This is a genomic window from Bacillus sp. BSL6, assembly GCF_052928345.1.
In genome coordinates this window covers 1-57,671 of sequence record NZ_JAVGCW010000012.1, presented here as the reverse complement: position 1 = coordinate 57,671, position 57,671 = coordinate 1, and the positions used below count along the sequence as shown (strand labels likewise).

Genomic DNA, 57,671 nt, shown 5'->3' with positions numbered 1-57,671 from the left:
TGGCAATAGGTTAGGTTCTTTCTTCATTTCCTCTAGTTCTTTACGAACCAAAGTTAAACATGCGTCTTCTTTTTTCGCTACTCGTTCAATCGCTTTATATAAATAGTCATATCGAATATCCTCTAATCCTACATCCGATAGGAACGTTAAAATTTCAAGTGCTAAACTCTTCGCATCTTCAATTGTTGCGCTTATTCGGAATGGGTCTAAACAGCCTGCATCCTTTTTATCCTTCCCAAGCGTCCACACTTGCAAGGTATCCTCATTGAACCCTGGCAATAATTCGGGCCATCTTGTGCGGTCCCCTTTAGGATCAATAATAAATGCCCTTCCGCCACTCATAACAATCCAGAAAGCGAGTAAGTTCATTAGGAACGATTTCCCTTTCCCTGTTTGCCCCGCGAACATAACCGATAAACTTTCAAATGCTGTCACAATGTTATCTAATGCTTTCGCCGCTAGTTCGGGACGAACAAAAACAGGACGATTTAATTTCTTTGTCTTTCCAATGTAAAACCCTTGATTGTCACCAATTTGTGTTGTGGCCCCAAACATGCCCATTGCAAGTACGCCTGGTTCCACAAACAGTTTAAAGTCCGTATTGTAACGTTTCGAGCCTGGTAAGAACTCGTAAAAGTATGCTAATTGTTCTCCATATGGATTAACCAATTCAATTTTCATTTTGCGATATTCTGTAATCAGCGTATTGACGCGTGATTTTAATGTTTTCTCATCTTCTGCATATACACAAAACAGTACACTTAGTTCATATCCAGGTGCTCCCGTTGTTTCAAATCGATCTTTTACAATTTTGACGCCTCTTGCTTTACGATCAATTGTTAAATCTGTTGTGCGACCACCTACCATCGCTTGTTGACGTTGATCGTTTAATTCCAGTTCACTATTGGAGAGTTTTTGGGTAACCATCTGATTTTCTAAGTGATAAGCTCGAATACTCATTTCAACAGGAAACTTTAACGAATGAGATTGAATGCGATAAATCCACTCTCCACCAGGAAAGGCCGATATTTCGGGCATATCTTTCACCGCAAGAAAAGCAACATGAGAGGTTTCGATTTCTCCTTCTTCATTTTGTCTTTCGAGTATAAGAGAACGCCCTGGGCTTTCATCAATCACGGTATCCGTTAAGTGCACCATTTCTTGTAAATCTGGCCGACGTACTTTTACCGCCTTTCCTTCTTCATTTTTCAAGGTAACCGTAGAACCTACTTTCCAGTTTTGATCCCGATTCAGTTCTTTCATGCCACGTTTAAAGTTATGATGGAATAAAAAGCGCGTTGTTGACGGTTTCGCACGTCTGGTATTATGAAAGGCCCCTCTAACCTGGCTAAATAAAACGTCTTCTACTTCTAAATAATTTTCAATTTCCTCTTCTAAAATATCCGTCACATTCATACCCGATATGTTTTGGGCTGTCTCTGCAAATCCTTCTCTAACCTTCTTCATAAACTTCCATGTTTCTACGACAGGGTTACGAATTTGTCTTTCTTTCTGTTCCATATTCAGTTGTACTAAAACGAAAAAGCGATATTCCATGTTCTCTTTCGCAATGGCCGCATTTCGTAAGTATTCTTTTACCTTTTTAAAAAGAAAGCGTCCTGTTGGGGCCATTGGCCCTTTTAAAGTGGAAATATGTTCATCCAGAATTTCATCTGAATTTGTTGTACGAGGAATCACAAGTAAGTGGATATCATATTCTTGATGGGTAAAAAGAGCGAGTTGATTGCGATAATATACTTTTTTTGTGCTTTCATCTTGATGATCGTATTCGAATCCGTCTACTTCATATACTGCGGATACTTTTCCGTCTGTACTAAACGCTAAATTCTTTTCAACGTGCTTTAATGGTGATCTGTTCATCGTTTTCAACATCTTTCATTTCCTCCTTTTGGGGTAAAAATGTCAGGTTATAAGCGTGTATGTCTTTCTCTTCTTCTTCGCTAGCTACATGTACTATTGGTATATCTTTAACGTCATATTGCACACACACATGACCACGAATCACATGTTTTTTTAATTTCGGCAAGGTCACTAATCGGCTACTTTGATGTTTACGTAAACGAAATGTGACCCAGGACCGAACAAAAGAGAAAAGTGATTTTCCATCTGTTTTATATTTATCCGCGCCCCATACGAGGAAAAGAGGAATCACACCATAATACATGAGCCAAACTTGATCGATCATATCCCCGAATATCCATTTAAAGGGAGGGAGGAAGCGGAAGGCTACAAGCCCCGCTTCTACCGCCGCAAAATAACCAAGTGCCCTCCATGTAACCGCACGCGGAAGACGATACCCCATAATTTCGTACTGTCTTCGCATATAGTTCATATAGCTTCCGAAACAATAGACAATGATAGATTTTGATTCTTTTTCCTTCATGTAGCTCCCTTCCTTTCCATCCCTTACTTAGACGCCAAATAATCCACCTAACCACGTTCCGATTGTTTTTAATGCATCTGGTTTGTTAATGAAGAATACAACAATCCCGCCGCCAACAATTAACGTGATCGCTTTTCCCCATGCACGCTTTGCCGCTACGATCAAGATAACAATGATAAACGCACAATATAATGCGTATGTTCCTTGTGTCTTCATCATTTCAAAAAATCCTTCCAACCCGATTCCTAACACAAAATGATTTATATTGAACATATACATGCCCCTCTCCTATTTTGTTTTTAAGTCTTTTACAACCCATTGCTTTCCATCTTGTTTTACAAACAACGTGTAACCTGTTTTCATTTTCGTTTCAGAATGCGGATCAATCATAGATACCTCTGTTTGTACCTCATACGTGCCTTTTGTTTTTCCTGGATAAATCTTAGAGGAAAGTACATTTTCAAATTTCATGGCTCCTTCTAACCCTTTAATATCCGTATTAGCTAGCACATACGCGAGTTCTTTTTGTGTTGCGGTCGTATAGGATTTAAAGAACGTGGGTAGAAATTCTCGAATGTCTTCTTTTACAGCGAGTTCATGGACTTCCTCTCGGTCTTTTCCTTCTTTTCCTTCTGGTACTTCCGCTTTTTCATTCACCTTGACGATTTGAGGGAATCCACTAATCACAAAAGCCTTTCCATCTGATTGAACAGGAACCGACACTTGCTGGATCACCTCCTTATCCTCTGGTCCGCTATTATCTGCTTTCATGCGGCTTAATTTGTATTTCACTTTAAAAATTACGTTTGCTTCTTTCTCTGTAACCTCATCTACTTTTAATACAGTTGCGTATAGAAAATTGGAATCCCATTGCATACTTACAAAATCTAAACCAACTTGCGGATCAAATGTTTTCGGTATATAGGGATGTAAGCGCTCTGAACGTTTCTTCTTGCCTTCATCCCCTCTTTGCCATGTAAAGTATTCCTTTGCGAATCCGCGCGCAAATTCAATTGCTTCTGGACGTGTAGAAAGGTTTTGTTTTTGCGTAACTTCCTTTGGAGTGGTGCTGGCCTTTGCTTGTATATCTCCCTTTCCTTTTACTACGGTTGTGATGGATACAATTAGCATCCAACTAAACAGGAGCCAAAAGGCCCATTTTCCAATTAAGCGCCCTTTATAAGAAGGAAGCTTTGTGGCTTTCCTTGCCTTCCCTTGCTTACTTTCAAATGTTTTTGCAAACCACTGTTTCACCTTTTGAAGCATATTCATCCCCCTTTCAATTTCGGTACTGGCGTAAAGATCGTTCGTAGCAATCACGAGCGAATGAAGCCATGCCAACTGCGGTTGATTCATCTTTTATTTCGTTTCTTGCATAATTGATAAAATTATTAAGTTTCGTTTGACTGCCTGTAATATATGGGAATCTAGCATGAACCACATACCGTTTGTCTCCATCCCTCCCCACATCAAAGGACGCTCCATCTGTAGCCCGAAATTCTCTTACAAAATCCAAACCTTCCAATTCGTCCATCATGCACTCTCCTTTTCTCTTAAAACTGTAAGAAACTTGTTTGCCTTTTCTTTAAACATCCACCCTTTGTCTATCCTTGCTTGCTCGAACATGTCATAACAGCTGATTTCACGCTCGATTTCTAACATGGCTTTTTCTTTTGTAAGCTCTACCCCATCACACTTCCATTCCAATTCATCTGTATTTAATCCAATTTCTATTTCGATAATTTTTCCGTTTTCCATCAGATAAAACTTCTGCATATATACATCTGTTTGAGACAAACAAATCTCATGTACTTCCTCACAACCCATTCCCTCATAGATTTCCACTAGAAATTGAGCTTCAACTTCTCCCACATTTCCTCTTTCATAAGTGTTTTTATGTGTAAACATCGTTTATCTCCCCCTTATGATCGACTATCGGCCATCTTCCATATTCCCACTACCACCAGGAAGAAAAGCAAGACACCTTCCCATCCTTGCGTATAGTAAATTTCCACCACTTTACTTTTCACCGCTTCCCAGGCTTCTCGTGATCCTGGTACCCTTTCAAATAACCAATCTGAAAAGACAACTAATAGAAAAATACTGGCGCTTATCGATAAAATAAACCGAAACACATTCTTAGAACCTCACTTTCTCATTTGTATTTTGAATATTCCGATAAATATTCCCAAATGGGTCTTGCAATATATCTTGAAACAGTGTGATATAAACTGGAATTTCTGGACTGCTTACCCCTTTTAAGTAGCGAATCAATTCTTTTTCCCTACTTTCACTACCTGCAACAAATACCAGGCGCCATATCGGTATTTCATATCCCATACCAGCATGTGTCCGATAGTCTGCCTTTTTTCCTTCTTGCGTCATGAAGTCGTTATAACGGATGATCTTTTTTTCTAATACTTCTTTTGATCCGTAAGAACGTTCCATTTCCATGAATACACCAATGTTTTTATCAATCGCTTCTTTTAATCCAATTACCGCAACCCCATCTGGGCGTATGACGCGATTTTTTCCTTTTGCATATTGGAATGTGGCCCGCGGTTCATTGATCCATTCTTTTAATTCCAATCTTTCTTCTCGTTTCGATATTAATGTCATGGCACATTCAATTTTTGCTAACATTAAACTGTGATATACAAAGGATGCCGAACGTTGGGACCAACTACTTTTCCAATGCACACTCCCTCTTAATCCACAAACTGTTTCTACTCCCTTTGCCGCAAGCGTATATACGTTTTGCGGTCTTCCAGATTTACGAACCTGGTTTCTTGAAACAGGTATGGGAAGTAATTCATTTTTTAAATATTTTTCTTGTACCAAACGATTCAAACGGTAGTATACTGATTTTTTCTTATGGTTTGGATATACTTTTTCTGTTATATACTCCATATCAACATAGATGTGATTGTGTATATCCATAAGTAAGCTTTGGTCTTCTTCCAATAACAACATACTGCACATAGTCTCTACTCCTTTTCCCACATATCGAAAATGCTTTTTTCTCCTTTCATAACTGCCTCCATTTCATCCTCACCCTTTGATGGTTCGATGATTGGCGTTTCTTCTGGAAGTTCTATTTCTGATTCTTTTGTTTGTGTTTCTGGCTGTTTCACTTCTTGTTTTTCTTCTTTCACTTTTACCGCTTCGGTAGCTTGTTTTCGAAATGGGATAATTTGCGCTTGATTTGTGGGTTCAACTGGCTTTGTTTCGGAAACAGGTTCTTTCACTTCTTCATTGGAAGGTGCTTTTTCTTCTAATTCATCTAGCCCCGATGTCACAACAGGTTCTTCTTTTGTTAAATTGACTTTTTCGGCTTGTTGATACTTGCCTTTTCCATATAGAAACTCATCAATTTCCTTGTCGATTTCTAATCCTGCTTTCCCATTTTGTTGCTCTAAAGAATGAATCTTTGCTCTGGTCCATTCATTAGATGCATGAATTTCTTTTTCGTTTTTATAATTCGCCACTTTCCCATTTGGTAGATAGCGGTCTAATGGTGGAACACGTATCGTACACCACACATTTTTTGCCTCACCTCTGATATAATCTTGTGTTTGAATCGCCACAACTAAGTTAGGAAGATTTTGCAAATACTCTGTACGGAATTGCTTTTGCATAATGCCCTCTAGCGTTTTCGCGGAATTATGACCTTGCCTACATACAAAGTAATTTCCACCCGCCTCTGTTAACATGTCTGTTAACTCTCTGTCTAACTGTCCCGAAACTTGCTGGGTAATCACCCATAATCCAAATCCATGCTTCCGATCCTTTGCAATGATTTTCGGAAGAACAGGTACTGGTACGTCATGGGCTTCATCTATCACGCCTAAATGTAGTTTTGAACCATGCGGCCGCTGTTGGGCGATACGGTGATATTGATTACAAATGTAACCGACTGTTAGTAATGTATCTTCTTTTCCCATGCCCGCTAAATCATAAAAGATAAGGTGGCCTTCATCCATCCACTTCCGAATTTCTAAGGAGAAGCCTGTTTGCCCGTACATACGCTTTAAATACAACGTATTACGGAAGATATCTAATCGGTTTAAAATGGCCTGTGTGCTGTCCTCTAATGCGCTTCCTACTTCATATTTCCAAAAATGAGAGTAATATTTTTGTTCTGGTCCTTGTAAATTGGCTATTACGTTTGCTCGAAACAGTTCATCACTTATGAATAATGGGATACTTAAAATCGTATGAATTTGACTCTTATCACAAAGTAACGTCCCAATAATCGCTCTTAGTAATCTTTCGGTTTGTTGCGCTTGCCCTTGAATCATTAACTTAATCATTTCCATAATGGATTCAACTACTGTTTGAATATCTTCATTGGGAAAACGATGAAACAAATTCAATGCTGGTGGATGATCTGTGTTTCGAAAACGGATAAAGTGAACCTTGCTCCAATCCACTTGTTTTCCATCCTTTTCCGCTTTTAAGAGTCGATTCATTGCTACATATGCCAAATCTTCGGTTGGATCAAATAGAGATAATCCACCCGCTTCATTCGGATTTTCTAGCCATTTATCAATGACACTTTGCATCAATCTCATGGCAATGGTGCTTTTACCAGACCCAACTTTCCCCGTAATGTAACCATGATTCTTGAAAAAGTCTTCTCGAATTTTTACTAATCGATCCTTGATATAGGGATGCATCACATGGCCAATTGAAATGCCTTCGGCCAATAAATCATTTGGTATCATGTTTTCCCCTTTATCTAGATACAAGATGTTACGCTCTGTCTTGCTGTTTTTATCACCCGTTACATTCGGAAGATGGAACAAGTTTAATAGCTCTGATCCCGTCCAAATCATTTTTCCGTATACGGGATGTGGTACAGCTGGCATACTGCGTCTAAAACGCCTGTATCTAAGTTCATTCACATCTGCCATAATACTTGCGACCATATGCCCTAAGTTCTTGATAACAGGTACACCAGGATAATAGTCACTTGCAAATGAAACAGATACTTGAAACGCCACTTCATTTTTGGCAAACCGCTTATTTAATGCGCGAATTTCTTCTTTTTCAAAGGCATCTAGCCCATGCTTTTTCTTCTTTCGAATGGCCTTTTCTGCTTTTCGAATCCCTTTTGTCAGCTGATATCCGTTATCTGGTGTAAAAGCAATATCAATCCATGTTTTTTCTTCCATTGCGCTTCCTAACATCGGTAATACATCACGTGTATAGCGTGCTAGTGATAACGTGGCATCTAGCCGCTTTCTCTTTAATACCATCCGTCCTCCTACCGCTTTTCTTGTTGGAAATGGCATTTCTTCCTTTGGAACGCTATAAATTTCACTGTGGGTATAGGCGCTTTGTATTGCTTGCACAACCTGTTTGATCTTATCTTCTGGACCACCTACATAAAAGCGGACACGCTCATTTTCTCCCTCTGGACGATACATCGTCATGCGGTACCAATCACGACCTTTTAACAGGCGTTCTAAAGGTTTTCGGCCCGAACCATGTACATGCCGAATCATTTGCCCTAGCTTATCTGGTGTAACTTCATCATCTATGTGAGGGATGAATAATACATATCGATACCGCTTCTTTTCTAGATACAAATAGATGCCATGTAAGACAATTCGTATGACAATTCCCAACAGGATCAATAAGGCAATCCCGCGAAACACACCGACTACAGTTGGCACCAGCTTCATTAATTCTGTAAGGATTCTTTCTTTGGAAAACCAGACAAATGCAACAGCTCCTATACCTAAAAACATTTTCCAGTTCTTTTCTATGAAGTTTTCAATTTCTTTGTCGAGCTTGCTGTGCGCCACTTCTTCACTTCCTTTCTATCCTTGAAATGGCCTTATGCAAGGGCTACTAGTTTTTCACGATGCTTTTGTGTTCGTTCTTCAGCGGCTAGTTGAATTAGAATTTGAGGTTGCATGATTCCGTTTTGAGGTTGATTAATTTGATCTAAGAGTGTTTTATAATTGAAGAGTTCTTGCTTCACTTGTTCAATATCTAATTCACCATTTACCGTTACTTGTTCTTTCCAGAACGTTTCCCAGCATTCTTGACGATTTTGATACGCTTGTTTTCCCAACTTGCTTCCTCCTTTTAAGTGGGGAGGATATTCAGTGAAAGAATGTCCTCCCATGAATATTATGATTTGCGCGCTTTTTTGTAAGGGTCTAGCGTGACCAAGAGAGAAGAGAAAATCATGCTCTTCCCCATTCTTCCCGCCTATTCTTCTGTACGCTTATTTGTTGAAGGTGTATGTGTTGTATGAGGAACTCGACCGATATAAAAACCGCGTTTACTTCGCATATGCTTAATTGGTTTCATAAGAAATCCTCCTGTATTGTTTTATCTTTCTATATCGCTAAATAGAAATATCCTGTACATCTAAGAGGTTTCATTCATTATGAAGCTACTAAATCTAATTCTTCTAAATCTGTAGAAAGGATCGTAATTTCTTGTTGGTGCTCTTTGAACAGAACATGTTGGATATTTTTTCGCAACTGAAACCCATCTTCCACCAATGCAAGTAAATATGATTTCGTATATTTCCTATCATTGATTTGATAATGTACATCAAATATGCACATTTGATCCCGCCCTCCCTTATCAGTTGAGAGTTTTTTACACTTCTTGATTCTTACGTTTTCTAAATGCGTAAACAGCTAGGATGCTACCAAGAACGACAAATGTAACACCAATCCATTTCCAATATGGATTTTCAGCTTTGCCGCCTGTTGTTGGTAAATGACTTTCTACTTTCTTAGGTTGTTCTTTCATCGGTTGTGGTTGTTTTACAATGTGTTGTGGTTTCTCTGGTGTTGGTACAGGTTTTTCAATGACCTGTGGTGTTTGTGGCTTCTCTGGTTGTGGTTTTGGTTGTTCTGGCTGTGGTTGTTCCAGTTGCTCTGGTTGTGGCGTTTCTGGTGTTGGTGGAACTTCTTTTTTCTGATCTGCTACAACATGTTTGATAATCTCACCATCTGTTTTAATTTCAAAAGAGAATGTTTCTTCATTGATTAAATATCCCTCTGGTGCGAATGTCTCTTTATATGTGTACTTTCCTGCTGGAAGTTTATCAAACTTTGCAATGCCTTCTTCGTTTGTTTTTCCCTTCACGACTTCCTGGCCTTGCTCGTTATAGATTGTAAACTCTGCTCCTGGTAACTTGTTGTTTCCATCGGCTACATCTACTTTTGTAATTTCTAAGCTACCCTCAATCTTTTTGTTTTTTACGATGTGTTTAATCACTTCACCATCCGTTTTAATTTCAAAGGAGAATGTTTCTTCATGTGACACATAACCTTGTGGTGCAAGTGTTTCTTTATATGTGTACTTTCCTGCTGGGAGTTTATCAAACTTCGCAATGCCTTGTTCGTTTGTTTTTCCTTTCACGACTTCCTGGCCTGGCTCGTTATAAATCGTAAACTCTGCTCCTGGTAACTTGTTATTTCCATCGGCTACGTCTACTTTTGTAATTTCAATTGAGCCTCTAATCTTCGTATTCTTTGCAACTAGCTCAATTGTTTTCCCGTTTTCAGTGATGCTAAACGGAATCGGCTCTTTTACCAGCACATAACCCGCTGGTGATGTCTTTTCAATGAATTGGTACTTTCCGAATGGGATGTTATCAATTTTGATTAACCCGTTTTTGTCTGTCTTATGCTCACTGATTTTCTTACCTTTTTCATCAGCTAAGATAAAAACAGCAACTTCTAATTTCGTTTTTCCATCTTCATCTACTTTTAAGAGCTGTACATTTCCTTTTACTTGATCGTTTTTCACTTCAAACGTAAGTGTTTGATTATGCTCTTTTACTTCAAATGGATACTTTGTTTGATTTAATAAGTAACCTTCTAATCCTTTCGTTTCCTGGAAGTAATAATTTCCAAACGGAAGAGAATGTACTTTCGCAATCCCCTCTTGATCTGTTGTTACTTTTGTGACTGGCTTTCCTTCTGGCGTAAATACTGTAAATTCAACGCCTGGGAGAATCTTGCCTGTATCACTTACCTTTTTAATTTCAATATTGCCTTTGATTTGTACATTTTTCATTTCTACAACAGCAACTTCACCTGTTTTTACTTCAAAAGGCTTTGGTGTAGCATCTAACACATATCCAACAGGTGCTTTCACTTCTTTTACAGTGTATGTGCCAAGTTCTAAGTTACCCATTTCAGCGATACCGTTTTTGTCAGCTGTAATCGTTCCCATAACTTGTTGATTGCTGTTGGCGATTTCAAATACTGCGCCTGGTAGCGGCTTTTTGTTTTCATCCACTTTCATGACTTTTAAGGCGCCATTTGCTTTCCAGAATACTTGTAAATCTGTGCTTACTTGTTCTGTACTACGCTCTAATAATACAGTTGCATCTTGAATCGTACTTGTTCCTTTATACACAACTGCATGAATATTTGTTAGATTTGAAACGACTTTTAGAGATAGTTCACTACTCTTAGAGGATTTTGGTACTTGAATACGGAACTTTTCTCCTAGTTGGAACGTTTCTTTTGCTTCACCTTGTTCTGTCACAATACGTGTGCCTTGTGGTGCATTGTTCATTTCTACGTGGAATGTACCTTTTTTTGCATTTGTTTGAACGTTGTATGTTGTTGTTTCAAAATATTCACCGTTTAATTGCGCTTCTTGTTTATCCGTTGGAATGACATTCATCCAGACATCTTGTGTATCCTGGCTTTGATTTGCCGCATGAATAATGTTCTTTGCCGCTTTTTCAACAGCCACATTCTTGAACTGTAATTCATCAACAGAAATCTGGCCCAGTGCATTCCAAAGAGCTAATTGTGTCGCGTAATGGGCTTCTTGCCTATTCGAAACACCTAAACTTTCTGGTGTTTTCTGTGGGTATCCATTCATTAAGACACGATAGGATACATCATCTGTTTTGCCCGCTTCGGGTAAATCCTCTCCATTTGGGGATTTTAAACCGTATACCAGACAATACGCAATTTGACCACTCGCGTTCTTTAGAAGCTCTGTACGAACATCTTTCCCATACTGCGGACTATAGGCCCAATCCATCTGATACCTTTCTCTATTGATTACCTCCGCACTGGCTTGATTCAGTGGAATCAAGAAGCTCATAACGAATAAAAGTACACTCGTAAAGAGTAGTAGTGTTTGATACGATCGTTTCAAAACCATTTTTTACAGCTCCTTTAGGATTATTCAGTTTTCAAAGGACAGAATATTTAGAATTTTATCTTTCTAAATATAGAACTACATACTTTAGTCATAATTATTTCGTCTTTTTGCCGAATTTCATTTACAATACACTTAGTAGGAATATAAATAAGATAGATTTAATCAATAACACATGAGGTTAATTCAATCTGTGATGGGTATTGCACGATAATATGTTGGTTTGAAAAGTTTCTCGATCGGAACTTCAAGAAAATCAGCCATTTTTTTGGCTTTGTTGGCTTTGAGACTCCTTCTCCCAATTTCAACATCATATAATGTGCCGATTGGAATTTTAGCGCCTTTAGAAACTTCCTTAATACTTAAACCTTTGGATTCCCTGTATTCTCGTACAATGGTTTTATTTTCTGACGCTAGCATTTTTTCACCCTCCCTTCCCTTAATTACATTGTATTCGGCTTTAAGCCGAAAGTCAACACTTAAAGTTCATACTTTTATCACTTTAAGTGATAATTATTTTCTTGTTTTGTTAAACGTCTAAAAATGGAGTGATATAAAATGGAAATTACAGAGAATGTTTTAGGGAAAAACATAAAGAAATTAATAGCTATAAGAGGTGTTGATCGCAAACAAATGGCGAAAGATTTAGGAACAACTTACAGAACCGTTTCTAGTTGGATAACTGGTGAAAAGAAGCCTCGCCTCAATAAATTAGAAGAAATCGCAAACTATCTAGGAGTAAACACTGCGTCACTGTTACAAAGTGAAATTCCAGATGCCGAAATATTAAAAACAGTAAAAGGTGAAGATCCTGTTGAACGTTTAGCACGACTTCTTCACGAAAAATACATGAGTGTGCCAGATGAATATAAGCCCCAAATCGAGAGAGAATTGTTAAAATATGCGACTAAATTAAAAATGGAGGTTGAACAAAAAGAATAAGAGAGCCTCAATAATGAGACTCTCTTATTCTTCATTTTCATAGCTTGCGCATAATTCTATAATTTCACTAAAAGTTTGTAAATCTATTTCTTTTACAATTTCAATCAACTCATTCACACCTAATCCTTTTGTCCCCATAACTAACCCTCCGCTTTTAGTATTATATTGTGAAAAAACATACAATTGTTTCACAAAATCCTATCCAAGAACTTGTAAAACAGTTTATAAAATCACAAAAGACACCGCTTAAACGATGTCTTTTGAAAAATATAAATTAAATTTTAAATTAAGAATCAGCCTCCACCACCTGGATCAACCATCATTCTATAAAATTGTTTTTGATTTTCTAAGTTTTCAACTTTAGCGTAATATTGTTTTGCATCCACTTTACTTGGTGAACTATTTGCTATGGGTAATAACAGCAAAGTAACTACCATCAACGCATATAACTTTTTCACTTGGTTCTCTCCTCCCTTTAATCTTACATTACACTTTCTGCATATTCATTGTATATTCCTTCTGCAAATTTCCCATATAAAAAATCGTTATTTGCTTTGAACATATCAATAGACTTTTTTATTAACTGTACATCTTTTTTAGCCATACCCATATAACATGTTTGAAGAGGTGTTAATTCGCCATTTTTCAGCCTTATTTGATCCAATATGTATATTGCTTGTTGGAATTTCCCTAATTTAATCAAATATAATGCATATTCTGCAAGATGAAGTTTTGCAAAATCAATTTTGTCTAAATCTTTCCACCAAACTATTCTAATGAAATTAATATCATTTAATGCAATGTTGTATTTCAAACTACTTTTCGCACCATTTAATACATACAATGCTTCTTGGAAGAAATATAAAGCTTTTTTGTAATCGGAAAACATAACATTTTCCCCACTTCTAATATTCAATAAAGCCTCCATAACAGGGAAAAAGTTCAAATCCTTAGACATTCTTAGTTGTCTATTTTCTCTTTCAAACTCTAAATTTTTATCTTTCCTTAATACTGCATAACTCCAAAGTTCTTTTACCCAAAATTCATATAATTGTTTCAAGTAAACATTAGTCACAAACTTAAAATTATCCTCAATCCTAATTTTATACCCTTCCATTAATCCAAAATCGCCCAAATCGCATAAAATTAACATACTAAGTATGTCACAAAAAATTTCTATATCATAATTCTTCTTATTATTTTTAGCTCGTGCCTTTTCAATATTTAAATACACTTCTCTAACATTTTTTCCTTTTAAACGCTCAATATATAAATTAAAAACATTTGCTAATCGTTTCATTTCCAGATCATTGTTTTCTTCACACATCTCATAAATCTGTTCCATTAGTGTTAAATGATCGTTTAAATGAGCCAATGCAAACGCTACTTTTATATTAATATTTAACCTGTCACCTAAAGTCCTTAAATACTCTATGATTTTCTGTTCCTGTTTATCTTTATCGTTTGTAAAAACCACATGTGTAATTTTAGAAAAAGTATATATAGATAACTCTTTATCTTTATTAATCCAGTTTGAAACTGTAGATTTGGCAACTCCAATTTCTTTTGCTAAATCTGTATACGTCTTATTTTTAGATGATAAATAATTGTCGATTTCCTTAGATAACTTCTTCATATATTTTCACCTCTTCTTGTTTTAAGAATATTCAGAAACGTACATGTAAATAAGAAAATTATACCATATCATACGAACCTATGTTTTTCTAAACTATATCCTGAATATTCTGAAAATTTTAGAAGTAGACATGTTAAGACATTTAAATTCATATTTTATAGTCAAATATGAACTTATAGTGTTGATATTATGCAAATAGAATTGTAAAATAAAAATAACTTACTCGTATCATTAATTTTCCAGAAAGCACGCTGGATATAAATAAAAAAAATAAAACCCCACCGCATCGTTTTTAATTGGTTCCCGGTCGCCAAACTAGAATCCAATTAAAAACTCCAAGAGATAGGGGCTTTAATTCACACTATAAGTATATATGTTTTTCTTTAGTATCAAACTTGATACTAAAATTATACCATAACGTATATCTATTGTGAATATAAAACCTCTGTTTTTCCTGTTTATTTGTGGTGGAAAAATAGGAGGTTTTTTTATGCTACTAAATAACTTTTTGCTAAGTACAGCAAAACGAGAATTAAGCCCACACCTGGTTCATGTTCCTACAGGCGCTATCAATAAAACAGTACAAAAGGTAATTAAAGCCATTGATCTAATTCTTTTAGATACAGAAGGTAAAACCACTAAAGATTTCTTCATACAAACACCACGCCGCTATAAGGCATTGGAAGTTGTTTTATCTTACCTAGTACAAGAAGGATACTCTCAAATGAGACAAAATCAAATCAGTGAAAAATCGGGTATTTCTGTGCCGATTATCAACTTTATTCTGAATTGGTTAGAGGACCTTGAAGTATGCCATCAAATCAAAACAAGACGTCATGGTAAGATTGCACCATCTATTTACATATTAAGCCTCAATACTAATTATTTAAAAATCATTGAATATTTTAAGCAAAAATGGGCGTTTTCCATTGATATTTTTTCTACATTTACAAAGTTTCTATCTAAAAAACTAAGTAAAAAACAGGAGAAACCTACAGATCAAACCGAAAAGCCAACTGTACCTACATGCCAGGGAGTAGATATATTGGATTCTGTTGCTCCTACAAATGAAGAAGTAGAAGTAGAAGTAAAAGAACAGCCAATGAATGCCCCTAATTCGGGTGAAAAGCTAGAACTACGATTCCGCGAAATGGATGAGTTTATGAGCGAAGATCAAAAGAAACTTTATATGTATATCATAAGTAAAGATACAAATATCACTGAAAAGGATGCTTATACAATCGCATTACGGATGCCGCCATGCGTAGATTGGGAAGCAAGAAAGACTTTTGAGGACTGTGTACAGCTGTTTGAAGTAAACAAATCACAAGTAAGTACACCTGCACACTTCATAACAACATATACAAAACAGTTAACTGCAAATAGGAAGCGTAGACAGCAACAAGCAAAAGAACGCACAACAAATATGGCATTTGGAAAACCAATGAAGAATCTAATACCATCAATGGATTTATTCAAAAAAATGATTGATCCGAACGCCTAAATCTCTTTTTTCAAAAAATAATTGTTTTATAGCCTTGTTCAAAAAAATCTCCCCTAACAAGGCTTTTTGTCATGCCATTCTTTATTTTAATAGATTAAACATATTATCAAGCTATTATATTTTCGTAAATTAAGGACGTTCTTCACAACAAATACACTATGAATTTATACTCGAATTGAACTTGCTCTTAAATCAGTAATTAAATAAGAAGAATTTTCTAATCCCTTGTGAGAGTAAGGTTTATTGAGAAAAAAAAACCCTAATGTATTTAATTATTTTAATTTTTTTCAAACAAGATTTATTAATAAAAAGTATCCCATATTGAGCATTATATTTTTCTAGATTTTTAAACATAAACCACAGATCACACTAAATATCAAAATAGGACTCTTCTTTTCGTTTAATATACAAATCTATAGAACACCGAATATCTGTAGACAGTATACATACTAATATTCGTGATTTTTACCGTAAATATATAGTACAACACTTTAAAATTAAACAATTATTTCTGTTCATTAGGAGGATTTCAGTAAACAGAATAACCTCAGAATTAATTCAGAATAATATGAGATAAATCTACAGAATTAGTTGCGACAACATACTAAGGTTATTCTGAACTTATTCTTATCTTAAACTCATTGATAGAACTAGGTTTCGGGGAATATATAGAAACTTAGATTTAACTTGAAGCTCTCCTGGTAAGGGTATCTTGATTCAGCTATGAATCAGATTCCGTTGCCAGGCAGATTTTCATAAAACTACGTAGGCGGGGCGGCGGCCATTCCCATTCCTCGCATATCGTCCTCCCTCAACATCGGTCCATCATTCGCCTTCCACTCATCTCAATACATCTATACATCCCCCTATATCACAACCACACGTCCTGTCTAGCCAGGCCCATATGTCTCCGCATGGCCCCGCAATGTCCTGGCCATGGAATCCCTCAAGCCAAAAAGAAAACACCTCGACCTAGAATCCCCTATTGTTTGTTTGTATAGTTTTCGTATATAATTGCGGTACACAATTTTTAGAAAAAAGGAGTATATAAAGATGACTTGGGAACTTTCTGTTGATGTTTTCCTTTCTGATTTGTTAAAACATGGTCGTAAATCCTCCACCGTTAAACAATATCGCTACGATCTCACACTTTTTATATCTTGGATTCAGAAACACATCAAATCGCCCCCAGAATCGTTTTTTCGTTCTTTTGATGTAAATGTATTAGACGGATACTTAAAAGCGTTTAAAAAGGAACGTGGGGCGTCAATTTCTAATATCAAACGTGTACGAGGTATTTTAATTAACTTTTTACAGTTTCATGGCGCGGCCCAGGATTTAAAAAGTGATGTCACCCCTCCTGGACTAACTTCCAAAAACTTTGCATCGGATCAAGAAATTACAAAGCTATTCCGCGTCATGCGTAGTTATAACGGATTAACCGACTACCAGGCGTCAGGAAGAAAGTTTATTCTGGAACGAAACCTTTTATTGATTCATTTCATGTTAGACTATGGGCTATCTATCCAGGACATTCTTACGCTTTCTATGCATGATATACACTTTGGAACGAATACCATTACTCCAGGAGGACTACACGCTTATAAACGATCTATCACCCTTTCAAAAGAGCATGTAAAACTTGCCTTATCGTATTACAACAAGATTCCTAACCTTGTAAGGCCACGCCAACAAACAGGCGATTCCTTCTTTGTAGCATTTGATTTCGGCCCGCAGACATTCCGCTGGGACTATGAAAACGATCAGCCCGCCGCTTTAACTCGAATCGCTGTACAACGCATGTTACAGAAAGAAGCAAAACGCGCCGAAATTCATGTCACGCCTACTATGCTACGGAACCGTTTTATATTAAATGCGCTACAGAATGGCATGAAGCCCATTGAAATTAAAGGGTTTTTGGGATTAAAAAGCATTGAGGCCCTACATAGATATGTTCAATTTTGGCATAAACAGCAATAAAAAGAAGACCAAACTAAAAAAATCTAGTTTGGTCTTCTTTTTATTTTAAATTCATTAACAATTATTTTTTTCACATCACTATAAAATACCATTATTAGCATCCCTGATATAGTTATAAATAAAGAAATTCCTTCAATGCCAATAAATATCCCTACAAATATAAGAACAATACCTATAAAAAAGCCAAAATCATTTTCATCCCCATCATCTTCACACTCATCTTTATCTTTTTTATCTAACCCCTCCCTATCATCCCCTAATCCTTTTATTAACTCATCAATTGTTACTTCATATAATTCATTAAGTAAAATCAAATTATCAATATCAGGATAACTTTTATTACTCTCCCATTTATAAACAGCTTGTCTAGTCACTCCAACCTTTCGAGCCACATCTTCTTGTGAAAAGCTTTTTAATTCACGAAACCTTTTCAATTGCGAGCCTAAATTCATATTATTCACCTCTAAGAAATCATTACATATAAACCCCTAACCAATAAAGAAACCATTAATCTAATACATGTAAACTAATGGTTCACATATTCAAATCCTTACTAAATTACCCTCTGCATTCAATTAATACAATGTTATCAGAAACTAAAAAAAGAATCCCAAAAACATAGGACTCTTTTGGGGTATCGCCAGCATTTCGGAAAAAAACCACGCTTAGAGTATACAAGATTTTATACAGTTTTCGGCTAATCCAGTAACAAACGAGAAACCTAAAACCGTGCCATAATAGGAATGTATAAAAAGGTGAATAGCTTTATAGAAAATAAAAAAGAGGATTCCTTATGAGAGTAAGGATTCCCCTTTTTCCTTGCTACCGATAATGAGACGTTATGTTAATCCCACATGAATATGATATACAACCCAAGTTTCTTCAATCGCTACATTCTCTCATATGGTAAAATTAAGAAAAGATTCCTATAAGAAAGTACATACATTAAATTTGAAAGGCGGTATCGTAATGACAGAACAAGTAAACCCTACATTAACTAATGATTGGAAAAAGGATAGGATTGCATCTGCACATCGTGGAGAAAATCCAATGGTTTTAACTAAAATGAGAAGTGGTTTTGCAGTGATAGGAGATACTCAATTTCTCCCTGGCTACTGTCTTCTTTTGCCTTTTGATAAAGTAGATACGCTAAATGACTTTAATTTTAAACAAAGAAGTGAGTATCTTCTGGATATGAGTCTAATCGGTGATGCTATACAAGCAATATGTAATCCAAAAAGAATAAATTATTCTATCTACGGAAACAGTGATGCGTTCTTACATGCACATATATTTCCACGGTATGAATGGGAACAAGAAGAACGACGAAAAATGCCAATTTGGCAGTATCCTAAAGAAATGTGGATAGACCAACAATTTCAATTTGATAACAAGAAGCATGGTGAAATAAAGGAAAGCATTGCACAAAAAATTATTGAACTCATACAACAGGCATATTAAATACTTTTTCTAACTTCAGCTAACGAGAATTATGTAAATAAAAAAGCCCTGTTGCAAGCAAAAACAGGGCTTTTTTAAGCTATTCCATACAAGGACTACTAGCCTAAAAGTTTTACATATTATTATTTTTTAAATGATGGTAAATATTTAGTTGGATCTACACGTTCACCATGAAGTGTATCTGTCCTTACCTCCAAATGAAGATGATTCCCTGTCGCTTCTCCCGTTTTACCAACTTCCCCTATCTTTTGACTTGCTTCTACTGTGTCACCTTTTTTCACTGACATCTTACTCATATGGGCATATAAGGTATAAAGTTTCTTTTTATTATGGGTATGTTCAATAACTACTACATTACCATAATCAGTAAACCCATTATTTTTGCTTCCAAAATCAGCAAAAACTACTTTACCAGATTGAATTGCATCTATTCTTGTTCCTTGTGGTGCTGCAAAATCAAAGCCTTTATGTACTCTACCCTTCTTTTTATCTAAATTATAGGGATCGGTGGAAGTTACCTTTTTCATATCTATAGGCATCTTTGCTATATCTTTAAATTCCGATGCCTTAACTGCAGCGTTGATTTCATACTTCACTGAATCATAATCTAGCGATTCAGCAAATGCATTTCCACTAACCGAGAATAATAAACCTGTTGCTAAGGTACTTACTATCACTTTCTTAAACATAATTAATCCCCCTTAAGTACTTTATAAGTTACACATTAAATACATCACTTTTGTAAGATTTGTTAATATTTTGAATTTTTATAAATATTTATTTAAATTTCAGTAATATTTGGATTCTATTTTATCAATTAGAAAATAGAGGGTGGTCAAAAAGCGTGTAAAACCACATACAAATCCTATTAAATTAATGATAAATTGAACTACCTTAACTTTAACTTCGTTTAGAACGAGGGATTCCTAAGTAAAGAGTTCTATCAAACTCTAATTTATTGACTATCTCCGTAGTTTTTGTGGTTAGAAGCCTTATCACCTCATTGTATAAGGGAAATTTTCTACCGAAAAAAAGAAAAGATACAAATACATTGTAAAAAACTCATAAATATCAATTAAAGTTAACAATAAATTTATTGTTAACTTTAATTGATATTTAAAAATAAAAATAATAATAAAACCTCATATTTACGGTATTTATTATTATTTTTATTTGTTAACTTATTTCAAAAATACACTTCCAATAATGCTAAAAAAATGTTATCTTGTTAACAAGATAACTAAAGGAGTGAATAGTTAATGAAAATTACTATGATGAATAAGGATTCTGGTAACTCACTTGATATGAACTTAATTGATGGTTTCTATATCGAAACTCCTACAAACGTTGTAGAAATCAGTAAAGACGAAGCTGATTCACATTTTGTAGCAACCATTACTAATCCTAAAGAATTATTATCTCGCCTACTTATTTCAACAACAATCCCAGGAGAAGACACTGAACGATTCTTCTTAGTTGGCGACGAAGCTGGAAAACATGCATTAGCTAACAATCATGTCAATAAACTCCATGATAAAATTACAAGTCCTATCCCTTACGTAATGTTCTTATCAGCTGTTTCTTTCTATCATGCTATTAATGAAACTCGTGAATCAGATGACAACACAGTTGAAATTGAATATTTCCAAACAATGTTACCTATATGGTTACTAAAACGAACAGCTAAATTTAGTGAAGCGCAAAATGCAATGGCGGAACGATTTGCTGGAGAGCATGAAGTTACAATACATACACCAGGAATGGAAAAAACATTAAAAATAACTGTAGAAAAGGCAACTTGTCGTATCGAAGGAGAAATTGCACGTTTAGCAATTAAAAAGAATTTCGAATTAGAAGATCGTGAAGAAGCAAGACAATTCGATAACAACGATACAGTACTTGTTGATATTGGTGGCGGAACGATTGATCTAGTATTATCACCAGCCGGTTTAAAATCACCTAAGAACCGTGATTCAATGCAACCGATAGACAAATTATCTTATCTATCTCATATTGAAAAATTAAGAAAAGAAAAGTTCTTAGAAAAATTCTCTGATTTACGTTCATTTGAAACATTTATAGTGAACAATTTCCAAAAACCCAAAATGGAATTAGTTGACGGAAACACTGGTCAGCGCGTAGATTTAACGGAAAAAATTCGCTCTTCCTTAAAAGAGTTTGCTAAGTTTCTAATTTTAAAAATCCAAGATGTAATGCCTGCACCAGCTGATAAAGTTTATAAATATGTTTATTTCGGTGGTGTTGCCCCAATACTAGAAACTAGCATTCATGAAGTCATTGAAGAAATGTATGGAGCTGAAATCGCTCAAGCAAATCATATTTTCTTACCAGATTCACGTAAATTAAATTTATATGGTCTTGAAGTAAAAAGTCGCGGTGAAATGCTGCAAAAAACAGAGAAATAAGTATAGTCAGAAAGGAGGAGCCGCATTATGGGACGTACTAAAAAGACCGAGAAACAAACAGTGTTTGGGCTTCGAACAGATCACATGAGCGAAGAAGTTTATAATCACCTTGAGCAAAAAGCCCGCTCAAAAAAGCTTGCAACTTATATTATTCAATTAGTTGAACAAGACTTAACACAAAAAGAGCCCTTTGATGCAAAAAAAGAACTTCTAAAAGTCTCAAAAAACCAAGAACAAATGATGAACGCTATAAAACATATTACACAAACCATTTCAGATCTCCAGGTGGCTCCTGTATCTGCTGTTCTTATGCAAAGCGATGAAAATACCCATAATTCTCTGGCAGGCGATTTATTAAAAGATGTAGGCCAAATGGGACAATTAATCACTAATACCAACATTACAGGTTCATTAGATGAAGACGATTTAGAAGATCCTGATTTCTAAAACAAAAAGAGTTGCCTGTATGAGAGCAACTCTTTTTGTTTTGTATAAACTTAAAATATCCCAAATAGCTTCTTCCTTTTGGGTTCTTGGTTAGAAATATCAGCTTTGGCATTGAGTTTTTCTAATTCCGTCATAATAAGATCAAGTTTCTTTTCTAATTCCTGATTTTTTTCACGCTCCGCTTCAAGCTCTTGTTTAAATAAATCATTGCTTTGACGTTCAATTTCAAGTTCTTTTCGAAAACCTATAAATTCAGTCTTGATATCTTCTAGGAAGTTCCTGATTTCGCTTGATATGGATTGTAGCGCGTATCGCTCCTCTTCACTTTGAACCCTTGTCACAGCAACCTCCGAACGCGCTACACCCTGTGTCGCACGGGAGTGCTGCGTCATCAACACGCTAACAGCGTGATTCAATGAAACCTTAGTTTTTTCTCTAATCTCTTTCAAAGTATTAAAAACTGTTACATCATCAGCATGATACAGCCTTGTATCCCCATCTTTATTAAACTCATAGCCTTGTTTTTCGAGTTCTAAGCTATATTTTCTGATTGTACTTTCTGCTAGATTGGTGATACGGGAGACATCTATTGTTTTTAAATATACTTCACTTACAACATCATCTCTGTTCTCCATTCAACCATCTCCATTATAGTATCGCTACACTCTTACCACAGTATCATTTTACTAATCCTTAATACTCATTGTACACTTTTAATCCCACTTGCAAGTAAGTTTTTTTATCTCTCAATTCCTGCTTAATACTCGCAAGGGAATCCCATGGCGCTCCGTATTATTTTCTATTAGTCTTCGCTTTAGCTACTCAGCATACCTGTATCAATACTATAGCACCCGTTAATTTTGATCTTTGTTATAGGGATCCCTAATTCCATTTAATTACTCTGTTAATTCTTAGAGTATCTTTTTTCTGTCTTCCCATTACTTTAGTTTATTCTCTAATAACCACGCATTCACCTTGTGCTATAGCATTGATATACTCTTAAATAAAATTTTGATAAAATGCTAGAATCACAAAAACTTATAGACGCCACCCACGAGCAAAAGCAAGGATTCTGGTCTAGGCTCTTTTCAAAAAATAAAGACGTATGATAATTTCATCATACGTCTTTATTTTTCTTCTAACAAAACAAGCTCTTATTTTGTAGAAGGTTCTATTCCTAATTCATTTAATTTTGCCACCAACAAAAGTATTTGTTTTTCAAACCCATTATTTAATGCAATGTCAGTAATACGAATTACCTTCCATCCGTTTGTTTTCATGTATTTATCCCGTCTACTGTCTCGTTTGATTCCTTCTGGTGTCCGATGAAAAGGCCCATCAATTTCTACATCTATTTTTAAACCATTCGGAGAAAAAAACGCAAAATCTAACTTAAAACGTTTATTAGGTACTTTATATTGTACAGTTGGATAATAACCTTTAAAGCGCAATGCATCATATACTCGCTTTTCTAATTTGTTAGAGCATTTTGCCCGTTGTGAATCATTATTGGGATTATAAGTAGATGATGGAGTAAGAATTTGTGTTAAAAGATAAAATATAATTGTACAAGCCAATACAACCAATAAACCTGTCATTTTTTCCACTCCAATAACAATTTTGAGTTAATGTTCAAAACGTAATATGCCCCACAGCTTTTCAATTTATCCATTTTTCAATTATTTATCTTATGCGAGTAAAACAAAATAGTCCTTTTGCATGTTCTCTAGATACAGATTAAGTTAAATTTCTTTGGAAAGTGCTTTGCAAAGATTTGTTGTATGATGCGTAAGTCAAATCTTTGCATTGTATGTATACCTCATTCCAAGTGAAATTATCAATAAATCGTTCGTGTAAATACTTTATGAATCTCGTTCTCTTGTATTTTACTTAAATTTAAGTTGAATTGAATTGTATATGAATTTAACTTCCTGTCCATAATTGTAAATAAAAAAATAAGGACAGGAGAGTGAAATAAATGTTTTTCCGCAAAAATAGAACTAAATTAAAAAAATGGTTAGATCGGCAAGGAATCGAACAACAGGAACTAGCCAAAAAGTCAAAGGTTTCTGTTCAAACCATCAGTAAAGCATGTAGAGATACAAATTATATCCCAAAACCTGAAATCATGAAAAAACTATTAAATGCTATTAGAAAAATTGATCCTTACGCCAAAATCAATGACTTTTGGGATATGTAAAAAGCACAAGAAACAGTATCTTGTGCTTTCATAATTTTACTTTGACTGAACCTACTTGAACCGAAATGTCTTTAGGTTGCTGTACTTGTGCAAGAAAATGTTGAATAGAGGGCGCTTGAAAAATACGGAAATTAGAACTAGAGATTGGATATTTGAGGTCAGTAAGGATTAAAAGTGAGGGAAATACCATATTATGTTTCGGTTGCCAGGATTCTTTTTTCCATTCCATGCTACGATAATACGATTCGTAACGTTTTATTTTCGTTTGGATCGTAGCCTTATTATAAATGGAGTTTTGGACTTCTATAAAAAATGGGCTTTTACGCCAAATGGTAAATATATCGGGTTCCATATAACCTTTTTTGTATTTAGGTTCTACTTGAAAAATTTTCGGTCTTTCGGTTCGTAATAACTGCTTATATACATCCACAATCGCTAAAAAGTGACATATCTTTTGGCTTCCTTTACGAATGGTATTTGGATAGGAGAAATACACGTATGGACGTTGTGATGTATCTACATCAATATATCCTTCGCGGCTTAACCGCTTTGTAACAGTATTACAGCATGTTACTGCATTTTTCACGTTTCTAAAATGAAGGTCAATAATATCATCACGCGACATACATCTAAATTGCTGTAAATGGCCTATAATTTGTTTATCTCTATTCGTTAACATCATCTAACACCCCAAAGACTTTATCTTCTTGATGCTCTTGTTCTTCCTTCTTTACACTTTGTTCTTTAGATAAACGATACGGTTCTATGATTTCTTTTGCCTGGTCCAATGCCAAAAAAGGCGCTTGCACCTTTTTTAAACCATCTAATTTTAAAACCATTTGGCCCGATTGACTTAAATTTTCTGATCCAGGCGTCCCCACAATGTTACTATTAATTAAATCCGCACATTTAAAGCCCATTCTTACCGTCAAATTGAGCTTTAACTTACCATCAAGTATTTTTGCATCTGGACGTTGCATACTGAGCATAAGAAAGATACCAAGCGATCTGCCGACAGCTGATATTTTTTCTATTATGGTGATACATTCCTTTTCGTCCTGTAGCATCGCTACTTCATCAATAGCAATAAAAATATAGGGTAAAGGTTTATCTTTTGTTATTTGATTGAATTCATCAATATGACCCAGCTCATATTCCTCCATTAGCTTTCTTCTATGCAATACCTCTTTCCATAATTTTGATAACATAGTTGTCATTTCATGTTCTTCCATGCAAACATACTTCACGTGCTTCACTCTTCTTAAAAAATGAAACTCTGAATTTTTTAAGTCTCCCAGGTATAAATGTAAATGATTTGGTGACATATGTTGGATTAATGTCGCTAAAATTACACGCACCATACTACTTTTTCCACTTCCTGTTTCTCCCGCAATGAGTAAATGAGGTGTATTTGAATCAACCATATCATACACAATCGCATTTCCGAATTGATCCCGCCCTACTACCACAGGAAGACGATATTGTTTCAATAATGGTTGCCATTGTTTATAACTGTAATCGTAAGGCTGTAAGCTCGCATTAGAATGAAATACATGGAGTACGAACTTTTTAATATCGCCTTCCATCATAAGATTTTCGCCTAGTATTTGTTGAAAACAAAACCATTTCTTATGAATTTGGGCTGGATCAACGCCATTTGGCAATGTAAAAGTGTACCGTACACTTTCTCTCCCTTCGTAAACATCATGAATCGTAGGATAAATGGGGACCTTTCCACCTCGTGTAATATGTTCATCGTATAGCCTTGCTTTCTTAAATACTTCTTCTAACTGATATTTATATTTTTTCTTCTTTAACCACCTTTTCATTGTTCACCCTCCTTACAACATAAGTAAAATGCGAATAAATACATACCCAATTAACCCAATGCCTCCAATTCTTACACCATAATATAGGCTATTAGAAAGGAGATTGGATGCAAAAACATAATCATTTCGTACTAAGTATTTCTCTAATAAAACAGCTCCAATTGTAAGGCTGCCAACTATTCCCAGGGCTACATACGTATGAACGAGCGGTGATGACATATGAAAAAATGTGAACGGACTAATAGGGCCAATACTATATATTTTTGTTTTCTTTTTCTTCTTATACGATTGGTCCATAAAGGCTTGAAAAGAAATAATTTCTTTTCGATTCAGCATGTTTTCCCTCCTAAAAAAAGAATATCGTTAACAAATTGGGTATCCAGTTTAATACAAAGTATATACAATCTAACACCATATGAGAGGTATTCTTAATGAGTTCAAATGTATCAACAGGTACATTTGTTATGAAACTTGCAAGTTCATCTGGTAACTTTCGTATTTCTTGTGCTGTACTGTCTAATGGTTCTGTCACATACCAACTAATCCACCTATATAGGAAATCTGTTGTATCCGTTGTACTCATTGCATTTTGATTAAGTGCATCCCACCCACACATAATTTCGTTTGTTGAACTTCCGCACCATTCTGTAATTTCTTTCATATTTCGAAATTGCGGACTAGGTATGTTGTTCCATCCTCTCGTTGGATCATCCCTCAAATAGTATTTAATTTGATTGCCAATAATCTCATAAGAATTGTTCATTGTTCTCCCTCCTTTTTCTCATTCCATTTCTCCTACTATAAACAAAACTCAAAATGCCCTAAAAACATGTGATAATCAGAGATTTCTTTTGATAGTGCTATCATGATAGATTCTTTGGTTATAAGGTTGATATCCACTTTGGTAATTGCTTTGGTAAAGAATATGTATCGTTGATTGTCTGATATGCAATTTCAAACCTTGTCTTTGCAAATAAACCTTGCTATCGTCCCCAATTCATAAACTTTAATGATACAATATAAGAGGAATTTTAAATTAATTCAGAAAATAGAGGAGGAAACAACTATGTCACTTTTACAGCAACATTTTGAAGAAAGAAGAGAATACATTTTCAATCGTCTTAAACAACCAGAATACATGGAAAGAAGCATAGAAAAAGTTCGCCAAGCTCAAAAAGAGATCAAAAATACAGTGCGAACGATTAAAGATTTGTTACTCTTAGACAAAACAACTGATCCTTGTTTACCAGAGGTCGCTCAATTTTCTCTTCAACACATTATAAATTCAGAGTCATTTGAGAATGTCAAAAACCTTGTTCCATCCTCTGTAAAAAAGTTAAATGAAGAAGAACGCGCAAAAGTGTTAGATGAAACATTAAGCGTAGCAAACCAAATCATGAATTTAGAACGTACTGTTTTTATCATGATGTTTAATGCAAAAGAGAAAATCCTCATGGATTCTTATAAGAAAAAGCGTAGATCACAAACAGAACTTCATTATGATGTTGCTGACAAAGAAGGGTTCGACAAGGCTTTTTATGATGAGCGTATTGATTCATTACAAAATGATATTCGTGTACTATCTTTCAAAAAGCTATGTGAAAATGAACCCGCACCAGAAGACTTAGAACTATTCAAACAACGTTATGAAACAATTATTTTGCCAAAAGTACAAGAAATTGTTTCCCAAATTGAACCAAGTTTAATAGATATAGACGTATTTTTTAATCCAGTAATCGAGTATGGTGTAGGAGACATCACTCTAGATGAAATGATTCAAAAACTACACAAAAACCTTTCTCTATTTCACGAATTATCGAAGGTTGAATATTGCCCAACGGTTGAGCTAACCGTAAAAGAATATGTATTCTTAGAAGCTATGAACAGTTCCCAAAAAGGAGAGGAGTTGCAACCATTAAAATGATGTATACACAAGAGAAGTTTTATGAAACGTTAATAGAAGAAAAGAAAGATGTGACGATTTTTCTAATAAACGGTGTCAGAGTACCTGGAAAAATTATCGCTGTTGATAAATTTTCGGTATTAGTTTTCAGCAATGGAAAGCAACAGTTCCTTTATAAACAAGCGATTTCGACTGTTTCTTTATAAAACAAAAACAATACAAAAAACTTTACAATTATAGCGCTTTTATCCTTTTTGAATATATCCCACTTCAAAAATTTACATACATAATGTACTCTATATATAAAAGTTAAGTTTTTTTCCTTTAGGGCAAGGTTGGTTTCAGCCTTGTTTTTTGTTTGCAATTTTTGGGGTACATTTTTTATCAAGATTCTACATAAAGGAGTTTAACGGGGAAAGTGGATATTAGAACGCTACATGACATGATTGAAGATCAAAAAAAAGAATTGAGCTATCTTGTAAAAAATATGGATTTAGCCATCAAAAAGTAATTGATTTTAGTCAAAAATTAGACCTTTTAATTTATGAAGCAATGGGAAAATATCGATTAGATCAAAAAATGATAGTAAAAAAAGAATCCTTAATTCAATAAGGATTCATAACAGAAAGATAAGAGACAGATATAGAAATAAAAAGAATTAATTATATTATAATTCAAAAATATGAAAAGCCATATTGAGAAGAATTTAGATTGAATTTTCTGATTAATTGTTTTAAAATAAAAACGGGTTGTAGTAACAAGCTGTCATTAAACCCCTTACACCAAATAAATTGTCCTTTTTTATGTAGATAGGCTCTCTTGCTTTTCTTGCATGAGAGCCTATCTGCATTCGGGAGCTACCTTTCATTATTATAAAGAAAGAATCCATATAAAACCAATGCGTTTTTTGATATTAAAACGCTACATTTTCTATATCTTATGATAAAATTAGTGATTGAGGGTACATTTTTTCAAGAGAAAAAGGCAAACAATATAAATACTTTCTGAAAGTGTTCAATTCAAGTTCAACAAAAAGCATTTGTTATTCTATAGCAAATGCTTTTTGACAAATAATGACGTTTCTTATAACATAAAAAGGTTGAGTGGGCGAGACTCGATTTTTGTGTAAATTTCATTCATTTTCTAAAAATTCCTACTTTAATGGTAGGAATTTTTTAATATGGAAACTACCGAAATATATTGAGAAATAAGTGATGAGATTGAATTTTCTTATTCTTAGACATAAAATAAATATGAGTTGGAGTAGCAACTAATCTTAACCCTTATACGAAAAAGAGATCGGATATTCCGATCTCTTTTTCCATACATATAATAGATTACTATGTTGCCTAATTACAGTTAGAAACTCACTTTTAGTATATAAAAATTTCATATAAAATCAATAGATTTTTACAAGGTAAAAACTTGCCACTTATATATCTGATTATCTTAGGATTTCATTTTACAAAGAGTTAAAAAGCAAACAAATTACATACGTTCTGAAAGTGTTCAAGGTAGATAAAGAAATGAATGAAATTATTATAAAAATTTCTATTTTTCTATAGTAAAGTATAGCTCCTTTCTTAAAAACTTAACTTTACTATAGAAAAAAGGTTCTGTATAAAAACATGTAGAATTAGCACATATCGCAGTATTTTATAATTGAAGAGGTGATTATGCTGAAATATTTAACAAAATTAAAAAACTCATCAACAGGTCTGAGAGGGTATTTAGAATCCTATCCATTAACTTCATTTTTTGTAATGGCATATTTATTCTCCTGGATTGTATTAATTCCATTTATCTTATCTCAATGGGGTATTTTACCTAAAATAAAAACGTTTGATATTTTCTTTTTTGCCAATGCATTTGCAGGCCCTATGTTAGCAGCGTATATCATGTTTCGAACTCTTGAAGGTAAAGATTCGTGGAAAAAGATCAGAAAAAGCATCATATCTACTAAAATCGGTTGGAAGTGGTACTTATTTACTCTCATCGTTATCCCTGCTGTAATGTTTCTAGGCATGGTGATATTAACTGGAGGTATACCTGCTTTCCGTGGCATTAATTCTGAATTTTTTATAACTTATTTCTTCTCTTTTATAGCTATTTTCTTTCTCGGTGGACCTTTTCCTGAGGAAATCGGATGGCGCGGTTTTGCCTTGCCTCGATTACAATCGAAGTTTGGACCGTTAAAAGCTACATTACTCCTTAGTGTTTTGTGGGCTTTTTGGCACCTTCCACATTTCTTAACGGCTGCACAAAGGGGAGGACCGGGTTCTGATCTTTCTATTCTATATATTCATTTACCAATTTTTATTTTGCTGTGCTTGCCAATCGCAATCATTCTTACTTGGGCCTATAACTGCCATCGCGGTAACTTATTTATTGTTATGTTGATTCATGCGAGTGTAAATACGTTTAGCCTGGCTCAAACTCATTCCATCAACCCTGTTTTAAAGAATACAGATTTATTTGTAGTGATAGGGTTGGGCTTTATTGCTTTGCTTATCCTTATTTTCACACGAGGCAACCTTGGATATAAGCAAAATTCCAATCAGGTAGGATTCAGTAACAGCCAAACTATAAGTGAATAGAAACGAAAACCATAAAATAGTGTTAATGGATTTAGGGCGGTATCCCTACTATTTTAATATTTACGTATCCGATTAGAGCGAGTTTACTATTACACATAATTATTAAAACTTTAGAAAATAGTAATCACTTGAAAGGCATGTAAGACATGCCTTTCTTTTTTATGTATAATTTATAGCTTAACTTCAAAAGATAGTTCTTTATGCTTATATTCACCCCACAATATTTTCGAACTTTTCCATAGTATTACTAATTTCAATTTGATTATTAATCACTTCTCTTTGTAATTTTTCAGTCACATTCCTAACAATGGTTACACCATTTGTGATACTCTCTACATTTAAATTTATTTTTTTTATTGCACCATCAACATTACTTGCCAATCTTCTTACCTCTTCTGCTACTACTGCAAATCCACGTCCATGTTCTCCTACTCTTGCCGCTTCAATTGCTGCATTTAAAGATAAAATATTAGTTTGGGAAGAAATTTCCTTAATCATTTGAGCAATTTCACTTACTAAGTTAACCTGTTCTTTTAAAGATTGTAGAGCTTTCATATTTTCCTTAGAATTAATGTCGACTTTACTTCCTAAATCTATAGATAAATTCTTTAAATGTGAAACAACTTCTCTTGTTTGATTTTCACGATTTGTAATATCCGTTGCAATTTTTAGTACAGCATCTACTACTCCTTGTTCATTTTTAATTGGAATATAGGTAGCCTCAAACCAAGTTAAATCGCCTTTTTTACCAACTCTTTGAATTTTCTTTTGAAACTTAATTCCCTTTTTTAAATTCTCCCATAACTGATTATATTCTCTACTATTTATAAAACTATGGGGACAAAATTGTTTATGTACCATGTTCTTCATTTCACTGATTGTATAACCTAAAGCTTGTGCAAAATGATCATTTACCCAAATTACCTCTGTATCTAAGTTAAATTCTATCATTGCTAAATTGGATTCCAGTCCAACCAAAATCATTGTTTGATCTAGTACCTGATTGCTTACACTTGATGAAAGATTCATAATAACCTCCATTTATCGTTTATACATATTATAACATTTAATAAATATAATTAATACAATAAAAGGACCTACTTGTATTAACAAGACATAGGTCCTTTTATGATTTAAATGTTAAAAACATAAAAATATTATAAACGAATTTTAATTTACTTTACGCCCACTTGATTCCAAGCATTTTCTACTGCTTTATAGGTTGCACTACCATAGCCATCATAATCAGCTGCGGATTGTAATAAAGCTGTACGAGCTTGTTTAAAATCACTTGTTGGTGTTAAATATGTTGTTAACGCGCGATAATAGATCTTTTCTGCTTTCTCTTTACCAATAGCATTGATTGTCAGATATGCAGCCTTATTCGGAATACCACTATTAATATGTACCCCACCGTTATCGCCTTCTTCAGTTGCAGGAAGGTATTGATAATCCCTCATATGAGAAGGTTGGCCATATTTTTCAGGATTTGATAAACTGCGAAGTGCATCTCCAGAAATACCAGGCGTATATACAGCTTCTCCTAAATCCCAATTTGTTGGATCAACAAAATATCCAAATACATCAGAGAAAGATTCATTTAATGCACCTGATTGATTTACATAACGAAGATCAGCTGAATACTGTGTCACAGCGTGAGTTAATTCATGCGCAACAACATCAAGGGAACCTGAAAGTGGAGAGAATATGCGCCCATCACCATCTCCATAAACCATTTGCTGCCCATTCCAAAATGCATTATTTACATTTACTCCATAATTTACACCAGAGCGAATTGTTTTTCCTTTTCCATCAAAACTGTTACGATTGTGAATATTTTTATAGTAGTCATAGACTTTTCCAGCATTATAATGAGCATCGACCGCAGGTCCTTGATCTTTATTTATCCAAGCATTATCATTATCCAGTAGACGATAGTTAACTGGATAATCTGCATCACTATGATTTACCGTAAATGTTTCAATATAGCCTCCATTCATAGGCTTTGTTGTGTCTTTTAAATAGTATTTTTTCTGTACACTATCAAATGTTGTATTCAGTTCTTTTCGATCCCCTAATACTCCATATCCATATCCTTTTTGAGCGCTATCTGCGTCTGTAACTGCATTATATGAATCTATGATTGATCCATCTTCTGCATTCACATAAATTTGCCAGTTAGCTCCATAAGGTTTAATAAATTGCAGTTGCACTTTAAACGTTAGATAATACTTTCCGTCTTTTTCATATACAACTAAGTCCGCTTTTTCATTTGTAGAATCTAAGTTTTCTTTTACCTGGTCTAATGTGTTTCCATCTACTTTTACTAATGTATCATTTTTTGTAAGTTTAATATGTTTCCAAGCATTTGAAAGCGCTGTTTCTTTTGTAATCTTTGCTTCTGTATCACCTTTTAAACTTTCTGCAGCAGCCGGATGAACATCTCCATTTACTGTTTTTACCTTGCCCTCTTTATCTGTATGAACAATGAATTGTGCACCATCAACAGGCACCTTATTTACAGACCTTGTATAAACATAATGTTTCATACCTAAATCATCCGATTTCTCTTCTTTCAGTGTCAGATCCGTTTGTGGATTTACCTTAAATAGTTCTTTATTTTCTTCAAGAAACTCTTTCACTGCTTTTTGAGTTTCTACCTTTTTATCAGATAATTCACCTGAAAGAAATGATGGACTTCCTTGTTCCTCATTCCAATTCTTTTGTTGCACTTCCATTTTATCCATTACTTCTTTTTGGGATGCTTGTTCTTCTGCAAATGCAGTTGAAAAAGGCGCACCTAACATTGTTCCTGCAGCAAGCAATGTAATAACAGTTTTTTTCATACATTTTCCCCCTTCAATATAAGTAAAATAAAAAATATAATTACAAAATTAAATATACAATTACTTTCAAAGTATTTATATAGATATGAATAATTACATATTCATATCTATAAAGTATTGTCTATTTCCAAAATGAATTCAGAATATTAAAATTAAAGGGCGTAAGGATGTTTCTAAAAAATGAGTTGAAGGGATGATTTTGAATACTTCATCTATAAAAAATGCCTGCAAATTTCTCTAGGGGTATTTTTATGATTTATTATTGATTGATTCCTTTTCTATCTACTATTATCTTATAACAGCCATGTTTAACTATCTTTCTCACATTTTATGATCCTATTTATTAGCTAGAGAGCATTCCAAAACTAGATTTTAATTGTGTCATATTTATTACATATTAGAATTCCAAGAGGTATTATAAGGATATTTGAATAAATTAAAATAGTATAGAAATAAAATGAAAGGAGTATTACATCATGAGTTATAAAAAAGTAGTGTGTACTTGAAATTTTAAAAAGTTAAGCAACTTAATTTTTCGTTTTAATAGTGTTTTAAACATACCATATGAGGATGTGAGAAGATGAAGCTTGCACAAAGAATTTTAATTATAGTTGCATTTATTTTATCTCTGTGGAATTTTTCTAATGTCAATGATGTGTTTGCCGAGGAAGTTGAATTTTCAGGTGTAACTGCTCCCATCGGAGTAAATGTGCGCGATAATAAAAATTCAACTGGAAATATAATAGATGTTCTTCAAGGAAATCAAACCGTTTACTTCAATGGTTGGGAATATGGAGAGGGATTAAAGGATTATTGGACTGGAAGTATAGATAATCGTTGGTTTTATTTTTTTAAAAACGGTAAAAAAGCATATGTTGCTTCGGCATTTATAAATGGAAATCCACCTAATTCTACAACAACTGTTAAATTAAATGTTCCTAATATTAAACAACAGCAGTCTAATTAGTGTTGGGCAGGTACTTCAGTATCTGTTTTAAACTATTTGGGGCAACCAACTACACAACAGCAATTTGTAGGATATGTAAAAGGTGGCTTATACAATTATCCAGCTACTTCTAGAGAAATACAAAATGGTCTTAATTATTTTGGTTTAACTTCAACAATTAATAGGGGAACTCTTTCTTATGATGGGTTTAGAAGCCAAATTAATAGCAATAAGCCAATGATTACACTTATTAACTGGAAAAATGGAGGGAATATTGGTCATTTTCTTGTGTTAGATGGTTATTTTAAAGGTATAAATAATATGAACTATATTACTTATATGGATCCTTGGTATGGAGATCATTATCAACATAACTTTGAATCATTTAAAAATAACGATAGATTTTGGTGGAATGAAACAGTTCAAGATATTAGTAGAGAATATTAAATGAAAATAAGAAGGGAAATAAGTTTATGAAAAAAATAACGAGAACTATAATTTTAGTTGTATTTTTTAGTATTGCATTAATAAGTATGAATAAAATTGCTCAAGCAACTGATAACTCTAAAGAATCACCTGAAAAGATAGCACTAAAAGATTATCAAAATAGTAAAGGCACTCTATTAAAAGATGGCAAGCAACTTCATCAAAATCATAATTTTACGTCTAATTCAACTTTAGAAATATCCACATTTTTTTCCATGTTTATGAAATACAACAACAAAACATTATAAATAATGACTCCAAAAATCTATCTGAATATTTATTGCCTACAGATGAAAAATTATGGTTTATTTTAAATAGAAACAACCCAGAGGGATTAATTTTTACAAACGAACAAGAGCCTATACGTATGGAGGGAGAAAACCGTAGTAAAGATTTATATAAAATCTATAGGTCTATACAAACAAATATAAAAAAATCAAAGAAATTATATATATTGAATTTGAAGGACAAGGATTATTTGTTGTTTCTCACGAAAATGGAGAAGAAGTATATGCAAGTGAGGGTGCTTCTCTTATCTTAGGAGTTCCATCAGCAAAAAAAATTAATCCTGATGAAATCATTTTAAAAATAAAGGAAAGAATTCTCTTATCTCAACAATAAGATTTAGGAATAGATACGAGAACGCCAACAGGAAAATTCTTTTTAACCGTCATGGCCGCCTTTAGTGAACTAGATCGAGAAATGATTAAGGAGAAACAACGTGCGGGAATAAAGTTAGCGAAACAAAAAGGAGTGTATAGAGGAAGATTGAAGAAATATACAGACAAGCACCCAGGTATGAATCATGCGATTGAATTAAGGAAGCATACCAATAAAACTGTTAAGGAAATCTGCCAGATTACAGGTGTGAGTCAGGCCGCTCTGTATCGTAGATTAAAAGAACTTGAATAAAGTTCTTTCTTTAATTTGTAATTAAACCCCAGAGTGGCCCCTCATACCCAGAATCGTTTCCGTACCCCTAAAATAACTGTTTTTAAAAATAACCCATTATCTTCCTTGAAATATTTGATACTATAAAATAAAGAACATTCAATTTATATAGGAGGGTGTAAAATGGGAATTAAAATGTCTAGTGCTTATCATCCCTTTTTAAATAGAATTGTCGGGATTGATGAGATTCAAGAAAATGAAGCCTTACAAACTGATTTATACTGTACTGATGAAAATTGTCGTAAACAACTTAGTTTTGTGGATGAGTTCGAACGTAAATATAATGACAAAACAATAAAAGTAAGAGCATTTCTTCGCTTAGCTGGTAAAGAAAAACATATTGAAACTTGCCAATTCAACACTGCTGATCAAGTTAAAGTAATTGCAAGAAGTGCAGAAGACTTAATGACTAGCTTAGAAAATGGAAAGTATGAATTTAGACTACATGTTATTAAAAACGCTTTACACAAAAAGAAAAACAGCGCTGTAGCTAGTGATGTTTTAGTACCAACAGGTGCCAAACAAAAGAATCCTCAAAAAGTTTATGAAAATAAAGGGAAGCTTTCTTCCTACCTTGCATCTATGAAAAAAATTATGCAGTTACGTACTCAACTTGAAGATCAAGACAGAGAATTACGTAATCTTGTAGTATTAAAATTTCATAACAAAAAGATTGATTGGAATAAATTTTTTTATGATACCGAGAATTTTAGGGAGGCTTTCGACTACCTTTCTACATCTCCAGATCATCCCATTTGCCTTCATGGTCGAATTAAATCAATAAACAAACCAACTGAAACATTCCCATACCATAGCATTTCACTTTATTCTCCTTGGGTTGAAAAAGCAGATAAAGATAATATAAAGCGAATTCCTTCCGTTTCTATTACGATTTATAATAAATCACTTGTTGAGGAAGTTATGCAAAAGTTTGAAGAAGGGATCAAACATATAGCTATTTTTTCCGATATAAATTATAAAGTTTCAAAAATAGTAATAGATGAGAAGAAACAAGAAAAACCTCAATATTTAAATTTGCAAGGAAAGTTAAACCGTCAAAAACAAATCCATATGTATTAAGTTGATTGAAACTTTTATTAAAGATCCCTAGTTACGGAATTAATTGTAACTAGGGATCTTTAATATTATATCCATTGCAATCAATTTCCTAATTTACTTTACAACAATTTTCACCTGCGCCCCGTCTGGTAATTTCTCCACTTTATTACCTATATATGAGCCTGCGCCACGATTATCAGCTGGTTTTATATGCCTAATATCAGCACCTTTTCCGCCTTCACGACAAAGGTCCATAGGATATTCATCCCGATCAATTGTACAAATATCTGTTTTGCCACTTGCAATCGCATCTTTAATATGCGCCGCGGTTTCCGGATACTTATTTGATGGAAACTCTATAACTTGTGCAATATCTTGTGTTCCACTTGTTTGTTTTGCAGGATTTGAATTTTGAATTGCTGAACATCCCGAAAATAGTAATCCCATTACTAAAATACTACTTACCGCCCCTTTAAAATTCATTATGCTCCCCCTTATGAAAATCTTAATCGAATTGGCTAAACGCGTAGTCATAAAATGCATCTGCAACATTCTCTACAAGATGATAAGAAACATACTTCTCCAATGCTTTCATTAACCTAGGCTTTTCATCTATAAAATTAATCGTGTAATCTATTAAGAAACTCCAATTCCAGGATGGAATTGCAATCAAACAACTATTTTTCATCTCATGTTCGCAAAAATAAACTGTTGGTGATTCATAACTTTTTAGAATTTCAAACTCTACACATTCCATCTATACCCCCCTATTCTTTATTGCTTAAATTAGAATATTTCTTATATCTTTTTTGTATATCATTAGTAATACTTATACTGACTATAATTGCTACCGCCAAGTACTTTATGTATTTAAAACCTGTATGCTCTACAACAACTATACTTCCAATAATAAGAACTATCGTGGTAAGAAATGAGATGATAAAAATACGTTCGTACTTTCGGGATTTACTTTCCTGTTCTAATCTTCCCTCTTTCATACTCTGGTTTCCCCCTTTGGATTCTTATAAAGTGAAATCCTCCATTGTTTTACGAATTTCATCAGCTTCGACACCAATGTATTGTAAAGTTTGACCTTGCGTCGCATGGCCAAATAGTTTCATCAAATAGTACACATCTTTCTTTCTCTGATAATAGTGATATCCAAACGTTTTTCGCATACTATGTGTTCCCCATTGTTCTGAATCAATACCGCAAGCCTCGGTCGCCTTATACAAGAAATTATGTACCATTTGTCTTGTAATGGGTTTATCCCCTTGACGACTTGGAAAAATCTAATCAGAATCAGCACGATTGCTTGTGTATTTCGCAATTTCTTGTTGTAAGACTGAATTGAAATACACTTCTACCGTTGTATCTGTTTTTTCCATTTTAATTTTCATGCCATCTTTTCCACGAACATCTTTTACACACAACCGTAAAATGTCACTAATGCGTAAACCTGTGTTAATTCCAAAATAAAAAGTAATTTCGATATGAGGAATTTTGCAACAGCCAATCTTTCATTTCTTCAATTTTTTCTATTGAACGAATTAGCTCATTTGCCCCAGGTTTTCGTCCCCCTTTCGTCATAAAACTTGACCTCCTAAAACTCTGTTGTAAGCTACAATATGTAAAACTTACTTTAACAATAACTATATTTTGTTAAACTGATAATCTTTTTCTTTTTATTTTATAGCGAAAAAAAAAACAGTAATACCATAGAAAATCGCATGATATCGCTAGTTCTTATGAGTTTAACATTTTGTATGTTTTGTAAAACTCATTTTTCTTTGTAACCTTTAAATATTTTAGAAAAGATGTCCTTTTTAGAATGTTATTTATGTGTAGTTACTTATATTTATCATCTTGATATAGTAGTAATACTTGTAATTTTGTTTATAGCGCAATTGAAAATAAAAGATAAAGCCATATTTTATAAAGAATGTGTTATTCCAAAACAATAAATACGAGAAAAATGCACAAGTTTTACAGAAACTTTTATTTCTACAGTAAAACTAATGGTAGAATGTTATTGAAAGATAGGGTTATATTGGTAAATTTATTATTAAGTATTAGAAGTTTTTTAAAGAATTAGTTAGATAGGGTGTGTGTTGGTGAGAAAGAGAATAAAAAGAAAAAATTATCAAATTGAAAAAAAAGGGGAGCAAATACAAAAAGATAGACTATCTTATTTACAAGATACTGCATGGATTTTCACAATTCTCACAGGAGCCATCTATTTTTTCTCTTATTCTTTTCAAAAGGGAATTAGAGATTACTATGGTATAGATGATATTAGTTTAAGTGATCTAGATGTACCTTTAATTGTTAGTTCTGTATATGATGTTTCTTCTTTGATACTCAGGGTATGTATTTTATATTTTATTTCAAGAATTATAATTTGGTGTGCAACTTTTATGTTTAACATACTGGATGCAAGGCAAAATGCTCCTAAAAAAGAAACTTTTATAAGGGTGAAATTAGAAAGATTTTATTCAAAAATAGGTGAGTTTTCAAGTTCAATTATTGAAACAGACTTAAATAAATTTGGTAATTTTAAGGACGTGATAAGAACAATCTATGATAAGAAAGAGTTTGCGCCTATAAATGCAATTACAAATGGAATTTTTCTTATGCTAATCCTTGGCTACTTACCATTTTTAGTATTAAAGGATTCATATAATTTTAATGTAGCTAATCTATTAGGTATGAGAGTATGGGTACTTTTTTTCATCTTACTAACAATATTACTATTTTTATTTATCATACTTTCCCTAAAAAGGTTGAAATCAGGAACAATAAAAAACGGACTTTTAAAGCTATGTTTAAAAGGGATTGTTGCTATTTATAGGAGAAACCCGTTGGCTTATATTTGGAAGCAATGTAACTGGGGAATAAGAGGGATTATAATCATTATATTTGGTATAGGTTCATCTTGGATTTTCTTTCAATATGGATATACAAAAGCTGAGAAAAAAGAAGATTATACAATTGTACAATATCAGGAGAAAGAGTTTGTTATGTTAGATAAAGATAAAAATAGAATGCTTGTATCCCCTCTTACAATAAATAATAATCACTATATGATGTCAAAAAATGAATTGCAATTAATTGAATTTAAACAAGAAAAAGCTGACTCTATTGTATTTAAAGGAAAAAGTTTAGTTGGTGGCTTGCAAGTATCTCCTAATGAGAGGGAGGAGATATTGAAGGAATTAGATAAAACTATCCAGAGTGTCCCTGTTTTAAGAAATTTAATTCCAATTAGTTTGCTACTTGATAAATAGCATATGCTTAGAAAATTAACTAACTAAATTAATGGATTTTTTAGTTAAGGATAAATGAGAAGACTCATCTTGAATTTTTGTTGATTTGAAAATAAAAAAAGAACTTGTAGGAATCACTACAAGTTCTTTTTGATTTAAAGCGAATACACGGGACACATAAATTATCTCATTATTCATAACGGGGAAACTGTATTGATTTCATTATATAACAAATATCAACATCCAGATCTTTAATATTTGAAAATTATGTTAATTAAAAAGAGAAAGTCTGTCTTTTCTCTAAACATCCCATTTATTGATTTTATATAAAACGTTTTAAATAAATTTTGATATCAAAATTTATTAGATAAAATATAGACATGGTTAAATAGGAAAGAATATGGGATTCTTAAAGAAAGATATACATCTAAATTTAAAAATAATATAGATGTTTGAAATATACATATAGTTATATGCAACTATTAATCATAAGTATATCGATCCCGTCACCATCATTATATTCTTTTTAAAATAGCTCAAATAGGGGTAGCGTCAGGAAAATGCGGATTTACAACGTTAAGGAAACCAAAATATAAAAAGTCTAATTTCTCGGTGTTATAAGTGAAAAATTAGGCTTTAGTTACTTCATTAAAGCGCCTGATTGTTGAAGACTAAAGTTTATATTCACCAAGAAAATTGATGTGCTCTTATCCTAACAAATTTTATTTAGGACTTACATGTATGCCTTCACGCTCTCGCCAATCTGCGTAAAGTATACGCTTTACATTATCATATCCATTGGTAGTTAATTGGTTATCTAACCACTGTTGATCAAATCCGAGTTCATGTAAATTATCCCATAAAATTTCCCCATCTATAATTAACGATGTTGGGAGGTCTACTGGACTTTCTGGAAGATTGAGATCTGGTTTTTGATACTTGGATTTTAATAATAAACTTATTTGCCCATTAGCTTCCAATATACCGTATTTGACTTCGCGAACTGAAAAGACATTATTTTGACGGAGTATACTCAATACTTGATTTACATCCAATTTGTTCTTTGTAAGTAACTTTCTGTCCATAACACCATCTCGAATGATGATGTTAGGATTGCCTAATAAGAGAGAACGTGTCGATTTATTTTTTAGAGTCATAAACTCTATTCCCAACATAAGAAACGTCCACAATCCGATGGCATATAAAAAATGAAAAATCCCTACCTTATCTTCATAAATGTTATTTCCTAAAAAATCTCCAAGTACTAACACAAAAACTAAGTGAAACGGGGTTTAACTGATAGATGGATGTTCTGCCTGTTATGATAATGATAAAAAATAAAGTTGCAAAACCTACTATGACTTTGATTGTCAGTAAACCCAAAAAAACTTCACCCAAAATTTATTCCTCCATTTTATATTTCACTCGATTTCAAAAATCCTCATGTTTTAAAATATTTATATTACAACATGTAAGCTAATTAAAATCAGAAAGATAAATAATACCGGTTTTTTCAACTTATAATAATGGAGAAAGCACGCGAGCACCCTGTTCAACAATGCGCTCGGTCAGGGATCGTTGCACCAAGTCTTCAATTCTTAATGGTACAGAATCAGTAAGATCCCTCTCGAACTGCTCTGTGAGTTCCCTTGTCACATCAGCACTGTACACGACTTGACACACCTCATAATTCAGGCGAAAACTTCTCATATCATAGTTTGCTGAGCCTACGGCAGCAATCTCCTCATCGATGGTCAACACCTTCGCATGTATCATTCCTTTGTCGTACTGGTAGATTTGAACTCCAGCTTCTATAAGTTCTCCGTAATAAGTACGGCTTGCAAGACCCACGATTTTTTGATTATTGTGGCGAGGAACCAGCAATCTTACACGGACACCACGAGTTACTGCTGTCTTTAATGCCATGATAATATCCGTTTCTGGTACAAAATAGGGTGTTGTTAAATCAATAGTCTTGGTCGCCTGTGTTATACATATAAAGTAAGCTTGCCGAATGACTGGGGTAGGAATTCCAGGGTTTCCTTCCAACGTATGGATATACGCTTTATGCAATGTCCTAGTTTTTCCGGATATGTCCATTTTTTTATCATCAAGGGTGCTCAACTCTGATCCCAATTCGGCTGACCATTTGGAATGATCTGCTCTGCCGATTGAATTGATTTTCGTTACCTCTGATTTTGTTTTCAAATTTGTTTTTGATTTTATCCTTTCCGGCACAGCGATTTCCCAATGAACATCAAAAACAGTCTGCAAGTCGCCTGTTGCTTCCCCTATAATTTGCAAATGAGTGTCCCTCCAAAATCCTACGTCTGGCTTTAATCCTGTATATTCATACCCAACGTTCATACCGCCAGTAAAGGATTCCTTTCTGTCAATCGTCACAATCTTACAATGATCCCGATAATTCCAATTGGACAAAATCCAGGGAAATCGCAGAGGAAATATTGTCCTGCATTCTATCCCTGCTTCAACCATCTGCCGGATTTTTTCACGCGGGAATTTATAACTCCCCAAGCTATCTCTCATAAAACGAACCTGCACTCCATTTAATGCTTTTTCGATTAGCAGTTCTGTGATTCGATTACCAATTTGGTCGTTCCGATAGATGAAATATTCCAGATCAATGGTTTCTTGGGCTTTTTGCAGGGATACAAGGAGTTGATCATATTTTGCTATCCCATTGTTAAACACTTGGACTTGGCCCATTCGAAGCCCATTCACAGTGAAATGCCGTAAAGCATTGGCAATTACCGATGCTGAAGCACCGAATGTCTCAGGTAATTTGTTAGATTCATTTTTAGAACAGGTCAATCTTTTTCGATGAATAAACTTAGGGTTTGATATGCTAAGATATAGCCAGAAACCAATGACAGGTAAAAAAAGGACGATTATTATCCAATTCAAAGCCTTGGCAGGCCGACGAACTTCCCAAATTGCTATGAATAAGATAAAGAACGTATTTAACAGGTATAGATAAAAAATCCACTCCAACTGGAATCCCTCCTTCTGTTACTCTTAACATGTACAAACTATGTAACCAGTATACGTATGGAATATGAAGGGATTGTCTGTTATATATTATGGACTACCTTTATAAGAACTTGTATAAGATATTAAGAACGAAAAAAAGAGAATTAAGGTTGGGAAAGTTCTGACATCAAGAAAGGCGTAATGATCTGGGCACTGTCCTAACTAGAGACTTAGTGATTTTGAAAATTACCATCTGGTAAATTCCTAAATATAGGTATAATTTTTTATAAATTTGGAAAATGAAAGTGGTAAATGCAATAAGAAGTAAATAGGCCTCACCATATCAAAAAAAGAAAATTGTACGTTACGTCACAATTTGGACACATTTCAAGGTGTTTGCTGTACGTTAAGACAATTTTCCCATTAAATACGGATTATTTGGCACTAGAAAATCAATATTTTTGAAAATGTCAATTGGAATATTTCTCTCACCAATTTGAAAAGTAAATGGTGGTTTATAAAGGTATACCTTTACAAACATTTACGTATTGTCTATGAAACATTGAAAAATCACGTTTGTAAAGATATATTCATTTAATTTATAAACGTTTATTTTCAATGAATACCTTTATAAACGAAAGTGATATAATTATAGTAACAAATATAAGGGGAGTACCAAAATTGACTAATATTTATGGATATATACGTGTAAGTACAAAAGATCAAAATGAACAACGTCAATTACATAAGATGATGGAACGAGGGGTGGAAGCCCGACGTATTTTTGTCGACAAAGCAAGTGGACGACACTTTGATCGTCCTCAGTATCAATTATTACGAAAAATATTGAATACAGGTGACATTGTTTACATAGATGCCTTAGATCGTATGGGGCGTAATTATGACGAAGTAATCGCGGAGTGGAAATACATCACTAGAGAATTACAAGCAGATATTGTTGTTTTAGAAAATGAAACACTGTTTGATAGTCGTAAGTTCCGTGAGATGGGGGATATGGGACGTTTAATGGAAGATCAATTTTTATCTTTACTTTCCTATGTTGCGGATCAAGAACGGAAAAAGATTCGTCAGCGACAAGCTGAAGGTATTGCAGTTGCTAAATCTCAAGGTAAGCATTTAGGGCGTCCTCCATTTAACCTTTCAGCATTAAGCCAAAAGCAACTAATTATAATAGAAGAAACTTATGCAAAGTGGAAAAAAAGAGAAATAACGAGCGTTAGATTTATGGAACTATTAGAACTTAAGAAAAATACTTTTTATAAGATACTAAAAGAATATGAAGAGAACAAATTACAACCTAAATAAAGAAAATGAGCCGAATATTCCTTAGAGTAGGAAATTCAGCTCATTTTATGTCGAAATTTGCTTAGCGTATATTTTCGTTAAAATGTGGGCGGTACCCCGCATAGTACTTTTATTTTACGTTTATAAAGAGTTTTCATTTTCCTTAAATGTGTATACCAATATCCCTCTAATATAAAGTGGGCTAGCGTTCTTTGATGAACAGAAGAAGCAGTTTGTTCTAGTAAAGGCCCAATTTTCTCATACGTAGGAAGTAATCGTTTAGGTAATACCATGTAACTTACACGGATTGAGGGTAATAATGCTTTAGAAAATGTGCTCAAATACACAGTTCTATCATTAGAATCTATACTATGTAAAGAGGGGACAGGTTGATGAATATAACGAAATTCACTATCGTAATCATCCTCAATAATATATCCATTAACCTGTTCAGCCCAGTTAATAAGTTGTAACCTTTCACTAACAGGCATCGTTAAGCCATATGGAAAATGATGAGTCGGTGTAACGTATACCAATCTTGTGTCTGTTGTACACAATTGATTAACGTCAAGGCCATTTTCAATAACAGATATAGGTTCCACGGAGAATGACTGTAAGGAAAAAAGTTCCCTTGCTCCATTGTAACCAGGGTCTTCTACAGCTATCTTATGAAATTCTTTTTTTAAAAGAAGGGTCAAAATCAATAACAAATGTTGTGTACTGCTACCAATCAGTATTTGCTTATTAACAGCACTTACACCTCTTGATTGAAACAGATAATCTGATATAGCTGTCCTTAACAACATGTCCCCTTGTTTTTCCCCATAGGAATACATGATAGGATCCATTAAGACTTTATTTGTTAGGCTTCTCCACTTTGCAATAGGAAAGTTCTCCCTGTCCACCGTACCAATTTTAAAATCAATAGTTTTTCTTATATCTTTTTGTCTTCCTCTAGGAGTTATTACAGTAGGCTCATATGTAAGTACTTGATTAGACACATCTGCCTGTACAAAATAGCCCTTTTTATTTTCACTTCGTATATAACCTTCTGCTAGAAGTTGTTCATAAGCCACTTGTGTAGTATTTCTACTTACATTTAAAAGTTCTGCTAATTGTCGAATAGAAGGTAGTTTTGTATCATAGGTAATTTTCCCTGATAATATTTGCATCCGTATATAAACATATATTTGCTGATACATTGGAACATTACCACTCTGATCTATATTAAAAATGAGTTCTTTCACTTAATACACCCCAACTGTCATTTTAAATTATTATAAACTGTACCTTTTACAAATGACAGCAAGGATTAGTATTAAGTATAGGAATTCATACAATATTTTTTTAAGAGGAATGATGATAAGTTGGTTAAAATTATGTATTTATTTTGTTTAATTGTTTGGGGACTTAATTTTATTGTAGTTAAGATTCAAGGTACACCAGTTAGTCTAGAACTCTCGTTATTATACCGTTTAGTTCTAACGGCAATCTTATTTTTAGTTCTCATATGGTTTATTAAACCTAATGGAAAACCTAATAGAAAAGATATTCCATTTGTCGTTTTATTTGGCATTTGCAATTTTGCATTGAGTTACCTATGCCTCTATTATGCTACTATAATGAGTTCTGCCGCTATCGTAACTTTGATTTTTTCATTGAAAGTTATTTTAACTCCAATTGCCCTTCGAATTTTTTTGAAAGAGAAGCTACATTTTCGTATTTTAATTGGGGGAATTCTAGGAGTGCTAGGCGTATGTATTCTTATCTACCCGAATATAAACAGTTTTAAAGGATTTGATGATGTAAAAGGAATTATAATGGCTATTCTAGGTACTATTCTTACAGCGATAGGAGATGCTAGCTCTGCAAGAAATTCAAAACATAAGGTTAATCCCGTATATGCAAATTCAATTGGATTTACAGCAGGAAGTGTATTAATAGGAGCGATTGTATTACTTCAAGGAGAAAAACTAATCTTTCCAACATCTATTTCATACTTATCTGCTTTACTATACTTAACCCTAATTGCTTCTTTTGTAGCATGGTTATTCTATTTAAAACTTGTAGATAGAATTGGAGGTGCAAAAAGTGGTTATATGGTAGCACTTTTTCCTGCAATTGGAGGAATAGCTTCTGTGATAATTGGCGAATCAGATTTATCTGTATATTTATTTGCTGGCTGTCTCTCAAGTTGTATTGGAGCTGCTATTGCTTTAGGATTTGGAACAAAATATCAAAATATAGAATTACGGATAAAAAAGACTAGTTAAAAATGAGAATTTAGTGTTGATAATGGTGGGAAGCGGAACATGGTGTTTTATTAGGGGGCACTATACATGCCCATCATGCTAAGGTCTTGAAGTACCCCCTAAACGGAATTTTTACTTTTCTACAGTTATTTATGTGAATTCAACTCGTTTTTTTCGTTTTGGATGTGATTGATTTCTTAGATTGATAGCAATAGGGTACCGACAGCATTTTGAAAAGAACCACGCTAAGCAAAAACATACAATAAGCTGTCCATATGGAAAGCTTATTTACATAATTATTGTTCTCGAAAGTAAGGTTTTAAAAATGAAAAGTACAAGAAAAAGGCGGATTTCTCTTCTCACAAAGAATCCGCCTTTTTCTATGACTCTATTCATTTTTTATCCATTCCTATCCTGGCTTGGTTTTAGGATTCTCGTTTGTTACTAGATTAATAAAAAAACTGTGCACAAAAACTTGTATTTTAACAAGTTTTTGGCACAGTTTTTTTATTTTATTCCTTTCATTAATACCTGAATCTTTGGAGCCATAAAATATAAAATAACACTTAAAATAATTGAAAGACCACCAATTGCACCAAAATAAATAATTTCTGTTTCAGGATTATATAATCGAACTAGTTGAGCATTTATAGCTTGTGCAGCTGCACTAGTTAAGAACCACAGACTCATCGTTTGAGCTGAGAAAGCAGCTGGTGCTAATTTAGTTGTAATTGATAAACCTACAGGTGATAAACAAAGTTCCCCGATTACTACTAAAAGGAAGCTAATTGCTAGCCATATAGGACTTACAAGCGATTCTGTACCGTGAATATATGCAGGGATAATCATAACTAAAAATGATAAACCAGCAAATAATAAACCTATAGCAAATTTATTAGCTGTGCTAGGCTGACGTGTATTAAGCTTAACCCACAACCATGCAAAAACTGGTGCTAATAAAATGATATAAATAGGATTTAACGATTGGAACCATGAAGATTGAAGTTCAACCCCTGCTAATTTTAGTTGAGTACGTTGATCAGCATAAGTCGCTAAAATTATAGCGCCTTGTTCTTGAATAGCCCAGAACATTGTAGCAGCAATAAATAATGGTATATATGCAATTAAACGAGATTTTTCAACTTCTGTAGTTTTTGGACTACGATACATAAAAATAAAGTAACAAGTTGGTATAACAACGCCTAATATACTTACTATTAAAGTAAATAGATTTATAGTTAAAATACCTGTTGGTATTGTTGCAAGACAAAATAGTAATATAGCTACGATACCAATACTAAACTGTTTCAATACTTTCTTTCTTTCATCCTTTGTTAAAGGATTTGGCACTTGTTCTCCTGCTAATCCAAGATTTTTCTTTTTTGTAACAACAAAAATGATTAATCCTAGTAACATACCAATTGCAGCAATACCAAAACCTAGATGGAAATTATATTTTTGTCCTAATGTACCAACAATAAAAGGTGATAAAAATGCACCTAAGTTAATTCCCATATAGAAAATACTAAATCCTGAATCCCGACGTGTATCTGTTTCACTATATAACTCACCAACTACACTAGATACATTGGGTTTTAATAAACCTGTTCCAAGTATTAAAAATACCATTGAGATAAATAAAGTACTAATAGTACCAGGTAATGCTAAAATCAGGTGGCCTATCATAATTAAAACTCCACCCCAAAAGACTGTTTTGCTTGAACCTAATAGACGATCGGCAACCCAACCACCAATAATACCTGACATGTAAACTAGAGAACCATAAATGGCCATAATCGATGCAGCAGTTGCATGATCCATTCCTAGTCCGCCTTTTGAAATCGTATAATACATATAGTAAAGTAATATAGCCCTCATGCCATAGTAAGAGAACCTTTCCCAAAACTCTGTAAAGAATAAAGTAAATAGACCTTTAGGATGACCGAAAAAACCCTTTTGCGGAATAGTCTGAATAATATCGTTCTTACTTAGTTTCCCCATAATTCTAATCTCCTTTTATTTATGTACATAAAATTATACTATTTTAGTATAACTGAAGAATTAGAAAAATAAAATAAATATTTACTTTATTAAGTATTTTATTTTTATTAAAATACTTAATAATTAATCTTCTTATGGTATCATTATAGTCAGAATTAACAATAATGTATTTTATTTCTACAAGATACTTAAACTTTCACCAAATTATAGGAGGTTTTCTCAATTGCTAATACAAGCAGTTGCTATAGAGGAGATTTATCAAGAAATATTAGATGGAAAGAGAAGTCGATTTCCTGCAAATACATGGAAGGAAGACACTGATAATGAACTCGCTCGAAGAGTAATAAAATATTTAATTGAAACAATTTTAAAATGGGATGAAGAGGAAATTAGAAAGAAGTGGAATACACCATTATTGGTGAAGTACAGACTACGTGGCTTGCTTAATCATAGTTATGATAATAGCCCTTATAAGGCCATTGATCATTTATATCCGGGACGTTTTAAAGAGTGGGAATTTGGTATGGCTCCTTTAAACTTTTGGACTAAAGAAAAGGCTTTAAAAGCACTAAAATGGACTATTGAAGAGAAAGAGCAGTTATCTAGAGAAACGCTTTTGAAATTGTACGGAAAAAAATGGTTAGAACAAAACAAGCTTGCTTCACCTCTAAATATATTTTGGAAGGGTAGTCCCTATTCAATGCTTAGTGATTTGTATCCGGGGCGTTTCAAAGAGTGGGAATTTGCTATGACACCTAATCATTTCTGGACTAAGGAAAGAGCCTTAGAAGCGCTAAGATGGACTATTGAGGAGAAAGAAAAGCTATCCAGCCAACAAATAATTGATTTTTATAATATAAAATGGCTAATTGCTAATAAATTAGCATCAGCTTGTAAATTAATCTGGAATGACAGCCCATATAGAATGATTAATGATTTGTATCCAGGGCGTTTTAAAGAGTGGGAATTCGCTATAACACCTAATCATTTCTGGACTAAGGAAAAAGCTTTAGAAGCATTAAAATGGACTATTGAAGAGAAAGAAAGACTGACAGAAAATGAGCTTTTAAGTGTATATAGTCAAAAATGGTTAATAAAACATAAGTTATGGACACCATTAAAAAGATATTGGAATGGTAGTCCTTATTCAATGCTTAACGATTTATATCCCAATCGCTTTGAAAAAAGTATGTTAAAAGGCTACTTTAAAAATTAATATACAATTCATATTCTATATGGTCTATAATTTTTAAATTTAAATACTCCCATACTGGTGATTTATAATAAATAACCAGTATGGGAGTATTATACTTATCCTTTATATGCCTAGAGTTCAATATTTCTTTTTATAAACGATTAACATATTAAATTTCTGCTTACAGTAAATGACTTTTTCCTAATTTTATGAAATTTAGTATTTAAAATCTATTTATTTTTATATAAAATAAATAATATAACTAAATATCAGAAAATAAACAAAGGGGAGAAATATATGAAAAAGACGTTTCTTATTTTTTCTATATTGGCAATTATTTTTGGTGGGTTAGGATTTTATTTTATGTCTAATGCACAAGAAAAAAAGGTAGTTCACGAAGCTAAGAGTCATAAAAGCCTCACAGCTCAAATAAACATTGAAAATCAACCGATTATCGGGGATCCTAATGCTCCTGTAACAATGGTTGAGTTTTTTGATTTAAAATGTCCTTTTTGCTTAGAATGGAAAAAAGAAGTTTTTCCAAAATTAAAAGAAAAGTACATAGATACACATAAAGCAAAAATTGTATTCATCAATGCTCCTTTGAAGCAACATGGAAAAGATGCTTATTTAGGTGCATTAGCATTAGAAGCCGCTTATAAGCAAAATCCAGATGCCTCAATCTTATTAACAGATGAATTATTTAGTTACCAAAAAGATGTTGATAAAGAGTGGCTTACTAAAGATTTAATTGCTAAAGGGGCAAGTAAAATTAATAATTTAGATGTTGATAAGTTAATGAGAGATATAGAAGATGAACAAGTAAAACAATCAGTCGAAAAGGATCGTAATATTGCTAGGGAAGCACATTTAAATAGTACGCCTACATTATTTATTAATAATGTACGTGTAGAATCTATAGTAGATGATAATGGTAAGGAAATTAACTCCAATCCATTTGATTTAAATAAAATAGATAGCATGATAAAAGAAGAATTGGAGAAGAAATAATGTTTAATTTTATTATTAAATATCGATTACATATATCGTGGGTAATTGCATTATATGCATCTATATTAAGTTTATCTTTTAGTAAAATATTTGGCTTTATTCCTTGTGAGTTATGTTGGTACCAAAGGATTTTAATGTATCCCTTAGTAATAATAATTTTCATAGTAATCTATACAGAAAATCCAAAGGCAAAGTTGTATATACTACCATTCTCAATAATGGGTTTATTAATGTCGTTTTATCATATCCTTATTCAAAAAATACCGTCTTTATCAAAGATTACATCTTGTAAAGAATTAATTCCTTGTAACGTGGATTATTTAAATTGGTTTGGTTTTATAACTATTCCCATGTTAGCTTTTGTTGCTTTTCTTTTAATTACAATTCTAGTTTCATTAAAAAAATAGCGAAAGTGAAAAAATTTTCACCTTTCAAAAACTATGTAAAAAGTAAAACCGTCCTGATGGGCGGTTTTACTTTTTACATAATGCGGTAATAACCCCTACCTGTATTTAAATTAATCATAGAAATCAAAAAACACACTAACATATACCATATTTAAACCCTAACCCTGATAGTGATGTAGTACTTCCTTTTTGAAATACCCCCCACTTTCACTTCGTTTAGGAGTGAGGGATAGCCAAGCCAATTCATCTCTCACCTATTTACTGGGCTGTACCCCTTCACCCTCCTTGAAGAAAGAGTCTTCTTGGCTATAATGCTAAAAAGAACCCACTGGAGTTCGGGTTCTTTCAGAAGTGATGATATTTTCTTGGCTTCACAAAGTGAGAAAATACAAAAATGTAATACATTGAATTTTAGAGAATTTCAACACTTAAAAAATTCTTTCGGAATGAAAAAACTTTTATGTAACACTAGTATCTTTTCTTATTTCTATTTCTTTTAATGAGTCCATAAATTTTATCCATAACAAACTCTTCTTTTTCTTTCCAAATAGCTTCAGCTTCCTCTAATGAAACTACTCTCACTAACTCTTCAATTGCTGTATCTTTAACTAAAAATGTAGCTATAGCCCCTGTAGCTGTTGAATATTTACTAATAACGGAATCTATAATCGTATCAATTTCTAGTAACTTATTATTTTTAGACTCTTCTTCATTTTGACTACTGTTATTTAATATTTTTTTATCGGAAAGTTCTTTTAAGCGGGAATTTAGAATAAATTCTACATAACCGATCGGCGAATCAATATCTGAACGAAAACGTATATCCTCAATTATTTCTAATACAATTTCTTTATGCTCTTCCCATTTCTCAAACACTTTAGGAAACACCTTTTCTTTACAACGTTCTTCAAATCTTTTAATTTTTTGTTCGAATGTATTTGGCTGCTGAAACTTATCTAATTTCTTTTCAAAATGAACTAAATCAGAATCTTTCTTTTTCTGAGAACGAATGATGAATCTAATTTTTTGTACTTTCCTACCTAGTTTAATTTCCTCAAATTCAAATGAAATATCTGTTTTTTGGTTTAATTCTTTTTGAGAGGGCTTCAACACACGTTGCTTGAAATTTGCATAGTTAGGGTATACATCCATCGCATCTAAGTAATATCTTAAATTTTCTAGACTAATTGTACGTTCTTTTAAATCTTCATATTGCTTGAGTAATTCATAAATACGTATGGCATATGTACTTTTTAATTTAACAACATTAGCCAATCTATAACTTGTAAATTTGCTACTTAATTCTAATAAAAATGGCTTTAATAAAGGATCAAAACGCATATCAATTGTACCTTTATTTCTATTGTAAATTGCTGAAGAAAGCCAAGATACTTGTATTAATTCTTCCCCTGCTCGAATTTCTATTACTTTTGATAATAGTTCCTTTGTAATCTTACTTAACTCTGTATATTTAGTAGATCCATTCAAACCAAGTAGATCATGAAATTGTTTAATTGGAAATGTGTATGTTTTAAAATCCCGATCATTGGGTTCAATATTACTTGCCAAACAAAGTAACATCTTTTGTTCAACTAAATTCAAACGTGAATTAGCTTCTATCAAGGTATTTGATTTAGAAACTATATTATTCTCTTTAATTTGTAAGTCTTGATTTATAGACATATCTACATACGTCATTCCTTTCCTACCTCTACTGCTAAATTAACTATAACAAACAAATTCACTTTGTTATAGTTAATTTTTTTCAGAAACTTACAATAGACTTCCCACTGTAAAGTACTTAAATAATGAAGCTTAATCTTTATAAAACCATATAGTATATAACCAAATTTGTTATCTTTAAATCTTTTTTCATACGATTAAGTAACCAAATTTGTTATCTTTAGATTCGTTTTCGTAATATATCGGCAACCAAATTTGTTATCTTTAAAACCATTTTTGTTATAGGTAAAACCAAATTTGTTATCTTTAAAACCATTTTTGTTATGTTGAAGTAACCAAATTTGTTATCTTTAAAACCATTTTTGTTATAGGTAAAACCAAATTTGTTATCTTTAAAACCATTTTTGTTATGTTGAAGTGCTATAATCCCTTATATATCAACAGGTTTCAGCTTCCTAAAACATATAAACATATAAAACATATAAAACAATTATTATATAAACATACAAAACATATAACATCATGTTGAGTAAATTAAATTAAATTATATTATATTATTAATTTATAGACACACTACATTTAATTATAATTTGTGATGTGTTCATAAAACCAAATTTGTTACTTTTGTCTTTTTTATATCGTTATACATATAAGATTGTCTCCTGAAACAATTCACCAGATAAAACAGTTAGTATATACACTACAAGTTTTTATAGTTAGGGTCACCATAAAAATAAGTAATTCTATTTAGGAAATGAAAAAATGGGTAAGAATTATAGAATAGAAAAGTTATAATAATTATATGTTCTTTGTAACAATAAATAGTTTATGTAGGTATTAAAAGAAATGCTTATATCCTACATTTATAATTTGTATTGTGTCTCTAATCAAAAAAGATTCTAATACAAATGAGTAGCAATTAATTTCCAGTAATAGGTTGATATAATCGTTATATCCCTATATTATATAGATATATATTGCGCATAAAAAGAATACTTTTGTCATTTATATGAAGACTGCTCGCGCTTAATTTTGGTTTTTTTAATTTATAATAATATCCTTTTTAGTAATGTTAGCTTTTTTATTAATATTTAGTATTTCTTTTCTAGTAAAAAATTAAGAATAAATCTTATTTTAAGGAGAAGTTGATATGATTTTAAAAGAACATGCAATGAAAAAGTTTCAAGAAAAAATGACTTCCAATGAGAGCGTACAAGGTATGATTACAACCTATTATGAAATGCAAAATGGTATATCCGGATTAGTCGGTGTACCAAATGGAAATTCTACTCCTGTGCAAGGGATTTTAGCATATACAGAACGACAATTGTTATTTTATAGTGAAGTGTTTGGCAAGCTTCCTATTTCATTACAGATACCTTTCCATAAAATTAATGAAATAAAAGAAAAAAAACAAGCTTTTGCCCTTTTTAAAACGATTCCAGCTATTGCCGTTTCCCATGAAGATCAAGATGTTTTTTCGACACGTGGAGATAAAGAGGGGTTTGTACGTTTAAAAGAATTCTTTGAAAAAGTTAAGTATATGTCAAACTAGTAAATCCTAATCTTCACTAAAAATTGAACTACCCAAATAAGATCATTTTGTACACGTGCTGATGAGCTGCTAAGCTTAAAATCCAGCCCGTTTGTTTTACACAATAATGGTTCAAAAAATTATATTGTTAGGAGCTAATTACATAGTATGAAAAAATATCTTTATATTACACTACTTTTAATTTTATTTGGATTATTGTCCCCATTCTCTAATATACATGCGGAGACAAATAACACAGGTTTAAATAAAATTGATCAGATTGCTAATGTTTTTAATGATAATACCAATTTAAACGAGAAAATTAGTTATATTAATAGTAGTGATGTTAATAACTGGTCAATTAAAGAGATTAATCTTACCTTAGACAAAATAGATAGTTTAAATCTAAACATAATGGAACGCGCCACATTGAAGAGAGAGATAATACGTAATTTTGGTTTTTTTAATTTTGATTTTAAAGGAACAAATTCGGATGTTTTAGCATTTAAAGAGTTAAAAATAGAAATTGTCGAGACCAATCAACCACTTACACTATATAGAAGAAGTAAATCTGGGGAACCAGAGTCTAAATACGGTCTTGGTTATTGGTGGGGAGATAAAGCGAGAAGTATTGAAGAAACTAGAAATGAGTTGGCTGTATTAGAAGCATGGGGAAATCCACTCAATACGATATACAAAATTCAAGTACCAAAGGGGATTAAAATGCTTAAAGGATTAACAGCCCCTCAAACTCAATATCTAAATGGGACAGATACAGTGCAAGAATATAGAAAAGGTGGCGCACTTCAATATTGGATTAATGACGTAAATAACAATTGGCTACAATGAGATATTTCTAGGAGGCCAGCATGGAGAATGATTATGAATTTATAAAATTAATTCTAGATTGTGAGCATATTATTAAACAACACACTCCTAGTAATCCTGACGATGTTAAAAGATATCATTTAATGTTAGATGAACTGAAAGGTTTAAGAATGACTATGAAATTGAAACAATTAAATACTAGGTTGTATTATTTATCAATAACACAAATGCTCGAAAAAAATGATCCAGAAGAAGTACTATATGCTGTATTAAAGTTAAATGAATTTTATTGTACTCACTATCAAAATATATCTAATAAATAATCGAAGCTTATTTATTAGATATAATGGTTTAGGTAAAAGGCACTCGAATGGGTGCCTTTTCTTCATGAGAAAATCCTTTATTAACTACATCTACATTTTCAGCATAAGCATTGATATGAAACTAACTACCTGACATGAACACAAACAATGCAATCATTAACTTGAAAACAATATTTTTCATATTTTATCTCCTACTACAACGAATTTTACTAATAATATTAGAATCGATTAGAAACTTTATACTAATTAGGATCAGCAACAAAATAAATCCAATTAAAGATCAAGATTGGAAGCCAAATATCATTGAATGGATATATAATTATTATTGAAGAGCAATCTGTAGGTCATATAGGTACACGTCAAAAGAGGAAAGCACTTATTTAAATTACTTTCCTCTCCTTTTCGAGAAAATAGGCACATTTACCAATATATGTTCCGTATATTGGTAACATACATTATATCTTTTTGATCGATACTAACTGTTAAACGTTTTTTGTACTTTATACACTATATATCATGCAACAAGTTTGCGCTTTGCTATCCCTTATCAAAATCATTTTATGCTATACTCTTACAGAGAACGTAACGGTGACAAGTCTCTTCTATGTATAATATCTTGTCACTGATCTTTTCTCTTGTGTCTTCTTCTTGCATCGTAAAAGAAAGAGCCACAATCCCAGCCATTGGGGATTGTGGCTCTTTTACTATCTTAGTTGTTTATTATGAATTTCCTTTCAAAATAAGCTCAACTTCTTCTATACTTAATTTACTTGCTTTTGCAATTGTTTCAATTGGTACGCCAAGTTCATACATACCTTTAATCATTTGTATTTTCCCTTCTTGAATTCCTTCATTACGAGCATGGGCAAACTTTGCGGCTTCATCCATCAACGCTTTTTCCCTTGCTTCATATGCTTGTCGGAAAGAAGAATCTTGACTCATACGTTCCCATTTATTCATCGCTTTTTGTAAAATTGGGTCTTGGTTCATCGCAATATCCTCCAATGTTTGGGTTAATTGTTCATCCTCATTCGCTGGAAGTAATAACAACCAACGAACAAATGAATCTTCCCAGGGATTTACTTGTTCATTTCGCCACTGTTGCATGAGTTTTGGAATCTCTACGATGTGAACTTCGATATCACTACTTAATACCTTCTGTTGTTGTTGATTCCATAAGACTCCTGTTGTATGGAATGCTTCATATTCTGAAAACATCACAAAGTTTAATAAATTAATGGTAATGGTTTTATGAAGAGAACTATATGGCATTCCTTTTTGTAGTTGGGATGTGTATAGCCTTCCCCAATAATATAAACTCCTCTTAATCATATCATGATTATTATTGAGCTGAATTTCTATATTTACCTTTGTTCCCGTATCTAATGTTGCAGAAATATCTAAAATCGATAATTTGTCCTCTTCATGTTCCCGGTGCAAGTGTGGATCTTCTAATTGCAAAGAAACAATAGGAGATTCTAAAGAACCTTGCAACATAGCATTTAAAAAAGCAATGAGAATATCTTCATTTCCACTTGTACCAAATAATTGTTTAAAAGCAAAATCAATGCGTAAATTTACTAATTGTTGATTGGACATGGGTTTTCCTCTCCCCATCTCATAAGATGTTTTTCTTTCATTGTACATAAAAGAGGGATACACATGCAAACAAGCTCTTATATCCATTGACATAAGAGCTTGTTTGACACCGTACATAATTAACAGATTAGTTGCGTTTCATAGAAACTGAAAGATTGCCTACTGTAAGAAAAACTCACGTTTAGTATACAAAATACGAACAAAAATTCCAATACATACATTCATAAAATATTGTCCAATACACTTAAATTTCTATCCAATCCAATGATTCAAAGCACCATTTTGCTTCATTTCTTATCCAAACAAAAGGATTTGTGCGCCATTTTTAAAAATCACTCTCCAACTTTCACATAATAATAGCCACATACCTTTAAGCACATATATCTAGATATATGTGCTTAAGTCTATTTTAGGGTGCATAACTTAAGTACATATACCTGTATCATGGAAAAACCTTGTCATTTCAACACTTGTTAACACTTACCTCTCAAAAAAAC

56 protein-coding genes and 6 pseudogenes (1 of these 62 running past the window's edge) are annotated in these 57,671 nt (G+C 33.0%); 24 read left to right on the top strand and 38 right to left on the bottom strand.

Annotated features, from left to right (window positions below):
• The 14 genes and pseudogenes from RCJ96_RS25365 to RCJ96_RS25300 all read right to left on the bottom strand — a co-directional run.
• Positions 1-1,893: the 5' portion of an ATP-binding protein gene (locus RCJ96_RS25365; RefSeq protein ID WP_061157378.1), read on the bottom strand. The gene continues 678 nt to the left of window position 1, outside the view; only the first 1,893 of its 2,571 coding nucleotides appear in the window; the start codon lies at positions 1,891-1,893; its stop codon lies off the left edge, out of view.
• Positions 1,853-2,404 carry a TcpE family conjugal transfer membrane protein gene (locus tag RCJ96_RS25360; RefSeq protein ID WP_000659661.1) on the bottom strand — a complete coding sequence of 184 codons (552 nt, stop codon included), beginning with the start codon at positions 2,402-2,404 and terminating at the stop codon, positions 1,853-1,855. Before RCJ96_RS25360 ends, RCJ96_RS25365 begins: the two co-directional genes overlap by 41 nt.
• Positions 2,405-2,431: 27 nt before the next feature.
• On the bottom strand, positions 2,432-2,683 hold the full coding sequence (locus RCJ96_RS25355) for a TcpD family membrane protein (protein ID WP_000281809.1): 252 nt from the start codon (positions 2,681-2,683) through the stop codon (positions 2,432-2,434).
• Positions 2,684-2,692: 9 nt separating this feature from the next.
• A complete protein-coding gene (locus RCJ96_RS25350) occupies positions 2,693-3,670 on the bottom strand; it encodes a conjugal transfer protein (RefSeq protein ID WP_061157379.1) in 978 nt (325 codons plus the stop codon).
• A 13-nt stretch (positions 3,671-3,683) separates the two neighbouring features.
• Positions 3,684-3,941: a hypothetical protein gene (locus RCJ96_RS25345; RefSeq protein WP_061157380.1), complete on the bottom strand. Its 258-nt coding sequence runs from the start codon at positions 3,939-3,941 to the stop codon at positions 3,684-3,686.
• Positions 3,938-4,312 (bottom strand): hypothetical protein, encoded by a 375-nt coding sequence (locus tag RCJ96_RS25340; protein WP_000494041.1) that lies wholly within the window; start codon positions 4,310-4,312, stop codon positions 3,938-3,940. Before RCJ96_RS25340 ends, RCJ96_RS25345 begins: the two co-directional genes overlap by 4 nt.
• Before the next feature lie 14 nt (positions 4,313-4,326).
• Positions 4,327-4,539, bottom strand: coding sequence for a hypothetical protein (locus RCJ96_RS25335; RefSeq protein ID WP_000488221.1), 213 nt, complete (start codon positions 4,537-4,539; stop codon positions 4,327-4,329).
• Between the two features lie 4 nt (positions 4,540-4,543).
• A complete protein-coding gene (locus RCJ96_RS25330; protein WP_073536445.1) occupies positions 4,544-5,386 on the bottom strand; it encodes a replication-relaxation family protein in 843 nt (280 codons plus the stop codon).
• 5 nt (positions 5,387-5,391) lie between these two features.
• Positions 5,392-8,217, bottom strand: a complete 2,826-nt coding sequence (locus tag RCJ96_RS25325; protein WP_061157382.1) for a hypothetical protein — start codon at positions 8,215-8,217, stop codon at positions 5,392-5,394.
• 32 nt (positions 8,218-8,249) lie between these two features.
• On the bottom strand, positions 8,250-8,489 hold the full coding sequence (locus RCJ96_RS25320; protein ID WP_000517906.1) for a hypothetical protein: 240 nt from the start codon (positions 8,487-8,489) through the stop codon (positions 8,250-8,252).
• 59 nt (positions 8,490-8,548) lie between these two features.
• A pseudogene (locus tag RCJ96_RS25315) lies at positions 8,549-8,731 on the bottom strand (hypothetical protein).
• A gap of 77 nt (positions 8,732-8,808) precedes the next feature.
• The gene (locus tag RCJ96_RS25310; RefSeq protein ID WP_000334852.1) at positions 8,809-8,994 is read right to left on the bottom strand and encodes a hypothetical protein; all 186 of its coding nucleotides are present in this window, start codon (positions 8,992-8,994) and stop codon (positions 8,809-8,811) included.
• A 34-nt stretch (positions 8,995-9,028) separates the two neighbouring features.
• Entirely contained in the window at positions 9,029-11,569 is a 2,541-nt protein-coding gene (locus RCJ96_RS25305; RefSeq protein WP_080443775.1) for a SpaA isopeptide-forming pilin-related protein, read from the bottom strand.
• Positions 11,570-11,752: 183 nt separating this feature from the next.
• Positions 11,753-11,986: a helix-turn-helix domain-containing protein gene (locus RCJ96_RS25300; RefSeq protein WP_000881123.1), complete on the bottom strand. Its 234-nt coding sequence runs from the start codon at positions 11,984-11,986 to the stop codon at positions 11,753-11,755.
• A 138-nt stretch (positions 11,987-12,124) separates the two neighbouring features.
• On the opposite strand from RCJ96_RS25300, the gene RCJ96_RS25295 reads away from it, so the two are divergent.
• On the top strand, positions 12,125-12,508 hold the full coding sequence (locus tag RCJ96_RS25295; RefSeq protein WP_061157383.1) for a helix-turn-helix domain-containing protein: 384 nt from the start codon (positions 12,125-12,127) through the stop codon (positions 12,506-12,508).
• 293 nt (positions 12,509-12,801) lie between these two features.
• Here the strand turns inward: RCJ96_RS25295 and RCJ96_RS25290 are convergent, their stop codons facing one another.
• Positions 12,802-12,966 (bottom strand): hypothetical protein, encoded by a 165-nt coding sequence (locus RCJ96_RS25290; RefSeq protein ID WP_000737805.1) that lies wholly within the window; start codon positions 12,964-12,966, stop codon positions 12,802-12,804.
• A 23-nt stretch (positions 12,967-12,989) separates the two neighbouring features.
• A complete protein-coding gene (locus tag RCJ96_RS25285; RefSeq protein WP_061157384.1) occupies positions 12,990-14,144 on the bottom strand; it encodes an AimR family lysis-lysogeny pheromone receptor in 1,155 nt (384 codons plus the stop codon).
• 490 nt (positions 14,145-14,634) lie between these two features.
• On the opposite strand from RCJ96_RS25285, the gene RCJ96_RS25280 reads away from it, so the two are divergent.
• Positions 14,635-15,648 carry a hypothetical protein gene (locus RCJ96_RS25280; protein ID WP_061157385.1) on the top strand — a complete coding sequence of 338 codons (1,014 nt, stop codon included), beginning with the start codon at positions 14,635-14,637 and terminating at the stop codon, positions 15,646-15,648.
• Positions 15,649-16,701: 1,053 nt separating this feature from the next.
• Entirely contained in the window at positions 16,702-17,628 is a 927-nt protein-coding gene (locus RCJ96_RS25275; protein WP_050224821.1) for a tyrosine-type recombinase/integrase, read from the top strand.
• Between the two features lie 23 nt (positions 17,629-17,651).
• Here RCJ96_RS25275 and RCJ96_RS25270 read toward each other — a convergent pair whose 3' ends face one another.
• The gene (locus tag RCJ96_RS25270; protein WP_050224822.1) at positions 17,652-18,080 is read right to left on the bottom strand and encodes a helix-turn-helix domain-containing protein; all 429 of its coding nucleotides are present in this window, start codon (positions 18,078-18,080) and stop codon (positions 17,652-17,654) included.
• Positions 18,081-18,597: 517 nt separating this feature from the next.
• Here RCJ96_RS25270 and RCJ96_RS25265 point away from each other — a divergent pair.
• Complete coding sequence (locus RCJ96_RS25265; RefSeq protein WP_061157386.1) at positions 18,598-19,089, top strand: HIT family protein; 492 nt, start codon at positions 18,598-18,600, stop codon at positions 19,087-19,089.
• 122 nt (positions 19,090-19,211) lie between these two features.
• Here RCJ96_RS25265 and RCJ96_RS25260 read toward each other — a convergent pair whose 3' ends face one another.
• Complete coding sequence (locus tag RCJ96_RS25260) at positions 19,212-19,778, bottom strand: M23 family metallopeptidase (protein WP_000475241.1); 567 nt, start codon at positions 19,776-19,778, stop codon at positions 19,212-19,214.
• A gap of 570 nt (positions 19,779-20,348) precedes the next feature.
• Between RCJ96_RS25260 and RCJ96_RS25255 the strand changes: the two genes are divergently transcribed.
• Both RCJ96_RS25255 and RCJ96_RS25250 read left to right on the top strand, forming a co-directional pair.
• Positions 20,349-21,515: a ParM/StbA family protein gene (locus RCJ96_RS25255; RefSeq protein WP_000705234.1), complete on the top strand. Its 1,167-nt coding sequence runs from the start codon at positions 20,349-20,351 to the stop codon at positions 21,513-21,515.
• Positions 21,516-21,542: 27 nt separating this feature from the next.
• Positions 21,543-21,962, top strand: coding sequence for a hypothetical protein (locus RCJ96_RS25250; RefSeq protein WP_000533811.1), 420 nt, complete (start codon positions 21,543-21,545; stop codon positions 21,960-21,962).
• A gap of 50 nt (positions 21,963-22,012) precedes the next feature.
• Here the strand turns inward: RCJ96_RS25250 and RCJ96_RS25245 are convergent, their stop codons facing one another.
• Both RCJ96_RS25245 and RCJ96_RS25240 read right to left on the bottom strand, forming a co-directional pair.
• On the bottom strand, positions 22,013-22,597 hold the full coding sequence (locus tag RCJ96_RS25245) for a hypothetical protein (protein WP_050224827.1): 585 nt from the start codon (positions 22,595-22,597) through the stop codon (positions 22,013-22,015).
• 519 nt (positions 22,598-23,116) lie between these two features.
• Entirely contained in the window at positions 23,117-23,560 is a 444-nt protein-coding gene (locus RCJ96_RS25240; protein ID WP_050224826.1) for an endonuclease domain-containing protein, read from the bottom strand.
• 380 nt (positions 23,561-23,940) lie between these two features.
• Between RCJ96_RS25240 and RCJ96_RS25235 the strand changes: the two genes are divergently transcribed.
• Positions 23,941-24,162, top strand: a complete 222-nt coding sequence (locus RCJ96_RS25235; protein ID WP_000466110.1) for a helix-turn-helix domain-containing protein — start codon at positions 23,941-23,943, stop codon at positions 24,160-24,162.
• Positions 24,163-24,190: 28 nt separating this feature from the next.
• Here the strand turns inward: RCJ96_RS25235 and RCJ96_RS25230 are convergent, their stop codons facing one another.
• The 4 genes from RCJ96_RS25230 to RCJ96_RS25215 are packed head-to-tail and all read right to left on the bottom strand — an operon-like array spanning position 24,191 to position 26,754.
• Positions 24,191-24,844 carry a replication-relaxation family protein gene (locus RCJ96_RS25230; protein ID WP_002081758.1) on the bottom strand — a complete coding sequence of 218 codons (654 nt, stop codon included), beginning with the start codon at positions 24,842-24,844 and terminating at the stop codon, positions 24,191-24,193.
• Complete coding sequence (locus RCJ96_RS25225; RefSeq protein WP_000832924.1) at positions 24,828-25,991, bottom strand: FtsK/SpoIIIE domain-containing protein; 1,164 nt, start codon at positions 25,989-25,991, stop codon at positions 24,828-24,830. Before RCJ96_RS25225 ends, RCJ96_RS25230 begins: the two co-directional genes overlap by 17 nt.
• Positions 25,992-26,003: 12 nt before the next feature.
• Complete coding sequence (locus RCJ96_RS25220; RefSeq protein WP_000934651.1) at positions 26,004-26,327, bottom strand: hypothetical protein; 324 nt, start codon at positions 26,325-26,327, stop codon at positions 26,004-26,006.
• A gap of 10 nt (positions 26,328-26,337) precedes the next feature.
• A complete protein-coding gene (locus RCJ96_RS25215; protein WP_001066182.1) occupies positions 26,338-26,754 on the bottom strand; it encodes a hypothetical protein in 417 nt (138 codons plus the stop codon).
• A gap of 303 nt (positions 26,755-27,057) precedes the next feature.
• On the opposite strand from RCJ96_RS25215, the gene RCJ96_RS25210 reads away from it, so the two are divergent.
• The 4 genes and pseudogenes from RCJ96_RS25210 (at position 27,058) to RCJ96_RS25195 (ending at position 30,491) form a co-directional block, all read left to right on the top strand.
• A complete protein-coding gene (locus tag RCJ96_RS25210) occupies positions 27,058-27,915 on the top strand; it encodes a hypothetical protein (protein WP_061157387.1) in 858 nt (285 codons plus the stop codon).
• Positions 27,912-28,100, top strand: a complete 189-nt coding sequence (hfq, locus tag RCJ96_RS25205) for an RNA chaperone Hfq (protein WP_000990400.1) — start codon at positions 27,912-27,914, stop codon at positions 28,098-28,100. The genes RCJ96_RS25210 and hfq overlap by 4 nt, the downstream gene beginning before the upstream one ends.
• A 236-nt stretch (positions 28,101-28,336) precedes the next feature.
• A pseudogene (locus RCJ96_RS25200) lies at positions 28,337-28,506 on the top strand (aspartyl-phosphate phosphatase Spo0E family protein).
• Between the two features lie 1,064 nt (positions 28,507-29,570).
• A complete protein-coding gene (locus RCJ96_RS25195) occupies positions 29,571-30,491 on the top strand; it encodes a CPBP family intramembrane glutamic endopeptidase (protein ID WP_050249094.1) in 921 nt (306 codons plus the stop codon).
• A 210-nt stretch (positions 30,492-30,701) separates the two neighbouring features.
• Here RCJ96_RS25195 and RCJ96_RS25190 read toward each other — a convergent pair whose 3' ends face one another.
• From RCJ96_RS25190 to RCJ96_RS25180, 3 genes and pseudogenes are all read right to left on the bottom strand, one after another.
• A complete protein-coding gene (locus tag RCJ96_RS25190; RefSeq protein ID WP_372684182.1) occupies positions 30,702-30,998 on the bottom strand; it encodes a methyl-accepting chemotaxis protein in 297 nt (98 codons plus the stop codon).
• Positions 30,999-31,127: 129 nt separating this feature from the next.
• A pseudogene (locus tag RCJ96_RS25185) lies at positions 31,128-31,442 on the bottom strand (PAS domain-containing protein); the annotation flags it as partial.
• 224 nt (positions 31,443-31,666) lie between these two features.
• Positions 31,667-33,337 carry a M4 family metallopeptidase gene (locus RCJ96_RS25180; RefSeq protein WP_144529735.1) on the bottom strand — a complete coding sequence of 557 codons (1,671 nt, stop codon included), beginning with the start codon at positions 33,335-33,337 and terminating at the stop codon, positions 31,667-31,669.
• Between the two features lie 580 nt (positions 33,338-33,917).
• Here RCJ96_RS25180 and RCJ96_RS25175 point away from each other — a divergent pair.
• The 4 genes and pseudogenes from RCJ96_RS25175 (at position 33,918) to RCJ96_RS25160 (ending at position 36,800) form a co-directional block, all read left to right on the top strand.
• Positions 33,918-34,730, top strand: a pseudogene (locus RCJ96_RS25175) (papain-like cysteine protease family protein).
• A gap of 26 nt (positions 34,731-34,756) precedes the next feature.
• Positions 34,757-35,017, top strand: coding sequence for a hypothetical protein (locus tag RCJ96_RS25170; RefSeq protein WP_002081760.1), 261 nt, complete (start codon positions 34,757-34,759; stop codon positions 35,015-35,017).
• 373 nt (positions 35,018-35,390) lie between these two features.
• Positions 35,391-35,681: pseudogene (locus tag RCJ96_RS25165) on the top strand (recombinase family protein); the annotation flags it as partial.
• Between the two features lie 162 nt (positions 35,682-35,843).
• Complete coding sequence (locus tag RCJ96_RS25160; RefSeq protein ID WP_000511678.1) at positions 35,844-36,800, top strand: hypothetical protein; 957 nt, start codon at positions 35,844-35,846, stop codon at positions 36,798-36,800.
• A 93-nt stretch (positions 36,801-36,893) separates the two neighbouring features.
• Here the strand turns inward: RCJ96_RS25160 and RCJ96_RS25155 are convergent, their stop codons facing one another.
• From RCJ96_RS25155 to RCJ96_RS25135, 5 genes are all read right to left on the bottom strand, one after another.
• Entirely contained in the window at positions 36,894-37,262 is a 369-nt protein-coding gene (locus RCJ96_RS25155; protein WP_061157390.1) for a NucA/NucB deoxyribonuclease domain-containing protein, read from the bottom strand.
• A 22-nt stretch (positions 37,263-37,284) separates the two neighbouring features.
• Positions 37,285-37,536, bottom strand: coding sequence for a YueH family protein (locus tag RCJ96_RS25150; RefSeq protein ID WP_000389052.1), 252 nt, complete (start codon positions 37,534-37,536; stop codon positions 37,285-37,287).
• Positions 37,537-37,546: 10 nt separating this feature from the next.
• Complete coding sequence (locus RCJ96_RS25145) at positions 37,547-37,777, bottom strand: hypothetical protein (RefSeq protein ID WP_050224927.1); 231 nt, start codon at positions 37,775-37,777, stop codon at positions 37,547-37,549.
• 24 nt (positions 37,778-37,801) lie between these two features.
• Positions 37,802-38,029: a tyrosine-type recombinase/integrase gene (locus tag RCJ96_RS25140; protein WP_260989114.1), complete on the bottom strand. Its 228-nt coding sequence runs from the start codon at positions 38,027-38,029 to the stop codon at positions 37,802-37,804.
• 214 nt (positions 38,030-38,243) lie between these two features.
• Positions 38,244-38,369, bottom strand: coding sequence for a hypothetical protein (locus tag RCJ96_RS25135; protein WP_000160190.1), 126 nt, complete (start codon positions 38,367-38,369; stop codon positions 38,244-38,246).
• Between the two features lie 524 nt (positions 38,370-38,893).
• Between RCJ96_RS25135 and RCJ96_RS25130 the strand changes: the two genes are divergently transcribed.
• Positions 38,894-40,066: a hypothetical protein gene (locus RCJ96_RS25130; protein ID WP_226809514.1), complete on the top strand. Its 1,173-nt coding sequence runs from the start codon at positions 38,894-38,896 to the stop codon at positions 40,064-40,066.
• Positions 40,067-40,767: 701 nt separating this feature from the next.
• Here the strand turns inward: RCJ96_RS25130 and RCJ96_RS25125 are convergent.
• Together RCJ96_RS25125 and RCJ96_RS25120 are read right to left on the bottom strand one after the other, a co-directional pair.
• Entirely contained in the window at positions 40,768-41,316 is a 549-nt protein-coding gene (locus RCJ96_RS25125; protein WP_002029079.1) for a DUF421 domain-containing protein, read from the bottom strand.
• Positions 41,317-41,563: 247 nt separating this feature from the next.
• The gene (locus tag RCJ96_RS25120; RefSeq protein WP_000454745.1) at positions 41,564-43,057 is read right to left on the bottom strand and encodes a phospholipase D-like domain-containing protein; all 1,494 of its coding nucleotides are present in this window, start codon (positions 43,055-43,057) and stop codon (positions 41,564-41,566) included.
• 660 nt (positions 43,058-43,717) lie between these two features.
• Between RCJ96_RS25120 and RCJ96_RS25115 the strand changes: the two genes are divergently transcribed.
• Positions 43,718-44,362 (top strand): recombinase family protein, encoded by a 645-nt coding sequence (locus RCJ96_RS25115; protein ID WP_277931967.1) that lies wholly within the window; start codon positions 43,718-43,720, stop codon positions 44,360-44,362.
• A 101-nt stretch (positions 44,363-44,463) separates the two neighbouring features.
• Here the strand turns inward: RCJ96_RS25115 and pdxR are convergent.
• Positions 44,464-45,588: pseudogene (gene pdxR / locus RCJ96_RS25110) on the bottom strand (MocR-like pyridoxine biosynthesis transcription factor PdxR); the annotation flags it as partial.
• 132 nt (positions 45,589-45,720) lie between these two features.
• Between pdxR and RCJ96_RS25105 the strand changes: the two are divergent.
• Positions 45,721-46,614 carry a DMT family transporter gene (locus RCJ96_RS25105; RefSeq protein WP_050224842.1) on the top strand — a complete coding sequence of 298 codons (894 nt, stop codon included), beginning with the start codon at positions 45,721-45,723 and terminating at the stop codon, positions 46,612-46,614.
• A 486-nt stretch (positions 46,615-47,100) separates the two neighbouring features.
• On the opposite strand, the gene RCJ96_RS25100 is transcribed toward RCJ96_RS25105, so the two are convergent.
• Positions 47,101-48,594, bottom strand: coding sequence for a peptide MFS transporter (locus RCJ96_RS25100; protein ID WP_061114586.1), 1,494 nt, complete (start codon positions 48,592-48,594; stop codon positions 47,101-47,103).
• Between the two features lie 223 nt (positions 48,595-48,817).
• On the opposite strand from RCJ96_RS25100, the gene RCJ96_RS25095 reads away from it, so the two are divergent.
• The 3 genes from RCJ96_RS25095 (at position 48,818) to RCJ96_RS25085 (ending at position 51,207) form a co-directional block, all read left to right on the top strand.
• A complete protein-coding gene (locus RCJ96_RS25095; RefSeq protein WP_061114587.1) occupies positions 48,818-49,810 on the top strand; it encodes a DUF4046 domain-containing protein in 993 nt (330 codons plus the stop codon).
• 276 nt (positions 49,811-50,086) lie between these two features.
• Positions 50,087-50,800 carry a thioredoxin domain-containing protein gene (locus RCJ96_RS25090; protein WP_061114588.1) on the top strand — a complete coding sequence of 238 codons (714 nt, stop codon included), beginning with the start codon at positions 50,087-50,089 and terminating at the stop codon, positions 50,798-50,800.
• A complete protein-coding gene (locus RCJ96_RS25085) occupies positions 50,800-51,207 on the top strand; it encodes a disulfide oxidoreductase (RefSeq protein ID WP_061114589.1) in 408 nt (135 codons plus the stop codon). Before RCJ96_RS25090 ends, RCJ96_RS25085 begins: the two co-directional genes overlap by 1 nt.
• 468 nt (positions 51,208-51,675) lie before the next feature.
• Here RCJ96_RS25085 and RCJ96_RS25080 read toward each other — a convergent pair whose 3' ends face one another.
• Positions 51,676-52,890, bottom strand: a complete 1,215-nt coding sequence (locus tag RCJ96_RS25080; protein ID WP_061114591.1) for a replication initiation protein — start codon at positions 52,888-52,890, stop codon at positions 51,676-51,678.
• 1,150 nt (positions 52,891-54,040) lie between these two features.
• Between RCJ96_RS25080 and RCJ96_RS25075 the strand changes: the two genes are divergently transcribed.
• From RCJ96_RS25075 to RCJ96_RS25065, 3 genes are all read left to right on the top strand, one after another.
• On the top strand, positions 54,041-54,445 hold the full coding sequence (locus tag RCJ96_RS25075) for a GRAM domain-containing protein (protein ID WP_050224831.1): 405 nt from the start codon (positions 54,041-54,043) through the stop codon (positions 54,443-54,445).
• Between the two features lie 147 nt (positions 54,446-54,592).
• Positions 54,593-55,273, top strand: a complete 681-nt coding sequence (locus RCJ96_RS25070; protein ID WP_050224832.1) for a hypothetical protein — start codon at positions 54,593-54,595, stop codon at positions 55,271-55,273.
• A 20-nt stretch (positions 55,274-55,293) separates the two neighbouring features.
• The gene (locus tag RCJ96_RS25065) at positions 55,294-55,575 is read left to right on the top strand and encodes a hypothetical protein (protein WP_061157370.1); all 282 of its coding nucleotides are present in this window, start codon (positions 55,294-55,296) and stop codon (positions 55,573-55,575) included.
• Between the two features lie 720 nt (positions 55,576-56,295).
• Here RCJ96_RS25065 and RCJ96_RS25060 read toward each other — a convergent pair.
• On the bottom strand, positions 56,296-57,174 hold the full coding sequence (locus RCJ96_RS25060) for an Rpn family recombination-promoting nuclease/putative transposase (protein ID WP_061157371.1): 879 nt from the start codon (positions 57,172-57,174) through the stop codon (positions 56,296-56,298).
• Positions 57,175-57,671 lie beyond the last annotated feature (497 nt).

Bases quoted from the DNA above. Each gene is read 5' to 3' on its own strand.
- RCJ96_RS25360 (WP_000659661.1), bottom strand. From the start codon at position 2,404: ATGAAGGAAAAAGAATCAAAATCTATCATTGTCTATTGTTTCGGAAGC.
- RCJ96_RS25355 (WP_000281809.1), bottom strand. From the start codon at position 2,683: ATGTATATGTTCAATATAAATCATTTTGTGTTAGGAATCGGGTTGGAA.
- RCJ96_RS25350 (WP_061157379.1), bottom strand. From the start codon at position 3,670: ATGCTTCAAAAGGTGAAACAGTGGTTTGCAAAAACATTTGAAAGTAAG.
- RCJ96_RS25345 (WP_061157380.1), bottom strand. From the start codon at position 3,941: ATGATGGACGAATTGGAAGGTTTGGATTTTGTAAGAGAATTTCGGGCT.
- RCJ96_RS25340 (WP_000494041.1), bottom strand. From the start codon at position 4,312: ATGTTTACACATAAAAACACTTATGAAAGAGGAAATGTGGGAGAAGTT.
- RCJ96_RS25330 (WP_073536445.1), bottom strand. From the start codon at position 5,386: ATGTGCAGTATGTTGTTATTGGAAGAAGACCAAAGCTTACTTATGGAT.
- RCJ96_RS25310 (WP_000334852.1), bottom strand. From the start codon at position 8,994: ATGTGCATATTTGATGTACATTATCAAATCAATGATAGGAAATATACG.
- RCJ96_RS25305 (WP_080443775.1), bottom strand. From the start codon at position 11,569: ATGGTTTTGAAACGATCGTATCAAACACTACTACTCTTTACGAGTGTA.
- RCJ96_RS25300 (WP_000881123.1), bottom strand. From the start codon at position 11,986: ATGCTAGCGTCAGAAAATAAAACCATTGTACGAGAATACAGGGAATCC.
- RCJ96_RS25295 (WP_061157383.1), top strand. From the start codon at position 12,125: ATGGAAATTACAGAGAATGTTTTAGGGAAAAACATAAAGAAATTAATA.
- RCJ96_RS25285 (WP_061157384.1), bottom strand. From the start codon at position 14,144: ATGAAGAAGTTATCTAAGGAAATCGACAATTATTTATCATCTAAAAAT.
- RCJ96_RS25280 (WP_061157385.1), top strand. From the start codon at position 14,635: ATGCTACTAAATAACTTTTTGCTAAGTACAGCAAAACGAGAATTAAGC.
- RCJ96_RS25275 (WP_050224821.1), top strand. From the start codon at position 16,702: ATGACTTGGGAACTTTCTGTTGATGTTTTCCTTTCTGATTTGTTAAAA.
- RCJ96_RS25270 (WP_050224822.1), bottom strand. From the start codon at position 18,080: ATGAATTTAGGCTCGCAATTGAAAAGGTTTCGTGAATTAAAAAGCTTT.
- RCJ96_RS25265 (WP_061157386.1), top strand. From the start codon at position 18,598: ATGACAGAACAAGTAAACCCTACATTAACTAATGATTGGAAAAAGGAT.
- RCJ96_RS25260 (WP_000475241.1), bottom strand. From the start codon at position 19,778: ATGTTTAAGAAAGTGATAGTAAGTACCTTAGCAACAGGTTTATTATTC.
- RCJ96_RS25255 (WP_000705234.1), top strand. From the start codon at position 20,349: ATGAAAATTACTATGATGAATAAGGATTCTGGTAACTCACTTGATATG.
- RCJ96_RS25250 (WP_000533811.1), top strand. From the start codon at position 21,543: ATGGGACGTACTAAAAAGACCGAGAAACAAACAGTGTTTGGGCTTCGA.
- RCJ96_RS25245 (WP_050224827.1), bottom strand. From the start codon at position 22,597: ATGGAGAACAGAGATGATGTTGTAAGTGAAGTATATTTAAAAACAATA.
- RCJ96_RS25240 (WP_050224826.1), bottom strand. From the start codon at position 23,560: ATGACAGGTTTATTGGTTGTATTGGCTTGTACAATTATATTTTATCTT.
- RCJ96_RS25235 (WP_000466110.1), top strand. From the start codon at position 23,941: ATGTTTTTCCGCAAAAATAGAACTAAATTAAAAAAATGGTTAGATCGG.
- RCJ96_RS25230 (WP_002081758.1), bottom strand. From the start codon at position 24,844: ATGATGTTAACGAATAGAGATAAACAAATTATAGGCCATTTACAGCAA.
- RCJ96_RS25225 (WP_000832924.1), bottom strand. From the start codon at position 25,991: ATGAAAAGGTGGTTAAAGAAGAAAAAATATAAATATCAGTTAGAAGAA.
- RCJ96_RS25220 (WP_000934651.1), bottom strand. From the start codon at position 26,327: ATGCTGAATCGAAAAGAAATTATTTCTTTTCAAGCCTTTATGGACCAA.
- RCJ96_RS25215 (WP_001066182.1), bottom strand. From the start codon at position 26,754: ATGAACAATTCTTATGAGATTATTGGCAATCAAATTAAATACTATTTG.
- RCJ96_RS25210 (WP_061157387.1), top strand. From the start codon at position 27,058: ATGTCACTTTTACAGCAACATTTTGAAGAAAGAAGAGAATACATTTTC.
- hfq (WP_000990400.1), top strand. From the start codon at position 27,912: ATGATGTATACACAAGAGAAGTTTTATGAAACGTTAATAGAAGAAAAG.
- RCJ96_RS25195 (WP_050249094.1), top strand. From the start codon at position 29,571: ATGCTGAAATATTTAACAAAATTAAAAAACTCATCAACAGGTCTGAGA.
- RCJ96_RS25180 (WP_144529735.1), bottom strand. From the start codon at position 33,337: ATGAAAAAAACTGTTATTACATTGCTTGCTGCAGGAACAATGTTAGGT.
- RCJ96_RS25170 (WP_002081760.1), top strand. From the start codon at position 34,757: ATGAAAAAAATAACGAGAACTATAATTTTAGTTGTATTTTTTAGTATT.
- RCJ96_RS25160 (WP_000511678.1), top strand. From the start codon at position 35,844: ATGGGAATTAAAATGTCTAGTGCTTATCATCCCTTTTTAAATAGAATT.
- RCJ96_RS25155 (WP_061157390.1), bottom strand. From the start codon at position 37,262: ATGAATTTTAAAGGGGCGGTAAGTAGTATTTTAGTAATGGGATTACTA.
- RCJ96_RS25150 (WP_000389052.1), bottom strand. From the start codon at position 37,536: ATGGAATGTGTAGAGTTTGAAATTCTAAAAAGTTATGAATCACCAACA.
- RCJ96_RS25145 (WP_050224927.1), bottom strand. From the start codon at position 37,777: ATGAAAGAGGGAAGATTAGAACAGGAAAGTAAATCCCGAAAGTACGAA.
- RCJ96_RS25140 (WP_260989114.1), bottom strand. From the start codon at position 38,029: ATGGTACATAATTTCTTGTATAAGGCGACCGAGGCTTGCGGTATTGAT.
- RCJ96_RS25135 (WP_000160190.1), bottom strand. From the start codon at position 38,369: ATGACGAAAGGGGGACGAAAACCTGGGGCAAATGAGCTAATTCGTTCA.
- RCJ96_RS25105 (WP_050224842.1), top strand. From the start codon at position 45,721: ATGTATTTATTTTGTTTAATTGTTTGGGGACTTAATTTTATTGTAGTT.
- RCJ96_RS25100 (WP_061114586.1), bottom strand. From the start codon at position 48,594: ATGGGGAAACTAAGTAAGAACGATATTATTCAGACTATTCCGCAAAAG.
- RCJ96_RS25090 (WP_061114588.1), top strand. From the start codon at position 50,087: ATGAAAAAGACGTTTCTTATTTTTTCTATATTGGCAATTATTTTTGGT.
- RCJ96_RS25085 (WP_061114589.1), top strand. From the start codon at position 50,800: ATGTTTAATTTTATTATTAAATATCGATTACATATATCGTGGGTAATT.
- RCJ96_RS25080 (WP_061114591.1), bottom strand. From the start codon at position 52,890: ATGTCTATAAATCAAGACTTACAAATTAAAGAGAATAATATAGTTTCT.
- RCJ96_RS25075 (WP_050224831.1), top strand. From the start codon at position 54,041: ATGATTTTAAAAGAACATGCAATGAAAAAGTTTCAAGAAAAAATGACT.
- RCJ96_RS25070 (WP_050224832.1), top strand. From the start codon at position 54,593: ATGAAAAAATATCTTTATATTACACTACTTTTAATTTTATTTGGATTA.
- RCJ96_RS25065 (WP_061157370.1), top strand. From the start codon at position 55,294: ATGGAGAATGATTATGAATTTATAAAATTAATTCTAGATTGTGAGCAT.
- RCJ96_RS25060 (WP_061157371.1), bottom strand. From the start codon at position 57,174: ATGTCCAATCAACAATTAGTAAATTTACGCATTGATTTTGCTTTTAAA.